Source organism: Nocardioides donggukensis (genome assembly GCF_014842875.1).
Taxonomy (GTDB): Bacteria; Actinomycetota; Actinomycetes; order Propionibacteriales; family Nocardioidaceae; genus Nocardioides; species Nocardioides donggukensis.
In genome coordinates this window covers 1-55467 of record NZ_JACYXZ010000003.1, presented here as the reverse complement: position 1 = coordinate 55467, position 55467 = coordinate 1, and the positions used below count along the sequence as shown (strand labels likewise).

General features: G+C 73.1%; 57 protein-coding genes and 1 tRNA gene (1 of these 58 only partly in view). 38 read left to right on the top strand and 20 right to left on the bottom strand.

From position 1 onward, the window contains the following. Window positions 1-822, bottom strand: the start of a protein-coding gene (gene glgX, locus IE331_RS10515) for a glycogen debranching protein GlgX (RefSeq protein WP_192143332.1). 1365 nt of this gene lie to the left of the window's left edge; the window shows 822 of its 2187 coding nt (coding positions 1-822); the start codon lies at window positions 820-822; its stop codon lies beyond the left edge, outside the window. 110 nt (window positions 823-932) lie between these two features. Between glgX and IE331_RS10510 the strand changes: the two genes are divergently transcribed. The 4 genes from IE331_RS10510 to IE331_RS10495 all read left to right on the top strand — a co-directional run bounded on the left by IE331_RS10510 (window position 933) and on the right by IE331_RS10495 (window position 4021). Beyond that, on the top strand, window positions 933-1712 hold the full coding sequence (locus IE331_RS10510) for an enoyl-CoA hydratase/isomerase family protein (protein WP_192143330.1): 780 nt from the start codon (window positions 933-935) through the stop codon (window positions 1710-1712). 73 nt (window positions 1713-1785) lie between these two features. Continuing rightward, window positions 1786-2157: a hypothetical protein gene (locus IE331_RS10505; RefSeq protein WP_201931590.1), complete on the top strand. Its 372-nt coding sequence runs from the start codon at window positions 1786-1788 to the stop codon at window positions 2155-2157. A 123-nt stretch (window positions 2158-2280) separates the two neighbouring features. Continuing rightward, entirely contained in the window at window positions 2281-3054 is a 774-nt protein-coding gene (locus IE331_RS10500; RefSeq protein ID WP_449866963.1) for an electron transfer flavoprotein subunit beta/FixA family protein, read from the top strand. 13 nt (window positions 3055-3067) lie between these two features. Continuing rightward, complete coding sequence (locus IE331_RS10495) at window positions 3068-4021, top strand: electron transfer flavoprotein subunit alpha/FixB family protein (protein ID WP_192143326.1); 954 nt, start codon at window positions 3068-3070, stop codon at window positions 4019-4021. A gap of 71 nt (window positions 4022-4092) precedes the next feature. Here the strand turns inward: IE331_RS10495 and IE331_RS16985 are convergent, their stop codons facing one another. After that, window positions 4093-5544 (bottom strand): lysyl oxidase family protein, encoded by a 1452-nt coding sequence (locus tag IE331_RS16985; RefSeq protein ID WP_201931588.1) that lies wholly within the window; start codon window positions 5542-5544, stop codon window positions 4093-4095. Between the two features lie 153 nt (window positions 5545-5697). Between IE331_RS16985 and IE331_RS10485 the strand changes: the two genes are divergently transcribed. The 8 genes from IE331_RS10485 (at window position 5698) to IE331_RS10450 (ending at window position 11900) form a co-directional block, all read left to right on the top strand. Then, window positions 5698-6948, top strand: coding sequence for a glutamate-5-semialdehyde dehydrogenase (locus tag IE331_RS10485; RefSeq protein WP_192143323.1), 1251 nt, complete (start codon window positions 5698-5700; stop codon window positions 6946-6948). Between the two features lie 71 nt (window positions 6949-7019). Then, complete coding sequence (locus tag IE331_RS10480; RefSeq protein WP_192143322.1) at window positions 7020-7478, top strand: YqaA family protein; 459 nt, start codon at window positions 7020-7022, stop codon at window positions 7476-7478. Window positions 7479-7500: 22 nt separating this feature from the next. Beyond that, complete coding sequence (locus IE331_RS10475) at window positions 7501-7653, top strand: hypothetical protein (protein WP_192143321.1); 153 nt, start codon at window positions 7501-7503, stop codon at window positions 7651-7653. Window positions 7654-7655: 2 nt separating this feature from the next. Next, the gene (gene nadD / locus IE331_RS10470; RefSeq protein ID WP_192143320.1) at window positions 7656-8282 is read left to right on the top strand and encodes a nicotinate-nucleotide adenylyltransferase; all 627 of its coding nucleotides are present in this window, start codon (window positions 7656-7658) and stop codon (window positions 8280-8282) included. Then, window positions 8279-8635, top strand: a complete 357-nt coding sequence (gene rsfS / locus IE331_RS10465; protein WP_192143319.1) for a ribosome silencing factor — start codon at window positions 8279-8281, stop codon at window positions 8633-8635. Before nadD ends, rsfS begins: the two co-directional genes overlap by 4 nt. 525 nt (window positions 8636-9160) lie before the next feature. Next, complete coding sequence (locus IE331_RS10460) at window positions 9161-10708, top strand: HNH endonuclease signature motif containing protein (RefSeq protein ID WP_192143318.1); 1548 nt, start codon at window positions 9161-9163, stop codon at window positions 10706-10708. Window positions 10709-11266: 558 nt separating this feature from the next. Further along, window positions 11267-11339: transfer RNA gene (locus IE331_RS10455), tRNA-Ala, on the top strand. A gap of 102 nt (window positions 11340-11441) precedes the next feature. Further along, complete coding sequence (locus tag IE331_RS10450) at window positions 11442-11900, top strand: universal stress protein (RefSeq protein WP_192143316.1); 459 nt, start codon at window positions 11442-11444, stop codon at window positions 11898-11900. A gap of 12 nt (window positions 11901-11912) precedes the next feature. On the opposite strand, the gene IE331_RS10445 is transcribed toward IE331_RS10450, so the two are convergent. Genes IE331_RS10445 through IE331_RS10435 form a run of 3 tightly spaced genes read right to left on the bottom strand, consistent with a single transcriptional unit; the run spans window position 11913 to window position 14826 of the window. Further along, the gene (locus IE331_RS10445) at window positions 11913-12560 is read right to left on the bottom strand and encodes an acetoacetate decarboxylase family protein (protein WP_225579997.1); all 648 of its coding nucleotides are present in this window, start codon (window positions 12558-12560) and stop codon (window positions 11913-11915) included. Continuing rightward, window positions 12557-14059 carry a flavin-containing monooxygenase gene (locus IE331_RS10440; RefSeq protein WP_318646812.1) on the bottom strand — a complete coding sequence of 501 codons (1503 nt, stop codon included), beginning with the start codon at window positions 14057-14059 and terminating at the stop codon, window positions 12557-12559. The genes IE331_RS10445 and IE331_RS10440 overlap by 4 nt, the downstream gene beginning before the upstream one ends. Window positions 14060-14064: 5 nt before the next feature. After that, window positions 14065-14826 carry an SDR family NAD(P)-dependent oxidoreductase gene (locus tag IE331_RS10435; protein WP_192143312.1) on the bottom strand — a complete coding sequence of 254 codons (762 nt, stop codon included), beginning with the start codon at window positions 14824-14826 and terminating at the stop codon, window positions 14065-14067. Window positions 14827-15024: 198 nt separating this feature from the next. Between IE331_RS10435 and leuS the strand changes: the two genes are divergently transcribed. From leuS to holA, 5 genes are all read left to right on the top strand, one after another. After that, window positions 15025-17547, top strand: a complete 2523-nt coding sequence (gene leuS / locus IE331_RS10430; protein ID WP_192143310.1) for a leucine--tRNA ligase — start codon at window positions 15025-15027, stop codon at window positions 17545-17547. Window positions 17548-17555: 8 nt separating this feature from the next. Next, a complete protein-coding gene (locus IE331_RS10425) occupies window positions 17556-18434 on the top strand; it encodes a DegV family protein (protein ID WP_201931586.1) in 879 nt (292 codons plus the stop codon). Window positions 18435-18504: 70 nt separating this feature from the next. Then, window positions 18505-19389 (top strand): ComEA family DNA-binding protein, encoded by an 885-nt coding sequence (locus IE331_RS10420; RefSeq protein ID WP_192143308.1) that lies wholly within the window; start codon window positions 18505-18507, stop codon window positions 19387-19389. After that, complete coding sequence (locus IE331_RS10415) at window positions 19386-21746, top strand: ComEC/Rec2 family competence protein (protein WP_192143306.1); 2361 nt, start codon at window positions 19386-19388, stop codon at window positions 21744-21746. Before IE331_RS10420 ends, IE331_RS10415 begins: the two co-directional genes overlap by 4 nt. 45 nt (window positions 21747-21791) lie before the next feature. Further along, window positions 21792-22775, top strand: a complete 984-nt coding sequence (gene holA, locus IE331_RS10410; protein WP_192143304.1) for a DNA polymerase III subunit delta — start codon at window positions 21792-21794, stop codon at window positions 22773-22775. Between the two features lie 84 nt (window positions 22776-22859). Here holA and rpsT read toward each other — a convergent pair whose 3' ends face one another. Then, a complete protein-coding gene (gene rpsT / locus IE331_RS10405; protein WP_192143302.1) occupies window positions 22860-23120 on the bottom strand; it encodes a 30S ribosomal protein S20 in 261 nt (86 codons plus the stop codon). Between the two features lie 158 nt (window positions 23121-23278). Next, window positions 23279-24217: a phosphotransferase gene (locus tag IE331_RS10400; RefSeq protein ID WP_192143300.1), complete on the bottom strand. Its 939-nt coding sequence runs from the start codon at window positions 24215-24217 to the stop codon at window positions 23279-23281. A 97-nt stretch (window positions 24218-24314) separates the two neighbouring features. Between IE331_RS10400 and lepA the strand changes: the two genes are divergently transcribed. The 5 genes from lepA to hemW all read left to right on the top strand — a co-directional run bounded on the left by lepA (window position 24315) and on the right by hemW (window position 31055). Next, complete coding sequence (lepA, locus tag IE331_RS10395; protein WP_318646811.1) at window positions 24315-26186, top strand: translation elongation factor 4; 1872 nt, start codon at window positions 24315-24317, stop codon at window positions 26184-26186. Between the two features lie 90 nt (window positions 26187-26276). After that, complete coding sequence (locus IE331_RS10390) at window positions 26277-26765, top strand: hypothetical protein (RefSeq protein ID WP_192143296.1); 489 nt, start codon at window positions 26277-26279, stop codon at window positions 26763-26765. Window positions 26766-26775: 10 nt separating this feature from the next. Beyond that, window positions 26776-27816, top strand: a complete 1041-nt coding sequence (locus IE331_RS10385) for a DNA topoisomerase IB (RefSeq protein ID WP_192143294.1) — start codon at window positions 26776-26778, stop codon at window positions 27814-27816. 132 nt (window positions 27817-27948) lie between these two features. Then, window positions 27949-29769, top strand: a complete 1821-nt coding sequence (locus tag IE331_RS10380) for an AMP-dependent synthetase/ligase (RefSeq protein WP_192143292.1) — start codon at window positions 27949-27951, stop codon at window positions 29767-29769. Between the two features lie 74 nt (window positions 29770-29843). Next, the gene (hemW, locus tag IE331_RS10375) at window positions 29844-31055 is read left to right on the top strand and encodes a radical SAM family heme chaperone HemW (RefSeq protein WP_192143290.1); all 1212 of its coding nucleotides are present in this window, start codon (window positions 29844-29846) and stop codon (window positions 31053-31055) included. Window positions 31056-31058: 3 nt separating this feature from the next. On the opposite strand, the gene IE331_RS10370 is transcribed toward hemW, so the two are convergent. From IE331_RS10370 to IE331_RS10355, 4 genes are all read right to left on the bottom strand, one after another. Beyond that, window positions 31059-31496 carry a DUF4870 domain-containing protein gene (locus IE331_RS10370; RefSeq protein ID WP_201931584.1) on the bottom strand — a complete coding sequence of 146 codons (438 nt, stop codon included), beginning with the start codon at window positions 31494-31496 and terminating at the stop codon, window positions 31059-31061. Window positions 31497-31500: 4 nt separating this feature from the next. Continuing rightward, window positions 31501-32352: a DUF3097 domain-containing protein gene (locus IE331_RS10365; protein ID WP_192143288.1), complete on the bottom strand. Its 852-nt coding sequence runs from the start codon at window positions 32350-32352 to the stop codon at window positions 31501-31503. Between the two features lie 50 nt (window positions 32353-32402). After that, complete coding sequence (locus IE331_RS10360; protein WP_192143286.1) at window positions 32403-32675, bottom strand: hypothetical protein; 273 nt, start codon at window positions 32673-32675, stop codon at window positions 32403-32405. Between the two features lie 91 nt (window positions 32676-32766). Beyond that, window positions 32767-33609 carry an MBL fold metallo-hydrolase gene (locus IE331_RS10355; RefSeq protein WP_192143284.1) on the bottom strand — a complete coding sequence of 281 codons (843 nt, stop codon included), beginning with the start codon at window positions 33607-33609 and terminating at the stop codon, window positions 32767-32769. 76 nt (window positions 33610-33685) lie between these two features. On the opposite strand from IE331_RS10355, the gene hrcA reads away from it, so the two are divergent. The 3 genes from hrcA (at window position 33686) to IE331_RS10340 (ending at window position 36714) form a co-directional block, all read left to right on the top strand. Then, window positions 33686-34708, top strand: coding sequence for a heat-inducible transcriptional repressor HrcA (gene hrcA / locus IE331_RS10350; protein WP_192143282.1), 1023 nt, complete (start codon window positions 33686-33688; stop codon window positions 34706-34708). Window positions 34709-34786: 78 nt separating this feature from the next. Next, window positions 34787-35974 carry a molecular chaperone DnaJ gene (dnaJ, locus tag IE331_RS10345; RefSeq protein ID WP_192143280.1) on the top strand — a complete coding sequence of 396 codons (1188 nt, stop codon included), beginning with the start codon at window positions 34787-34789 and terminating at the stop codon, window positions 35972-35974. After that, the gene (locus IE331_RS10340) at window positions 35974-36714 is read left to right on the top strand and encodes a 16S rRNA (uracil(1498)-N(3))-methyltransferase (RefSeq protein ID WP_192143278.1); all 741 of its coding nucleotides are present in this window, start codon (window positions 35974-35976) and stop codon (window positions 36712-36714) included. Before dnaJ ends, IE331_RS10340 begins: the two co-directional genes overlap by 1 nt. Before the next feature lie 9 nt (window positions 36715-36723). On the opposite strand, the gene IE331_RS16980 is transcribed toward IE331_RS10340, so the two are convergent. The 4 genes from IE331_RS16980 to IE331_RS10320 all read right to left on the bottom strand — a co-directional run bounded on the left by IE331_RS16980 (window position 36724) and on the right by IE331_RS10320 (window position 41233). Continuing rightward, window positions 36724-37980 (bottom strand): DUF1501 domain-containing protein, encoded by a 1257-nt coding sequence (locus tag IE331_RS16980; RefSeq protein ID WP_192143275.1) that lies wholly within the window; start codon window positions 37978-37980, stop codon window positions 36724-36726. Between the two features lie 5 nt (window positions 37981-37985). Beyond that, the gene (locus tag IE331_RS10330; RefSeq protein ID WP_192143273.1) at window positions 37986-39536 is read right to left on the bottom strand and encodes a DUF1800 domain-containing protein; all 1551 of its coding nucleotides are present in this window, start codon (window positions 39534-39536) and stop codon (window positions 37986-37988) included. 99 nt (window positions 39537-39635) lie between these two features. Further along, complete coding sequence (locus IE331_RS10325; protein WP_192143271.1) at window positions 39636-40703, bottom strand: Gmad2 immunoglobulin-like domain-containing protein; 1068 nt, start codon at window positions 40701-40703, stop codon at window positions 39636-39638. Next, on the bottom strand, window positions 40700-41233 hold the full coding sequence (locus IE331_RS10320) for a SigE family RNA polymerase sigma factor (protein ID WP_201931583.1): 534 nt from the start codon (window positions 41231-41233) through the stop codon (window positions 40700-40702). The genes IE331_RS10325 and IE331_RS10320 overlap by 4 nt, the downstream gene beginning before the upstream one ends. Window positions 41234-41402: 169 nt before the next feature. Here IE331_RS10320 and IE331_RS10315 point away from each other — a divergent pair, with 169 nt between their 5' ends. Continuing rightward, entirely contained in the window at window positions 41403-41762 is a 360-nt protein-coding gene (locus IE331_RS10315; RefSeq protein ID WP_192143267.1) for a histidine triad nucleotide-binding protein, read from the top strand. Between the two features lie 24 nt (window positions 41763-41786). Here IE331_RS10315 and IE331_RS10310 read toward each other — a convergent pair whose 3' ends face one another. Beyond that, window positions 41787-42065 (bottom strand): hypothetical protein, encoded by a 279-nt coding sequence (locus tag IE331_RS10310; RefSeq protein ID WP_192143265.1) that lies wholly within the window; start codon window positions 42063-42065, stop codon window positions 41787-41789. 115 nt (window positions 42066-42180) lie between these two features. Between IE331_RS10310 and IE331_RS10305 the strand changes: the two genes are divergently transcribed. The 12 genes from IE331_RS10305 (at window position 42181) to era (ending at window position 52836) form a co-directional block, all read left to right on the top strand. Next, entirely contained in the window at window positions 42181-43230 is a 1050-nt protein-coding gene (locus IE331_RS10305; protein ID WP_192143263.1) for a PhoH family protein, read from the top strand. Further along, entirely contained in the window at window positions 43227-43676 is a 450-nt protein-coding gene (gene ybeY / locus IE331_RS10300) for an rRNA maturation RNase YbeY (protein ID WP_192143261.1), read from the top strand. Before IE331_RS10305 ends, ybeY begins: the two co-directional genes overlap by 4 nt. Beyond that, a complete protein-coding gene (locus IE331_RS10295) occupies window positions 43673-44998 on the top strand; it encodes a hemolysin family protein (RefSeq protein WP_192143259.1) in 1326 nt (441 codons plus the stop codon). Before ybeY ends, IE331_RS10295 begins: the two co-directional genes overlap by 4 nt. A gap of 87 nt (window positions 44999-45085) precedes the next feature. Beyond that, complete coding sequence (locus IE331_RS10290; RefSeq protein ID WP_192144039.1) at window positions 45086-45586, top strand: hypothetical protein; 501 nt, start codon at window positions 45086-45088, stop codon at window positions 45584-45586. A 77-nt stretch (window positions 45587-45663) separates the two neighbouring features. Beyond that, window positions 45664-46209 carry an RNA polymerase sigma factor gene (locus IE331_RS10285; RefSeq protein ID WP_201931580.1) on the top strand — a complete coding sequence of 182 codons (546 nt, stop codon included), beginning with the start codon at window positions 45664-45666 and terminating at the stop codon, window positions 46207-46209. Beyond that, on the top strand, window positions 46206-46955 hold the full coding sequence (locus IE331_RS10280) for a hypothetical protein (RefSeq protein ID WP_192143255.1): 750 nt from the start codon (window positions 46206-46208) through the stop codon (window positions 46953-46955). The genes IE331_RS10285 and IE331_RS10280 overlap by 4 nt, the downstream gene beginning before the upstream one ends. 58 nt (window positions 46956-47013) lie before the next feature. Beyond that, window positions 47014-47322, top strand: a complete 309-nt coding sequence (locus IE331_RS10275; RefSeq protein ID WP_192143254.1) for a cytidine deaminase — start codon at window positions 47014-47016, stop codon at window positions 47320-47322. A gap of 55 nt (window positions 47323-47377) precedes the next feature. After that, window positions 47378-48253, top strand: coding sequence for a hypothetical protein (locus IE331_RS10270; protein ID WP_192143252.1), 876 nt, complete (start codon window positions 47378-47380; stop codon window positions 48251-48253). A gap of 67 nt (window positions 48254-48320) precedes the next feature. Next, window positions 48321-49727 carry an FAD-binding oxidoreductase gene (locus IE331_RS10265; protein WP_192143250.1) on the top strand — a complete coding sequence of 469 codons (1407 nt, stop codon included), beginning with the start codon at window positions 48321-48323 and terminating at the stop codon, window positions 49725-49727. Beyond that, window positions 49724-51007, top strand: coding sequence for an SAM-dependent methyltransferase (locus tag IE331_RS10260; RefSeq protein WP_192143247.1), 1284 nt, complete (start codon window positions 49724-49726; stop codon window positions 51005-51007). The genes IE331_RS10265 and IE331_RS10260 overlap by 4 nt, the downstream gene beginning before the upstream one ends. An 82-nt stretch (window positions 51008-51089) precedes the next feature. After that, window positions 51090-51905: a siderophore-interacting protein gene (locus tag IE331_RS10255; protein ID WP_192143245.1), complete on the top strand. Its 816-nt coding sequence runs from the start codon at window positions 51090-51092 to the stop codon at window positions 51903-51905. After that, a complete protein-coding gene (gene era / locus IE331_RS10250) occupies window positions 51898-52836 on the top strand; it encodes a GTPase Era (RefSeq protein WP_192143242.1) in 939 nt (312 codons plus the stop codon). The genes IE331_RS10255 and era overlap by 8 nt, the downstream gene beginning before the upstream one ends. A 47-nt stretch (window positions 52837-52883) precedes the next feature. Here the strand turns inward: era and IE331_RS10245 are convergent, their stop codons facing one another. The 4 genes from IE331_RS10245 to IE331_RS10230 are packed head-to-tail and all read right to left on the bottom strand — an operon-like array spanning window position 52884 to window position 55221. Beyond that, a complete protein-coding gene (locus IE331_RS10245; RefSeq protein ID WP_201931578.1) occupies window positions 52884-53765 on the bottom strand; it encodes a septum formation family protein in 882 nt (293 codons plus the stop codon). Next, on the bottom strand, window positions 53762-54547 hold the full coding sequence (locus tag IE331_RS10240; RefSeq protein WP_201931577.1) for a septum formation family protein: 786 nt from the start codon (window positions 54545-54547) through the stop codon (window positions 53762-53764). The genes IE331_RS10245 and IE331_RS10240 overlap by 4 nt, the downstream gene beginning before the upstream one ends. Before the next feature lie 39 nt (window positions 54548-54586). Then, window positions 54587-55075 carry a flavodoxin family protein gene (locus IE331_RS10235; protein WP_192143240.1) on the bottom strand — a complete coding sequence of 163 codons (489 nt, stop codon included), beginning with the start codon at window positions 55073-55075 and terminating at the stop codon, window positions 54587-54589. Beyond that, window positions 55072-55221, bottom strand: coding sequence for a hypothetical protein (locus tag IE331_RS10230; RefSeq protein ID WP_192143238.1), 150 nt, complete (start codon window positions 55219-55221; stop codon window positions 55072-55074). Before IE331_RS10230 ends, IE331_RS10235 begins: the two co-directional genes overlap by 4 nt. Window positions 55222-55467 lie beyond the last annotated feature (246 nt).

Sequence of the window (55467 nt, the reverse complement as noted above, 5' to 3'; positions counted from 1 at the left end):
GAAGGCCTTGACCATCTGCTTGAACTCCGCGACCTGCTGACCGCGGTCACCGGCGGAGGAGTAGGGGTGGTGCGGGGCGAAGTACCCGATCGAGTTGTAGCCCCAGTAGTTGACCTGGCCGCGCTCGGCGACCGAGGGCTCGGTCAGGAACTGGTGGACCGGCAGCAGCTCGACCGCGGTGACCCCGAGGTCGGAGAGGTAGTCGATCACCGCCGGCGTCGCCAGGCCGGCGTACGTGCCGCGCAGCTCCTCGGGGACCCGGTCGTGGAGGGCGGTCATCCCCTTGACGTGCAGCTCGTAGACGACCGTGTCCCGCCAGCGGTGCCGCGGCGGCGCGTCGCCCTCCCAGTCGAAGGCGTCGTCGACGACGACACCGTGCGGGACGTACGCCGCCGAGTCGGCGTCGTCGCGCTCCTCGGGGCTGCCCAGGGTGTAGCCGAAGATCGCGGGGTCGACGGCCAGGTCCCCGCTGACGGCCCGCGCGTAGGGGTCCAGCAGCAGCTTCGCGGGGTTGAACCGCAGGCCGCGCTCCGGCTCCCACGGCCCGTTCGCCCGGAAGCCGTACCGGGTCCCGGGGGTGACGCCCGGCACCGCGCCGTGCCAGATCCCCAGCGACTGCTCGGTGAGCAGGTGCCGGGTCTCGCGGGCCGTGTCGCCCTCCCCGTCGAGGAGGCAGACCCACACGTGCGTGGCCTGGGGCGCGTGGACGGCGAAGTTCGTCGCCTCCGGCGCCCAGGTCGCCCCGAGCGGATAGTTGCGGCCCGGCCAGATGGCGGCCGTCTCGCCTTCGCGTTCCCACATTCCAGGTGTCACGCGGACCATTGTCCCTGACGGCTCCCCGCGACCGTGGACTAGGCTCCGTCCACGTCCGACCGGTCGCCCGGCGCGGTGACCGGCCAGCACTCGATCCGACAGCTTGGGAGACTCGATCCATGGGTGAGTTCGTTCGACTGGAGGTCGCCGACGGGGTGGCCACGATCCGGCTGGACCGGCCGAAGATGAACGCCCTCGACCGCCAGATGCAGGAGGAGATCCGGGCGGCCGCGGCGGAGGCGACCGAGCGCGAGGACGTCAAGGCGGTCGTGGTCTACGGCGGGGAGCGGGTCTTCGCCGCCGGTGCCGACATCAAGGAGATGGCGGCGATGTCCTACACCGACATGGTGCAGCGCTCCGGCGGGCTGCAGTCGGCCTTCACCGCGGTGGCCCGGATCCCAAAGCCGGTCGTCGCCGCCGTCACCGGCTACGCGCTCGGCGGTGGGTGCGAGCTGGCGCTGTGCGCGGATGTGCGGTTCGCCGCCGAGGACGCCACGCTCGGCCAGCCGGAGATCCTGCTCGGGATCATCCCCGGTGCCGGCGGGACCCAGCGGCTGACCCGACTGGTCGGGCCCAGCACCGCCAAGGACATCATCTTCACCGGCCGCTTCGTCAAGGCCGACGAGGCGCTGCGGATCGGCCTGGTCGACCGGGTGGTCCCCGCCGCGGAGGTCTACGAGCAGGCCGTCGCCTGGGCCGGGCAGTTCGCCGGCGCCGCGACGTACGCCCTCCGGGCCGCGAAGGAGGCCGTCGACCGCGGGTCCGAGGTGGACCTCGAGACCGGGCTGGAGATCGAGCGGCAGCAGTTCGCCGCGCTGTTCGCGACGCGGGACCGCAGCACCGGGATGACCTCGTTCATGGAGAGCGGCCCCGGCAAGGCACGGTTCGAGGGCGCCTGAGACGGCTCGCGAGCCAGCCGGGCCGGACGTATATGGTCCGACCCGGGAGGAACGACCTGAGAGGACACCGGCTGTGGCCGAGGCGAAGAGCAAGAGTGACAAGGACGGCGGCCGGTCCGACCGACGCGGCGGCATGAGCATCAGCGTCGACGACGTCCGCAGCCGGATCGGTCAGGCGCTGTGGCTGGTGACCGTGGTCTTCGCGGTCCTCCTCGCGACCGGAGCCCTCACCTACGCCCTCGACGCGAACGAGGGCAACAGCCTCGTGGAGTTCGTCCGCGAGGCCGCCGACCGGGTCGACCTGGGCATCTTCAGCCTGGAGAACGGCATCAAGGAGTTCGCCGGCAAGAACGCCGAGACGAAGAACGCGCTCTTCAACTGGGGTCTCGGGGCGGTGTTCTGGCTGGTCGTCGGGCGGGTCCTGGACCGCGTCATCCGTCCCTGAGGTGTGAGCGACCCCACCGCGGACGCCCATTCCGCGGCTGGTGACGCGCTAGTAACCTCGCCAACACAACCGAGTCTTCAGGAGGGGCCGCAAGGCCACACCACCATGAACATTGTTGTCTGTGTGAAGCACGTTCCGGACGCCACGGCCGACCGGAGGTTCGAGGACGACGCGACCGTCGACCGGGTCGGCGTCGACGGGCTGCTGTCCGAGCTCGACGAGTACGCCGTCGAGCAGGCGCTCCAGATCAAGGAGAAGTCCGGCGACGAGGGCACCGAGGTGACCGCGCTCTGCGTCGGCCCCGAGGGTGCCGTTGACGCCGTCCGCAAGGCGCTGCAGATGGGCGTCGACAAGGGCGTCCACGTCTCCGACGAGGCGATCGCCGGCTCCGACGCCATCGCCACGTCGCTGGTGCTGGCCGAGGCCGTCAAGAAGATCGGCGACGTCGACCTGGTCGTGTGCGGCATGGCCTCCACCGACGCCAGCATGAGCGTGGTGCCGCCCATGATCGCCGAGCGGCTCGGCCTCCCGCAGGTCACGCTCGCCTCGGTGATCGAGCTCCAGGGCGACCAGATCCGGATCAAGCGCGACGGCGACGCCGCCACCGAGGTCATCGGCGCCACGCTGCCGGTCGTGCTCTCGGTGACCGACCAGACCGGTGAGGCCCGCTACCCGTCGTTCAAGGGGATCATGGCGGCGAAGAAGAAGCCGCTGGAGACCTACGCGCTGTCCGACCTCGGGGTCGAGGCCGAGAAGGTCGGCCTCTCCGTGGCCTGGAGCGCCGTGGAGGAGACCACCGAGCGTCCCCCGCGGACCGCCGGCGAGATCGTGACCGACGAGGACGGCTCGGGCGCCACCGCGCTCGCCGAGTTCCTCGCCTCCAAGAAGTTCATCTGAGGAGCCCGCTGACATGAGTGAAATCCTGGTTCTGGTCGACCACGTCGACGGCACCGTCCGCAAGACCACCAACGAGCTGCTCACCCTGGCCCGGCGGCTCGGCGAGCCGTCCGCGGTGTACGTCGGCTCCGGCGAGGCCCCGGTCGAGGCGCTGAAGAAGTTCGGCGCGGAGAAGATCTACGTCGTCGACGACGCGGAGATCAAGGGCTACCTCGTGGCCCCCAAGGCCGAGCTCCTCCAGCAGCTGGTCGAGAAGACCTCCGCCGCCGCGGTGCTGATCCCCTCCTCCGGCGAGGGCAAGGAGATCGCCGGCCGGCTGGCGATCAAGATCGAGTCCGGCCTGATCACCGACGCGGTGGACGTGGAGGCCGGCGCCAGCGGCCCGGTCACGACGCAGTCCGTGTTCGCCGGCTCCTGGACCGTGCAGGCCAAGGTCACCAAGGGCACCCCCGTGATCACCGTGAAGCCCAACTCGGCCGCCCCCGAGGAGGCGGCCGGTGCCGGCACCGTGGAGGAGTTCGCGCCGACGATCTCCGACGCCGCCAAGGCCGCCCAGATCGTGGCCTCGCAGCCGCGGAAGGCGACCGGCCGCCCCGAGCTGACCGAGGCCGCGATCGTGGTCTCCGGTGGGCGCGGCACCGGTGGTGACTTCGAGCCGGTGGAGAACCTCGCCGACGCGCTGGGCGCCGCCGTCGGCGCCTCCCGGGCCGCGGTCGACTCGGGGTGGAAGCCGCACACCTTCCAGGTCGGGCAGACCGGCAAGACGGTCTCGCCGCAGCTCTACGTCGCCAACGGCATCTCCGGTGCGATCCAGCACCGGGCCGGCATGCAGACCTCGAAGACGATCGTCGCGGTCAACAAGGACGAGGAGGCCCCGATCTTCGAGCTCGTGGACTTCGGCGTCGTCGGCGACCTGCACTCGGTGCTGCCCGCGCTGACCGACGAGGTCACCAAGCGCAAGGGCTGACCCCCCGACGTACCGACGCGAGCGCCCCGGTCGCCCTGAGAGATCAGGGAGGCCGGGGCGCTCGTCTCGGGTCAGGGCATCCGGATCCGCTCCACCGAGACGGTCCGGGCGCCGTCGACGCCGCCGATCTCCACCTGCCGCAGCTCGACGTTGTTGTCGGTGCTGTGCTCGACCAGCCGGTGCTTCGGGTTCGCCTCGACCGCGATGTAGTAGGTCCCGTTCGGGAGCCCCTTCAGCTTGAACGCCTGGCCGGCCCGGAACTGGGAGTAGGTGTCTCCGGACCCGGAGGAGAGCACCTCCCGGATCGAGATCGAGTCCTTGCGGCCGCAGGCGGTCTCGAGGTCCGTGCCGTCCGGCCGCCAGTCGGCACCGGGCACCGTGTAGTCGGTGGCGTCGGTGTTGGCCAGGCAGAAGGCCTCCTTGCGGGAGCGGACGACCGAGACCATGTCGGCGTCGAGCAGCCGGTAGCGGGCGAAGTCCTTGAAGTGCCAGTGGAAGTGGGTGTCCTTGGTGTCCCACTCCATCGTCCCGACCTGCTGGTAGCCGGTCTGGTTGCCGTCGGCGTCGATGAAGTACTGGTAGGCGTCCATCACGTCCTCGTCCTCGCGGCGGAAGCCGTCCACGACCAGCGGGGAGTCGCCGGCGTTCCAGACGGTCGCGGAGAAGCGCAGGTGGTTGCCCTTGGGGCTGACCCGGATCCCGAAGGCGGGCAGCGACCGCAGGTCGGGCTTCACCGCGGCGGGCTCGCCGGCCTTGGCGGTGGTCGGCTCGCGGTCGGCGGGGGTGGGGGACGGGTCCTGCGGACCCTGCTCGCCGGCACCCCGGCGGGCCGCCTCACGGTGGTTGGGTTCCCTGAAGCCGCCGCGCCCCGCCTCGAGGGTGAAGACCTTCTGTGCGTCGGACTTCGCGATCCCGAACAGGTCACGCCACTGCTCGCGGATCACCGCGGTCACCTCGTAGGTGCCCCGTGCGAGCCGGAACGAGCCGCCCAGCTCCAGCCGGTTCTGGTGCCCCTCCTGGATGCCCTGCACCGAGCCGAGCGTCCACTTGCGGTAGGGGCAGAAGCGTGGGTACGGCGACCGGAGCGGCGCGTCGGGACGGACCCGCTCGCTGGCCCAGGAGTTCAGGCAGACCGTCTGGCGCGTTCGGCGCACCGTGGCGCCGCTCTCGTCGCGCACCACCAGCTTCAGGAACTTCGGGAGACCCCGGAAGTTCGACATGGTGCCCTCGGGCAGGGCCACCGTGCCGGCCTCGGTGCGCCACTCGGTCCGGATCTTCTCGGTCCAGGCCGGCCGCTTCGACCAGAGCTCGAAGGGCTCGCCCTGGGCGATGAGCCCGAGCTCGGCGTCGAAGTAGACCCGGCCCCGGTAGGTGCTGCCGTAGACGGTCTTGGGCGCGACGAGCCGCAGCGGCGAGACCGCAGGCTCCTCGGAGAGTGCCGCTTGGGCACCGAGCGGGCCGACCACGGCCACGGCGGCGGTGGCACACAGGGCCACGGCCGGGGCGAGAATTCTGCGGATCACGACGGTTTCCTTCCCGGGAAGAGTGATGCTCCTGCCACTGTGACGCAGCGCGGGCCGGGGAGGTTGCCTGTTCGGACCCCGGGGTTCAACACCACCCGTCCGGGCCATGGGACCGCGGTGGGGACATCGGGGGTCACGACTAGGCTCGGAGCCATGAGCACCGAGCAGGAGGTCCGGGCCACGGCGGAGCGGGCCCGGGAGGCGAGCTTCTCGCTCGCACTGGTCAGCCGGGCCGCCAAGGACGCGGCCCTGCACGCGATGGCCGACGCCCTGGAGGGCCGCCGGGACGAGGTGCTGGCCGCCAACGCGGCCGACGTGCGCCGGGCCGAGCAGGCCGGGACGCCCGCCAACATCGTCGACCGGCTCCGCCTCGACGAGGAGCGGGTCGCCGGCATGGCCCGCGGGCTGCGGGAGGTCGCCGGCCTGGCCGACCCCGTCGGCGAGGTGGTCCGGGGCGGCACCCTCGCCAACGGGCTCGAGCTGCGGCAGCTGCGGGTTCCGTTCGGCGTGGTCGGCATCATCTACGAGGCCCGGCCCAACGTCACCGCGGACGCGGCCGGCCTCTGCCTCAAGTCCGGCAACGCGGCGCTGCTCCGGGGGTCCGGCAACGCCCTGACCAGCAACACCGCGATCGTGACGGTGCTGCGCGAGGCCATCGCCGAGCAGGGACTCCCCGCGGACGCGGTCCAACTGGTGCCCGGCGAGGGTCACGAGGGCGCCAAGGTGCTGATGCGGGCCAGGGGCCTCGTCGACGTGCTCATCCCGCGCGGCGGGGCCGGACTGATCCGCAGCGTGGTCGAGGAGTCCATGGTGCCGGTCATCGAGACCGGCGTCGGCAACTGCCACGTGTACGTCGACCGCGCCGCCGACCTCGACAAGGCGCTGGCGATCGTCCTCAACGCGAAGACCCACCGCACCAGCGTCTGCAACGCGGCCGAGTCGCTGCTCGTGCACGAGGACGTAGCCGACGAGTTCCTGCCCGTCGTGATCGAGGCGCTGCACGAGGCGGGGGTCACCATCCACGGCGACGAGCGGTTCGCGGAGTACGACCACGTGGTCGCCGCCAGCGACGAGGACTACGCCAAGGAGTACCTCTCGCTGGACATCGCCGCGGCCGTCGTACCCGATCTCGAGGGCGCGGTCCGGCACATCCGCACCTGGTCCACCGGGCACACCGAGGCCATCGTCACCGAGGACCAGTCGGCGGCGCGACGGTTCACGGCCCGGGTGGACTCGGCCGCGGTGCTGGTCAACGCCTCGACCCGCTTCACCGACGGCGGCGAGTTCGGCTTCGGTGCCGAGATCGGGATCAGCACCCAGAAGCTGCACGCCCGAGGGCCGATGGGACTGGTCGAGATGACCAGCACGAAGTACGTCGTCACCGGGGACGGCCACATCCGCTGACCGCCGCGGGCACCCGATAGCCTCACCGGCATGCGCGGGACGGGCTGGACACGCCGGACGGGGGAGGCCCGGTGAAGCTGGTGTGGGCCACGCTGGCCTACTCCGTGCTCTCCTCGGTGGTCCCGGTGTTCAACATCGAGATCTACCTCGCCGCGATCGCCACCCAGGTCCAGCCCGCCGACGCGCTGCCGCTCGCGATCATGGCGGGCGTGGGCCAGGCGATCGGCAAGCTGGCCTGGTACTACTCCGTCATCGCCTCGATGCGGCTGCCGTTCATGCAGCGCTGGCTCGCCAAGCCGAAGCGGCAGGCCCAGCTGGCCCGCTGGGAGGCCAGGATCGCGGGTCGTCCGGTCTTCGGCGGGGGAGTGACGTTCCTGTCCGGCCTGATCGGGGTGCCGCCGCTGCTGGTGATGGGGGTGGCCGCCGGCGTGGTGCGGATGAACCTGTGGCTGTTCATGACGATGATCGTGCTGGGCCGTGGTCTGCAGTCCTGGGTGATCCTGCTGGGGCTGGCGTCGATCTTCCACTGAGGGCACCGGTAGGATCGCGGCCATGTCGCTGACCTCCCTTGTGATCGTGGCCGCCGAGGCGGGCCACAGCGAGCCGGCCGTCCACCCCTACGCCGTGGGGGCGATCACGCTCGTCGTGCTGCTGGCGCTGCTGGTCGTCCTGCTGATGTTCGGCGGCGGGCGCGAGCACAGCTGAGGATGACCGACTCGGGCGGCGCGCGGCGCCGCGTGGGGGTGATGGGGGGCACCTTCGACCCGATCCACCACGGGCACCTGGTCGCCGCCAGCGAGGTGCAGGCGTGGTTCGACCTCGACGAGGTGGTCTTCGTCCCGACCGGCGCCCCGTGGCAGAAGTCCGGGCGTGAGGTCTCGCCGGCGGAGGACCGGTACCTCATGACGGTGATCGCCACCGCGGCCAACCCGAGGTTCCGGGTCAGCCGCGTCGACATCGACCGCACCGGGCCGACGTACACGATCGACACGCTGCGGGACCTCGGGCAGCAGCTGCCCGACGCGGACCTCTACTTCATCACCGGGGCCGACGCCCTGGCGAACATCTTCACCTGGCGCGACGCCGAGGAGCTGTTCGAGCTCGCCAACTTCGTCGGCTGCACCCGCCCCGGCTACGACCTCGGCAGCGAGGCGCTGGGTGACATCCCCGCCGAGCGGGTCACGCTGGTGGAGATCCCGGCCCTGGCGATCTCCTCGACCGACTGCCGCGAGCGCACCCGGCGCGGTGAGCCCGTGTGGTACCTCGTGCCCGACGGCGTCGTGCAGTACATCGCCAAGCATCACCTCTACCCGGCCACCCAGGAGACCCCATGACCGCCACCGACCGGGCCCTCGAGCTCGTCCGGGCCGCCGCCCACGCGGCCTCGGAGAAGCTGGCCCAGCAGATCATCGCCTTCGACGTCTCCGACCAGCTCGCGATCACCGACGCCTTCGTGCTCGCGTCCGCGACCAACGAGCGCCAGGTGAAGGCGATCGTCGACGAGGTCGAGGACCGGCTCCGCGAGGTCGGCGCCAAGCCGATCCGGCGCGAGGGCCACCGGGACGGCCGCTGGGTGCTCATCGACTACGGCGAGGTCGTCGTCCACGTGCAGCACGAGGAGGAGCGCGAGTTCTACGCCCTCGAGCGCCTCTGGCGGGACTGCCCCGCGATCACGCTCGACCTCTGACCTTCCCCGCACTTCCCTCGCCGTTGAGGAGGTCGCGCTCGGTGGTTGATGAGGTCGCGCAGCGACCGTCTCGAAACCCACCGCCGGCCGCCCCCCGCCGGTTGAGGAGGTCGCGCAGCGACCGTCTCGAAACCCACCGCCGGCCACCTCCGCCGGTTGAGCCGCGAGCCCGGGCGAGCGTGTCGAAGTCAGGCCCCCGCCGGTTGAGCCGCGAGCCCCGGCGAGCGTGTCGAAACCCGCCGCCGGCCACCTCCGCTGGTTGAGCCGCGAGCCCTGGCGAGCGTGTCGAAACCCGCCGCCGGCCACCCCTCGCCGGTTGAGCCGCGAGCCCTGGCGAGCGTGTCGAAACCCGCCGCCGGCCACCCCCGCCGGTTGAGCCGCGAGCCCCGGCGAGCGTGTCGAAACCCGCCGCCGGCCACCCCCGCCGGTTGAGCCGCGAGCCCTGGCGAGCGTGTCGAAACGCCTTGTGCACAACCGGTTCTCGCCCCGGGCGGATTGTCAGTGGGCACGGCTAGCGTGGTTGGCATGAGGACGAGGACCACCGAGACGACGAGCACCGCGGGCACCGGCACCGCGGGTGCGGTGTTGGCCTCGGCGCGGTCGAACCGGGAGGCCGCGGACGCGGCCGAGGTCCGGCTCCTCCAGGACGCCTGTGCGTGGGCGGACCTGCACCCCCCGGAGGGCATCCACCCGGCGGCCACGGTGTCCACGGCACTCTTCGGCGACACCGGCCTCCCCCTGGCTGGTGAGGGTGCCCCTGCGGTGGCGGAGTTCTGTGTGGCCGAGTTCGCCGCGAGTGTGGGGTTGGGCACCGAGTCCGGGAAGGCGCTGATCGGGGAGGCCCTCGAGTTGCGGCACCGGTTGCCGAACCTGTGGTCGCGGGTGATGGCCGGGGACCTGGCCGCGTGGAAGGCGCGTCGGGTCGCGGCCGCCACCATCGTCCTGTCCCCGGCCGCGGCCGAGTTCGTGGACGTGGCGGTCACGCCGGTGGCGCACAAGGTCACCCCCGGCCAGGTCGACCGACTCGTCGCCGAGGCGATCGGCCGGTGCGACCCGCAGCTGGCCCAAGAGCGGGCCGACCGGGCGGTCGCGGGCCGGCACGTGTCGATCACTCACGGCCAGGTGTCCTTCGACGGGACCAGCCAGGTGCACGGGATCTTGGACCTGGCCGACGCGTTGGACCTCGACACCGCGGTGGCGAACGGTGCGGCACAGCTCAAGGCGCTCGGGTCCACCGAGGACCTCGACGCCCGCCGCGCATCGGCGCTGGGTGGCCTGGCCCGCCGACAGCTCGCCCTGGACCTCAACCCCAACACCCCCGACACCGGCGACCTTGAGGCCGACCGCGGCGTCGACGAGACGGACGAGGCGGGCGGCGAGCAGGTCGCCGACGCCGCCGCGGGCGCGCACGAGCCCGCCGGCCGAGCAGAGAGCGGGCGGGTGAAGCCGCGGCAGGCGGTGCTCTACCTGCACCTGGCCGCGGAGGCCATCACCGGCACTCAGGGCGGCACCCGTGCCCCCACCCATCGTGGCGCGGACAGTGGCACGATCGCCGGCACCACCGACATCGCAGGCGGCGGCACCGACACCGGAGGCCATGGCGGGGTGGTGGGGCGCTGTGAGCTGTCCCGGTCCCCGGTGACCGCCGACCAGATCCGCACCTGGTTGGCCCACCCCGACGCGCAGGTGGTGGTCAAGCCGGTGCTGGACCATCAGGGGTTGGTCCCGGTCGATGCCTACGAGGTGCCGGACCGGATGGGCGAGGCGATCCGCCTGAGGGATGGGACGTGTGTGTTCCCGTGGTGCACCCGCCCGGCGAGGTCCTGTGATGCCGACCATGTGGTCGCCTACGACCCCGACGGCCCTCCGGGGCAGACCGCGACGGGCAACCTGGGCGCGTTGTGTCGGCGGCATCACCGGCTGAAGACCCACGGCGCCTGGAGGTGCGCTACCCCGGTGCCGGGGGTGTTCGAGTGGACCTCCCCGCACGGGCTGCGGTTCCGACGCGACCGGACCGGCACCCTGGACATCACCGACCCGACCCGCCCGGCCGGTTCCCCGCCCGAGCATTGAGGACCACGCCCCACACCCCACCCCGGGCAGGATCGGGTGGGGACACAGGCATGTCCACCGGTGGTTGAGGAGGGCCGCCAGGGCCCGTCTCGAAACCAGCGTGCCGTCGAGGGGTGGTTTCGAGACGCTCGCTGGCGCTCGCTCCTCAACCACCGGGGACCGGGCTCGCTCCGGTTCCTGAGGAGGCGCGCCAGCGCCGTCTCGAAGGGCAACCACCGGGGCCGCTGGCGCTCGCTCCGGTTCCTGAGGAGGCGCGCCAGCGCCGTCTCGAAGGGCAACCACCGAAGACCAGGCCCGCCTGTCGGTGGTTGGGGAGTGGTTTCGAGACGCTCGCTGCGCTCGCTCCTCAACCACCGGGGACGGCTGGCGCTCGCTCCGGTTCCTGAGGAGGCGCGCCAGCGCCGTCTCGAAGGGCAACCAGCGGGCTCGCTCGGGCTCCCGAGGAGGCACGCCGGCGCCGCGTGGACGGGCAGGAGGCGGAGCCCCGCCGACCCCGATTTCACTTCCCGGGGAGGCGTTGGCTAGGATTCCGGACGTTGTCCGCGAGCGGATGATGTTGGGGCTGTGGCGCAGCTGGTAGCGCATCTGCATGGCATGCAGAGGGTCAGGGGTTCGAGTCCCCTCAGCTCCACCGAAGGGGAACGGCGGTCCGGAGACGGGCCGCCGTTCTCGGATTTCGGGGCAGGGCCGAAGGTCACTGTTCGGGGAGTCCGCACTGCGCGAGGATGGACACATGCTTCTTCAGGTGACCAGGGAGATCCGGCCCGAGGGCGGGGTCGTCGTCGGCGACGATGGGTCCGACGTGGCCGGCCGGGCGGTGCGGTTCGCCTTGGACGAGGCGCGCCGGCGCGACGCGCCACTGCACGTCCTGCGGGCGTGGACGATGATGACCGCGGAGCTGCCGCCGGACGTGCCAGCGGGGATCGTGCCGTCGCTCTCCGAGCTGGAGAGCAGCACGCTGGCAGCCGAGCAGGCACGCATCGCCGAGCTGATCGGAGACGAGGCCGTCGAGGTCCACGTCTGCCACGGGCCCCCGGCGCAGGTCCTCCTCGCGGCCTCCGAGTCCGCGGATGTCCTGATCGTAGGCAACCGCGGCCGAGGTGGCGTCGCCAGCCTGCTTCTGGGGTCCGTGGCGGAGGAGTGCGTGCGGCGCGCGGACTGCCCCGTGGTGGTGGCCCGCGGCCGGCTCTGAGGTGCCCAGCTGTCAGGAGCCGGAGAGCTTCGGCCCGAAGGTGAGCGCGAAGTCCTCGGCCGACACGCTGAGCAGGGCCTGCCGCGTGCCCAGCCAGGCCAACGGACCGGTCGGGGGAAAGCTCCATTCGGCCGTCGCCCGCGAGATCCGGCCGCCGGCGGTGATCCGGGTGCTGACGGTGCTCCCCGCCAGCGTCTGGACGACGCGGCCGCGGAGGACGCGGGGGACTGGCACCGTCGGGCCGCGGCGCGGCCGGGACGACGCGGCCGAGAGCAGGACGCCGTCCACCCGCGCCTCGGAGACGCCCGGCTCCGCCATCTCGAACGTCGCCAGGTCCTTGGGGATGCCCCACAGCGCCCGGCCTCCGGCCAGCGACTCCGGGCTGTCGACCCAGATGTCGGTGATGCTGAGCGCCAACCCGCGGCCGTGCCGGACCACGACCGCGGCGAGCAGCTCGTGGTAGGCCAGCAGCCCACCCTCGGCGTAGTCGACGAAGGCGGTCACCACCAGCGACTCGCCGCGCACCCGCAGCGCGCGGACCCCGTCCGGCAGTGCCGGCACCGCGTCGAGCGGCACCCGCCACAGGGTCACGTCCCCCCGGCCGCGGAGCTGCCACGGCTCCGGGGGATGAGCGGGACGAGCGGGATGGGCGGGTGTCATCCGAGCACCTCGACGTCGTCGTCCCGCACCCCGGCCGGCTCGAAGTCCGACGCCTCGAGGCGAGCCGTGCGGGCGACGTACTCCGCCACCATCCCGGGCCAGTTGGTGCTCACCCGGCCGCCGTCGGCGCGGTACCAGCTGTTGCACTGCGCCCACACCGAGTGCGCCAGTCGCTCCTGCATCTCCGCGTCGAAGGACGCCGCCACCGACCGGCGTACGGCGAGGGTGCGGCCGCGCGCCACGGCCCGCACCGCCTGGCGGATGTAGCCGGCCTGCGCCTCCATCATGCCGATGATCGACGAGCCGCCCAGGTTGGTGTTCGGCCCGTAGACGAGGAACAGGTTCGGGAACCCGGGCACGGTCATGCCGAGGTGGGCATGCGCACCGTCGGCCCACACCTCGTGCAGGTCCACCCCGCCGGAGCCGGTGATCGTGAGGGGCGCCAGGAACTCGGTGGCCGCGAAGCCGGTGCCCCAGATGATGACGTCGGCCTCGTGGAGCCGCCCGTCGGTGGCGCGGACGCCCGCGGGCTCGACCTCGGTGACCACCTCGGTGACCACCTCGACGTGGTCCTGCGCCAAGGCGGGGTACCAGTCGTTGGAGAACAGCAGACGCTTGCAGCCCAGCGGGTAGTCCGGTCGCAGCCGTCCGCGCAGCGCCGCGTCCGGGACCTGCCGGCGCAGCTGCGCGCGCCACCCCAGCTCCAGCAGCCGCTTCATGGCGCCGCCGGCGGTGAGGGCTGCGTTGAGGCGCTCCGACAACACCCACGTCAACCGGCGGCCGAAGGTCTGGCTGGGCGGGAACCCGGAGAAGGCGCGGTGGTGGGTCCGGGTGTAGGCGCGGTCCGGCTTCGGCACGACGTACGGCGCGGAGCGCTGGAACACGGTCATCGAGGCCACCCGGTCGACGATCCCGGGCACGAACTGGATCGCGCTGGCGCCGGTCCCGACCACCGCGACCCGCGCGCCGGTCAGGTCCACGTCGTGGCGCCACTGCGCCGAGTGGAACGCCGGCCCGGCGAACCGGTCGATCCCGGGCAGGTCCGGCACCACGGGTCGCGACAGCTGGCCGAGCGCGGGCACGAGGACGTCCGCGGTCAGCGACTCTCCGGAGGCGGTCCGCACGTGCCAGCGGTGCTCGTCCTCGTGCCAGGCCGCTCCGGTCACCCGGACCCCGGTGCGCACGTGGTCCAGCACGCCCTGCTCGGCGGCGGTCCGGTGCAGGTAGTCCAGGATCTCGTCCTGCCGCGAGTAGCGGTGCCCCCACCCCGGGTTCGGCGCGAACGACCACGAGTAGAGCGACGACGGGACGTCGCACGCGGCGTTCGGGTAGGTGTTGTCGCGCCACACGCCACCGATCTCGTCGGCCTGCTCGAGGATCGTGACGTCCCCGAAGCCGGCCCGCAGCAGCTCGATGCCGACCCCGAGCCCGCCGAAGCCGGCGCCGATGACCAGGACCGAGGGGGAGCGGGGCACACCGACGGCAGGCACGTCGCGCACCGGGCTCAGGCGATCGTCATGCCGCCGTCGACGGGCAGGGTCTGCCCGGTCACGTAGCCGGCGGCGTCGGAGGCCAGGTAGACGACGGTCGCCGCCAGCTCCCGCGGGTCACCGGTGCGTCCGGCCGGGATCCGCTGCTGCGCCTGCTCCAGGTAGCCGGGCGGGTACTGGTCGGTCATCTCCGAGGCGAAGAACCCGGGCGCGACCGAGTTGACCCGGATCCCCTTGCGGCCGGTCCACTGCTGGGCCAGGTCGCGGGTGAGCCCGTTGAGGCCGGCCTTCGTCGCCGAGTACGCCGCCTGCGGCAGGCCGCCGGTGGTGATCCCCAGGACCGAGCTGATGTTGATGATCGAGGAACCCGGCTGCATGATCCGTCCGCAGGCCTGGGCCATCCAGTAGCAGCCCTTGAGGTTGACGTCGACCACCGAGCTGAACTGCTCGACGGTCTCGTGGGTGGCCGGCACCGCGGTGCCGACGCCGGCGTTGTTGACGAGGATGTCGACCCGGCCGAACTCGGCCATCGCGGCGTCGACCAGGGCCTGGCACTGCTTGGGATCCGCGACGTCGGTGGCCAGGGTGAGGACCTGCCGGCCCTCCTCGCGCACCAGGTCCGCGGTCTCCGCGAGCCGCTCGACCCGGCGGGCCCCGAGCACCACGTCGGCGCCGGCCTGGGCGAGCGCCTGGGCGAAGGCGACCCCGAGGCCGCTGGAGGCACCGGTCACGATCGCGACCTTGCCGTCGAGCCGGAACATGTCGAGGAGAGTCATGCCGGGACTCTAGCCGGGCACCCGCCGCCAGCGTCGCGGTGATCGTCCGGCGGCGCTACCATGAGACGCATGGGCACGCAGTTCCTGCTTCTTGGCCAGCCGCGCTGAGCTACCCGTCACCGGGAGTTCACCGCGGCCACCCCTCTGTGCGAGGGGTTTTTTCATGTCACGGGCAGGGACCACGAGGAGAGCAGGACGATGAGCCAGGACCGCACCGGCGACCACGACCGGACAGCCGACCGCGAGCACGCGACGTACGACGTCGAGGGCGTGCAGGAGAAGTGGCAGAAGGCCTGGGTCGATCTCGACCCCTTCACCGCCGACGACGACTCGCCGCGGGAGAAGCGCTACGCGCTGACGATGTTCCCCTACCCCTCGGGCGACCTGCACATGGGCCACGCCGAGGTGACCGCGCTGCACGACGTGATCGCGCGCTACTGGTGGCAGCAGGGCTACGAGGTGCTGAACCCCATGGGCTGGGACTCGTTCGGCCTGCCCGCCGAGAACGCCGCGATCCGCAACGACGAGCACCCGGCGACCTACACCTACGCCAACATCGAGACCCAGTTCGACTCCTTCCAGAAGTACGGGCTGAGCTTCGACTGGACCCGGCGCCTGCACACCTCCGACCCGGAGTACTACCGGTGGACGCAGTGGCTGTTCCTGAAGTTCCGCGAGCGTGGGCTGGCCTACCGGAAGAACTCGCCGGTCAACTGGTGCCCCAAGGACCAGACCGTCCTGGCCAACGAGCAGGTCGTCGACGGCGCCTGCGACCGGTGCGGCACGGTGGTGACCAAGCGTGAGCTGACCCAGTGGTACTTCAAGGTCACCGACTACGCGCAGCGCCTGCTGGACGACATGGAGCCGCTGCACGGCAGCTGGCCGGAGCGGGTGCTGACCCTGCAGCGCAACTGGATCGGCCGGTCGGAGGGCGCCCACGTCGACTTCGACCTGCACCTGGCCGACGGGACCACCAGGACGGTCGGCGTCTACACCACGCGTCCGGACACGCTGTACGGCGCCACCTTCATGGTGGTCGCCCCGGACGCCCCGCTGGCTGCCGAGATCGTGGCACCGGACCGGCGCGAGCAGCACGCCGCCTACCTGGAGGAGATCCGCCGGGCCTCGGACATCGACCGACTGGCCACCGACCGCGCCAAGACCGGGGTCGACCTGGGCGTGACGGCGACCAACCCCGTGACCGGCGAGCGGGTCCCGGTCTGGGCGGCCGACTACGTGCTGGCCGACTACGGCACCGGGGCGATCATGGCCGTGCCCGCGCACGACCAGCGGGACCTGGACTTCGCCAGGAAGTTCGACCTGCCGGTCCGCCGGGTCGTCGACACCGGCGAGGAGAACCCCGAGGAGACCGGGGTCGCCACCGCCGGCGACGGCACCTACGTCAACTCGGGGGGCGCGGACGGGCTGGACGGCCTGAGCGACAAGGCGGCGGGCATCGCGCGGATCACCGCCCGGCTGGAGGCCGAGGGCCGCGGCCAGGGCGCGGTGAACTTCCGGCTCCGCGACTGGCTGCTGTCGCGTCAGCGCTTCTGGGGCTGCCCGATCCCGATCATCCACTGTGAACGGTGTGGCGAGGTCGCCGTGCCCGAGGACCAGCTGCCGGTCGTGCTGCCGGAGCTGAAGGGCGCCGACCTGAAGCCGAAGGGCGTCTCCCCGCTGGCCGCGGCCGAGGAGTGGGTGAACGTCGACTGCCCGCAGTGCGGGGTGCCGGCGAAGCGGGACTCCGACACGATGGACACATTCGTGGACTCCTCGTGGTACTTCCTGCGCTACTGCTCGCCGGACTACACCGACGGCCCGTTCGACGTCGAGGCCGTCCGCCGCTGGGGCCCGGTCGACCAGTACGTCGGCGGCGTGGAGCACGCCGTCCTGCACCTGCTGTACTCGCGCTTCTTCACGAAGGTGCTGCACGACATGGGGATGGTCGACTTCGTCGAGCCGTTCTCCGCGCTGCTGAACCAGGGCGTGGTCATCAACCGCGGCAAGAAGATGAGCAAGTCGCTGGGCAACGGCGTCAGTCTGGGGGAGCAACTTGCGGAGTTCGGGGTCGACGCGGTCCGGCTGACCCTGGTGTTCGCCGGCCCGCCCGAGGACAACATCGACTGGGCCGACCTGTCCCCGGCCGGCTCGCTGAAGTTCCTGCAGCGGGCCTGGCGGCTGTCCGGTGACGTGACCAGCCCGGCGGGCGTCGACCCGGCCGAGGGCGACGTCGCGCTGCGCCGGATCACCCACCGCACCGTGCACGAGGCCGCGGAGCTGCTGGAGGGCCAGCGGTTCAACGTGGTGGTGGCCCGGGTCATGGAGCTGGTCAACGCCACCCGCAAGGCGATCGACGCCGGCTGCGGCCCGGCCGACCCCGCGGTCCGCGAGGCGGCCGAGGCGGTCACCATCCTGCTGTCGCTGGTGGCGCCCTACGTCGCCGAGGAGATGTGGGAGCGCCTCGGTCACGCGCCGTCCGTGGCCCGAGCCGGCTGGCCGAGCGTCGACGAGCGGCTGCTGGTGCAGGAGTCGGTCACGGCCGTGGTCCAGGTGCAGGGCAAGGTCAAGGCGCGGCTGGAGGTCTCCCCGGACGTCTCCGAGGCCGACCTGGAGGCCGCCGCGATGGCCGACGAGGCGGTGCAGCGGGCGCTGGCGGGCAGGAGCGTGCGGAAGGTGATCGTCCGCGCCCCCAAGCTGGTCAACGTGGTCGTCGGGGCGTGACGTCGGCCGTGCCCCCCGTCGCGTCCCCGGTGCCCCGGGTGCCCCATGTCGTCGTGGTCACCGACTCCTCGGCGTCGCTGTCGACGGAGGTGGCCGAGGCCGCCGGGATCGTCGTGGTCCCGCTGCAGGTGGTCATCGGCGCCACGTCGTACGACGAGGGCACCGAGGCCACGCCGGCCATGGTCGCCGAGGCACTGCGCGACTACACGCCGGTGTCCACGTCGCGCCCGGGCCCGGCGGTGTTCGGGGAGGTCTACGCCCGCGCCGCCGCGGAGGGTGCCACCGCGGTGGTGTCGGTGCACCTGTCGGCCCGGATGAGCGGCACCGCGGAGTCGGCGGAGCAGGCGGCCCGGGACGCGCCGCTGCCGGTGCTGACGCTCGACACCCGCCAGGTCGGGCCGGCCACCGGGTACGCCGCGCTGGCGGCCGTGGCCGTCCTCGAGCGCGGCGGGACCCCCGAGGAGGCCCTCGGGGCGGCCCGTCGCCGCGCCGACCGGTCGACCTCGCTGTTCTACGTCGACACCCTGGAGTACCTCCGCCGGGGCGGTCGGGTCGGCGCCGCGGCGGCACTGCTGGGGGGCGCCCTGTCGGTCAAGCCGCTGCTGCGCATCGAGGACGGCTCGGTGCAGCCCTTCGAGAAGGTCCGCACCGCCGGCAAGGCGCTCGCCCGCCTGGAGGAGCACGCCGTCGAGGCCGCCGGGGGTCGTCCGGTGGAGGCGACCGTGGCACACCTGGCCGGTGCCGACCGGGCCCAGGCGCTGGCCGGCCGGCTCACCGAGCGGCTCGAGCTGGCCGCTCCGATCCGGCTCGCCGAGCTCGGCGCGGCCCTCGGTGCCCACGTCGGACCGGGCATGGTCGCGGTCTGCGTGGCACCGGCGCTCGACTGATCGCCGCCTCCATCCACAGGTCCGGCCGTCGGCCTGGCGAGCTGTATCGGGAGGCGCCTAGCGTCCCGGCATGCCCTCGCGTGCCCACCAGGACACCGTCGCCCGACGCCTGGAGCTGCTGACCACCGAGCTCGACCACGTCCGGAGGGCCGGTGCCGGCCCGGATCCGGGGGACCACCCGCCGCCCGAGGCTCCCCGCCCGGTCCCCGTGCCCGTGCCGGGGCGGCACGCGGCCCGCCGGTCGGTGGCTGGCCGGCTCTGGTCCGCGCGGACCGCCCTGGGCCCCGGCCAGCTGGCCGCGGTCGCCGTGGTGGTCGCGATCGGGTTGGCGCTGACCGCCTGGTGGGTGGTCCGCGAGGGTGGGAGCACCGCGCTGGCCCCCGCCGACCCGCGCGCCTCGGCGCTGGTGACACCGCTGAGCCCCGGGGCCACGGCTTCCGGACCGGCGGTGCCGTCCGCGGACCAGGCAGCGTCGGCGGCAGGGCCGGCCGCGGGGTCGGACGTCGCGGTGGACGTGGTCGTGGACGTCGCGGGCAAGGTACGCCGCCCGGGCATCGTCGTCCTCGAGCCTGGGTCGCGCGTGGTGGACGCGCTGGAGGCAGCGGGCGGGGCCCGGCGTGGGGTCGACCTCGCGGCGCTCAACCTGGCCCGGCCGCTCGTCGACGGCGAGCAGATCCTCGTGGGCATCCGCCCGCTCCCCGGCCCGGCCGCGTCGGCGGCCGGAGCCCCGGGCTCCCCGGCGGGCCCCGCCACGCCGGCGGCCCTGATCAACATCAACACCGCCGGTCCGGAGGAGCTGGACGAGCTGCCCGGCGTGGGGCCGGTCACGGCCGCGGCGATCCTGGACTGGCGCACGGCCAACGGCGGCTTCCGCAGCGTCGACCAGCTGCTCGACGTCGACGGGATCGGGGAGGCCACGCTCGCCGACCTGGCGCCCCTTGTCACGATCGGATGACCCCGGCCGCCCTCGCTGCGACCGCCCTGATCCGTGACCAGCCGGACCCGGCACGACCCCGGGACCTGCGGATGGTCGCGCTGGGGACGGCGGCCTGGCTCGGAGGGATCGCCGGTCTCACCGCCCCGCCGCTGCTGCTCGGGGCGCCGCTGGTGGCCCTCGCGGTGGTCCTCGGGCCGGCCCGGCGGCGGGTCGGCATCCGCCGGCTCGTCGCCGGCGCCCTGCTCGCCGCCCTCTCCGTGGGCGGCTCGGCGGTGCTTCGGGACGCCGGCGTCGCGGCGGGGGTCGTGGCCGAGCTGGCCGGCTCCCGCGCCGCCGGTCAGGTCCGGCTCACCGTCACCACCGATCCCCGGCGGCTCCGCGACAGCCGGGCGGAGCGGTACCTGGTGCGCGGCACGGTGCACACGGTCGCGACGGTCGCGAGGAGCGGTCCGGGCGGGACCGGCGTCTGGTCGGTGCACACCCCCGTGCTGGTGATCGGCGACCGGGCGTGGGCCGACGTACGGCTCGGCAGCACGGTGCTGGCGCCGGTCCGGCTCGGGCCGGCGGACGGCGGTGACCTGGCCGCGGTGGCGGTGGCCCGGGGTGCGCCTCGGGTGGTGGCGGAGCCGTCGTTGGCCTGGCGAGGGTCCGCCGCGCTGCGGGCTGCCATCCGGGCCGCCGTGGCCGATGCCCGGTACCCGGCCCGCGCCCTGGTGCCGGCGCTGGTCGACGGGGACGACCAGGATCTCCCGGCCCGGTTGCACGAGCAGTTCCGGACCGCCGGCCTGACCCACCTGCTCGCGGTCTCCGGCACCAACCTGACGCTGGTGGTGGGGTTCCTGCTGGTGCTCGGACGGTGGTGCGGGGTGCGCGGCCGGTGGCTGCACGTGCTCGGGGCGCTGGGGATCGCCGGCTTCATCCTCCTCGCGCGCACCGAGCCGAGCGTGGTCCGGGCGGCGGCCATGGGCACGGTCGCGCTGATCGGGATCGGCGCGAACAGCCGCGACCGCGGCGTCCGGGCGCTCGGCGTCGCGGTCCTCGGGCTGCTGCTGTGGGACCCGTGGTTGGCGACGAGGGTCGGGTTCGCGCTGTCGGTGCTTGCCACCGCCGGGATCCTGCTGCTCGCACCCGGATGGGTGCGGGCCATGACGAGCTGGCTGCCCCGGCCCGCGGCCGAGGCGGTGGCCGTGCCGGCCGCCGCCCAGCTCGCGGTCACCCCGGTCATCGCGGGCATCTCGGGACAGGTGAGCCTGGTCGCGGTGGGCGCGAACCTGCTCGCGGCACCCTTGGTGGCGCCGGCCACCGTGCTCGGGCTGCTCGGCGGCGTGGTCGGGCTGGTGCTGCCGCCGGCCGGGTCCGCGCTGGGCCGGGTCGCCACCTGGTCCGCGGCAGGCATCGTCGCGGTGGCCGAGCACGCCGCCGGGCTGCCGCTGCCGGCGATCGAGTGGGGCACCCGGTGGTCCGACCTCGTGCTGCTGACCGCGATCTGCGGGGCACTGACCGTGACGCTGGGACCGCTGCTGGCCCGCCGCGCCAGCGGCCTGGCCTGCGGTGCCGCCCTGGCCGTCGCGGTGCTGGTGCCGGTCCCGACCCCGGGGTGGCCGCCACCCGGGTGGCTGCTCGTGGCCTGTGACGTCGGCCAGGGTGACGCCCTCGTGCTCAACGCCGGGCCGGGCTCCGCAGTCGTGGTCGACGCCGGGCCGGACCCGCTGCTCGTGGACAGGTGCCTGAGCCGGCTCGGCGTCGAGGAGGTGCCGCTCGTCGTCCTCACCCACTTCCACGCCGACCACGTGGCCGGACTGTCCGGCGTGCTCGAGGGGCGAGGTGTCGGGGAGGTCGCCGTGACCGGGCTGCGCGAGCCGGCCCAGGGAGCCGCCGAGGTGGGGCGGGCTGCGGGCGCCCGCACCCGGGTCCCCGGGTACGCCGAGTCCCGCACCGTCGGCGCCGTCCGGCTGCAGGTGGTCGGCCCGCTGCCGGGCGGCTCGGCGGCCGGCTCGGCGGCCGAGGACGGGAGTGCCGCCAACAACGCCTCACTCGTGCTGTTGGCGGAGGTGTCCGGCGTCCGGATCCTGCTCACGGGCGACGTCGAGCCCGAGGCGCAGCGCCTGCTGGCCAGGAGCCTGCCCGGCCTCGAGGTCGACGTCCTGAAGGTGCCGCACCACGGCAGCCGGCACCAGGACCACGACTTCCTGGCCTCCTTGGGCGCCCGCGTGGTGGTGGCCTCCGTGGGGGCGGACAACGACTACGGGCACCCGGCCGCGGAGACCCTCGAGCCGCTGGCCGCAGGGGGCGCCGAGGTCCGACGTACCGATGCCGACGGCGACGTCGCGGTGCTGCTCGAGGAGGGCGCGCTGACGGTGCGGACGAGCCGCTGACGCGGCCGGTCGGCTGGGGGACCCGTGTGGCAGGCTGGTCCCACCATGGCCGGACCGCGAGCTGCAGACGTGCTGGGACGGGTCACGCTGGTGACCGGTCCCGAGGAGTTCCTCAACGAGCGCACCGTGGCCGGAGTCCGGGCAGCGGTCCGCGGGCACGACCCGGAGGCGGAGTTCTCCGAGGCCGGGGCGGCGGACCTGTCCCTGGCCACGCTCGGGGAGATGGCCGCACCGTCGCTGTTCTCCACGACCAGGTGCGTCGTGGTGCGGAGCCTGGAGAACCTTCCCGAGGAGTCGGTCGAGGGGGTGCTGGGCTACTGCGCGGCGCCGGCCGAGGACGTCGCCCTGGTGCTGGTGCACTCCGGCGGCCAGAAGGGCTCGGGGGTGCTGGCCAAGCTGCGCAAGGCGGCCGGGGTGACCGAGCAGAAGTCGGCCGCGGTGAAGTGGTCGGAGTTCCCGCGGTTCGTGGTCGCCGAGGTGCGCTCGCACGGGTCCCGCATCGACGAGCAGGCGGCCGACCTGCTCGTGCAGGCGGTGGGCCAGGACCTGCGCTCGCTCGCGGCGGCCGCCCACCAGCTGGTCAGCGACCACCCGGGCAGCACGCTCGACTCCGACAAGGTCCGGCGCTACTTCGGGGGACGGGCCGAGGCGAAGTCGTTCGCGGTGGCCGACGCCGCGTTCCTCGGCCGCCGGCCGGAGGCGCTGGAGGAACTGCGCTGGGCGCTCGACGGGGGCACCGCGCCGGTGCTGGTCACCTCGGCGTTCGCGACCGGTGTCCGCGGCCTGGCCCGCTACGTGTCCGCGCCGCGCGGGATGCGTGAGGCAGACCTGGCCCGGGAGGTCGGCGTACCCCCTTGGAAGCTGCGCGCGCTCCGCGACCAGTCCCGCTCCTGGAGTGCCGAGGGGCTCGGCGCCGCCATCGGCGCGATCGCCCAGGCCGACGCCGACATCAAGGGTGCCGCGCACGACGCCGCCTACACCCTGGAGCGGCTGGTGCTCACGGTCGCCGGGCTCCGCGACCAGCGCTGACCCGTCCGGACACGAGCCAGGACACGCAGAAGGCGCCGCCCCCGACCGGGGACGACGCCTTCGCTGCTGCTCAGGTCTGGACGCTCAGAGCGAGGAGGCCTGCTTGCTGATCGCCGACTTGCGGTTGGCAGCCTGGTTCTTGTGGATGACGCCCTTGGAGGCGGCCTTGTCGAGCTTCTTGGTCGCGTCGCGGGCGGCGGCCTGGGCCGCGTCCTTGTCGCCGGAGGCGGCGAGCTCGCGGAACTTGCGCACAGCGGAGCGCAGACCCGTCTTCACGGCCTTGTTGCGCTCGTGGGCAACCTCGTTCTGCCGGTTGCGCTTGATCTGGGACTTGATGTTCGCCACTACGCTGCGCCTCTACGTTCTCGCTGGTGCCGGATGGATTGCTGCTGGTTCGGTGGTGTGCCGGCGCGCGGCGCCAGACACACAAGCGGAGAGACTATCAGCGCGGCCGGTGGCCGCCCAAATTCGTGCGGGGGCCGTGGGGGATCGCGCCCCGCGGGTCAGACCCAGCCCCGGCGTCGGCACAGCCACGACCAGACGACCTCGCCCTGCCAGGACTGGTGCGCCCGCAGCCACGGCGACGTGGGGGGCACCGGCAGGTCCCGCTGGCGGAAGAAGTAGCCGGCCAGCAGCGCCAGCACCGTGTCCACGTGCTCGTCCGGCACGTCCCGGGTGAGCCGGCGCCGCGCGAGCACCTCGTCCACGTCGTGACCGTCACCGCACGGGCCGATCAGCGCGAAGAGGGTGTCCAGCCAGGCGGCGCCGAGCACCGGCCAGTTCCAGTCGCACAGCCAGGCCCGACCGGACTCGTCGACGAGCACGTTGTCGTCGCGGACGTCGGTGTGCACCAGGGTGGACCCCTCGGTGACCTCGGCGAAGCCGGCGGCGAGGGCGGCCGCGTCCGCCAGGTGCGGCAGGTCGGGGAGCGCGGCGCGGACGTGGTCCCAGTGGCCCACCAGCTCGCCGAACTCCTCGGCGAAGCTGTCCAGCTCCAGCGCGGCCGGAGGCGGGGTCAACCGGTCGGCGACGGTCTCCAGTGCGTCGAGCGTGGCGTCGAGGTCGGCGTCCTGCCAGGGTCGGTGCGGCAGCCGGGCGGCGACGTACTCGATGCCGAGCACCACCCAGTCCGTCTCGTGCCGCCACAGGAGCCGGGGGGCCGGGACGCCGGCCGGCAGGGCCGCGAGCTTGCGGGCCTCCTCCCGGTAGGACTCGGCGAACATCCGCTGCGCCTTCACCGATGCCGCCTTCACGAAGTGGCGGGACCCGTCCTCGCAGGTGAGCACCGAGGCGAACCCGGGGGTGAAGCCGCCGGTCTGCGAGTCGGCCTCGACGACCGGCGAGCCGCACCGCTGCTCGACGAGCCGACGGATGTGGACGGGCAGGAACTGCCACTCGAGGCGACGGGCGGTCTTGCCGGTGGGCACCGGCTGGATGGTCATGGGCCGCATCCTCGCGCATGGCCCTCACCGAATCGGGTCGCCGTGCCGCCCCGTGGAACAATGGCCCGACCCTCAGTCGTCGTCCCGAAAGCCACCTGTGTCCTCGAAGAGCGCGCCCCCTCCGGGGCATACCGACCCCGCGATCCTCCGCAACTTCTGCATCATCGCCCACATCGACCACGGCAAGTCGACGCTGGCCGACCGGATGCTGCAGCTGACGGGGGTCGTGGACGAGCGGGCCGCCCGGGCGCAGTACCTCGACCGGATGGACATCGAGCGCGAGCGCGGCATCACGATCAAGAGCCAGGCCGTCCGGATGCCGTGGACGGTGGCCGAGGGCAACGACGAGGGCGCGGAGCCCGGCGACTACGTGCTGAACATGATCGACACCCCGGGCCACGTCGACTTCACCTACGAGGTGTCCCGCTCGCTCGAGGCGTGCGAGGCCGCGATCCTGCTGGTGGACGCCGCCCAGGGCATCGAGGCGCAGACCCTCGCGAACCTCTACCTGGCGCTGGGCGCCGACCTGCACATCATCCCGGTCCTCAACAAGATCGACCTGCCGTCCGCGCAGCCCGAGAAGTACGCCGCCGAGCTGGCCGGCATCATCGGCTGCGACCCCGACGACGTCCTCCAGGTGTCGGCCAAGACCGGTCTCGGCGTGGAGAAGGTCCTCAACGAGATCGTCAAGCAGACCCCGGCGCCCGTGGGCGACGCCGACGCGCCGGCCCGGGCGCTGATCTTCGACTCGGTCTACGACACCTACCGGGGCGTGGTCACCTACGTCCGGGTCGTCGACGGCAAGCTCAGCCACCGGGACCGGATCAAGATGATGTCGACCGGTGCGGTGCACGAGATGCTCGAGGTCGGGGTGATCAGCCCCGAGCCGGTCAAGGCCGGCGAGATCGGGGTCGGCGAGGTCGGCTACCTGATCACCGGGGTGAAGGACGTGCGCCAGTCCCGGGTCGGCGACACCGTGACCTCGCAGCACGGCGGGGCGGCCGAGCCGCTGGGCGGCTACAAGCACCCGAACCCGATGGTCTTCGCGGGGCTCTACCCCATCGACGGCGACGACTACCCGACCCTGCGCGACGCCCTCGACAAGCTGCAGCTCAACGACGCGGCCCTGGCCTACGAGCCCGAGACCTCTGGCGCGCTGGGCTTCGGCTTCCGCTGCGGCTTCCTGGGACTGCTGCACATGGAGATCACGCGGGACCGGCTCGAGCGGGAGTTCGACCTCGACCTGATCTCGACCGCACCCAACGTCGTCTACCAGGTGACGATGGAGGACGGCAGCGTCCACGAGGTCACGAACCCGAGCGAGTACCCCGAGGGCAAGATCGCGGAGGTGCGCGAGCCGGTGGTCAAGGCCACCATCCTCAGCCCCAGCGACTACATCGGCACGATCATGGAGCTGTGCCAGGCCAAGCGCGGTCAGCTCGGGGGGATGGACTACCTCTCCGAGGACCGGGTGGAGATGCGCTACACGCTGCCGATGGCCGACATCGTCTTCGACTTCTTCGACCAGCTGAAGTCGCGGACCAAGGGCTACGCCTCCCTGGACTACGAGGTGACCGGCGAGCAGGCGGCCGACCTGGTGAAGGTCGACATCCTGCTGCAGGGCGAGACCGTCGACGCCTTCTCGGCGATCGTGCACCGTGACGCCGCCTACTCGTACGGCGTGATGCTGGCCGGGAAGCTCAAGGACCTGATCCCGCGGCAGCAGTTCGAGGTGCCGATCCAGGCGGCCATCGGCGCCCGGATCATCGCCCGCGAGACCATCCGGGCGATCCGCAAGGACGTGCTCGCCAAGTGCTACGGCGGCGACATCACCCGCAAGCGGAAGCTGCTGGAGAAGCAGAAGGAGGGCAAGAAGCGGATGAAGATGGTGGGCCGGGTCGAGGTCCCCCAGGAGGCGTTCATCGCGGCCCTGTCCAACGCACCGAGTGCGGAGAAGCCGAAGAAGTAGCCGAGGACGCGGCCGTGCGGCCGGGCCCCGCGACGTACCGGGGCCGTGGCTAGGGTGGGAGCGACGTCCCCATCGCAACGGAGGAATCCCATGCACCTGACCCACGTGCCGCTCCGGCTCGCCACCGGAGCCTTCATCCTCAACTCGGGCATCACCAAGCTCGGCGCGGACGACGAGACCGCCGAGGGACTGCACGGGATGGCGAGCACCGCCTACCCCGCCCTGGGCAAGGTCAGGCCCAAGGACTTCACCCGTGCCCTGGCCGGCGGCGAGATCGCCCTGGGTGCGGTGCTGCTGGCGCCGACGGTGTCCCCGGTGGTGGCCGGGGCGGCGCTGACCGGCTTCGGCGCCGGGCTGCTGGGGCTCTACGTCAACGTCCCCGGGCTCCGGCAGGAGGGCAGCATCCGGCCCACCCAGCAGGGGACCGCGATCGCCAAGGACGTCTGGCTGGCCGCCGCCGGGGTCACGATCACCGCCCAGGGGCTGATCGCCGGGGCGCGTCGGGCCGGCCGGAAGGCGCGCAAGAAGGTGGCGCACGCGGGCGAGAGCGCCGTCGACGCGCTGCCCTTCACCGGCTAGGCACCGAGGCGTGGTGCGGCTGCGCACCGTGTCGCCGAACTCGCCCGGGTGGACCCGGCGCCGGGCCGGCCGCGGTTTCGTCTACCTCGACCGGCACGGGGAGCGGCTGCCCGATGCCGACGTCGCCCGCGCCAAGGAGCTGGTGATTCCGCCGGCATGGCGCGAGGTGTGGATCTCGCCCCACCCAAACGCCCACCTGCAGGCCGTGGGCGTCGACGAGGCCGGCCGCCGGCAGTACCTTTACCACCCCCAGTGGCGGATCCAGCAGGACGAGCTGAAGTTCGAGCGGGTCGCGCGGGCGGCCCGCCGGCTCCCCGCGGCCAGGAACGCCCTCGAGGAGCACCTGACCGGTGAGGGCATGCCGCTCGAGCGGTCCGCCGCGACCGCCGTACGCCTGCTCGACCTGGGCTGCTTCCGGATCGGCGGGGACGCCTTCGAGGAGGGTGGCTCGTTCGGCCTGACCACACTGGAGCGCCGGCACGTCACCCGGACCGGCTCGACGCTGGTCTTCGAGTTCGTCGGCAAGTCGGGCATCGACCACCGGATCGAGGTCGACGACCCCCTGGCGGTGGCAGCGGTGGAGACCCTGCGCCGCCGTCGGGGCGGCAGCGATCGGCTGATGGCCTTCAAGCGGGACCGGCGCTGGGTCGACCTCGACGCCTCCGACGTCAACGACTACCTCCGGGAGAGCGTCGGCGAGGAGATCACCGCGAAGGACTTCCGCACCTGGCACGCAACGGTGCTCGCCGCGGCGTCGTTGGCCGAGAGCGACGAGACGGGGCAGAGCGCGGCGTCCCGGAAGCGTGCCGTGCGGCAGGCCATGGTCGAGGTGGCCGAGTTCCTCGGGAACACCCCGGCGATCGCGAAGAGCTCCTACGTCGACCCCCGCGTCATCGACCTCTACGAGGACGGGGTGACGATCGAGGCCACCACGCGGCGCCGGCACCGGACCCCCGAGTCGCGTCGGGCCGCGCTGGAGCGGGCCGTGCTGCGGATGCTGTCCGACGCGCCGTCCTCGGCGGCTCGACGGACGCGGCGCGGGGCTGCGTGAGGCCTCGGACCACCTCGACGCGCCCGATCTGTGAGCAGGACCACGTGCGCGCGCGGCCCGCGTGATCTAGGTTACTGCCAAGTCATCAGCCCGATCTGACGGCTGTGAGCCGAGGCGAGAAGCAGGAGCCCCATGCCCATCAACAACGATGCATCCTTCGTGGAGACGATGCCGCGCAACGTCGCGGTGCAGTTCCTCGAGCGAGTCGACAAGTCCGGCCCCCGGGAGGCCTACCGCTATCCCGTCGGGGACACGTGGGAGTCGGTCACCTGGCGCGAGGTCGGCGACCAGGTCACCCGCCTGGCAGCCGGTCTGATGGCCCTGGGCATCGAGCCGGAGCAGCGAGTGGGGATCGTGTCGGGCACCCGCTACGAGTGGATCCTCGGCGACCTCGCAATCATGTGCGCCGGTGCCGCGACGACGACGGTCTACCCGTCCACCAACGCCGAGGACACGGCGTACATCCTCAGCGACTCCGAGTGCCGCATCGTGTTCGCGGAGGACGACAGCCAGATCGCCAAGCTCGTGGAGCAGAAGGCCGAGATCCCGCACGTCGCGAAGGTCGTCACGTTCGCCGGCAGCGCCGACGGCGACTGGGTCATCGGCATGGACGAGCTGTCGGCGCTCGGGGACGGCTACCTCGCCGACAACCCGACCGCGGTCACGGACCACGCGGAGGCCATCCAGCCCGACCAGCTGGCCACGCTGATCTACACCTCCGGCACCACCGGGCGGCCCAAGGGCGTCCGACTGCGGCACCGCTCGTGGGTCTACGAGGGCGAGGCGATCCGGGCGCAGGACATCCTCAGCGAGGACGACCTGCAGTTCCTGTGGCTGCCGATGGCGCACTCGTTCGGCAAGGTGCTGCTCTCGACCCAGATGGCCTGCGGCTTCGCCACCGCGGTCGACGGCCGGATCGAGCTGATCATCGACAACCTCGCCGTCGTGAAGCCCACGTTCATGGGAGCCGCCCCGCGGATCTTCGAGAAGGCGCACGGCCGGATCGTGACCATGCAGGCCGCCGAGGGGGGAGCGAAGGAGAAGCTCTTCAAGAAGGCCTTCGAGGTCGGCCTCGAGGTGGACCGGCTCAAGCGCGAGGGCAAGAGCGTCCCGTTGCCGCTCAAGCTCCAGCACGCCGTCTTCGACAAGCTGGTGTTCACGAAGATCCGGGACCGCTTCGGTGGCCGGGTCCGGTTCTTCATCTCGGGCGCGGCGGCGCTGAACCGCGAGGTCGCGGAGTGGTTCCACGCCGCGGGCATCCTCATCCTCGAGGGCTACGGGCTCACCGAGACCTCGGCCGGGTCGTTCGTCAACCACCCCGACCAGTACAAGTTCGGCTCGGTCGGCCACATCGTGGCCGGCTCCGAGGTGAAGATCGCCGAGGACGGCGAGGTGCTGATCAAGGGTCCCGGCGTGATGGAGGGCTACCACAACCTGCCCGAGCAGACCGCCGAGACGCTCACCGAGGACGGGTGGCTGCGCACCGGGGACATCGGCGAGGTCGACTCCGACGGGTTCCTCAAGATCACTGACCGCAAGAAGGACCTGTTCAAGACCTCGGGTGGGAAGTACATCGCCCCGTCCGCGATCGAGTCGCAGTTCAAGGCGATCTGCCCGTACGTCAGCCAGTTCCTGGTGCACGGCAGCGAGCGCAACTACTGCGTGGCGCTGATCACCCTGGACCCCGACCAGGTGACCGGCTGGGCGGAGGCCAACGGGATGGCCGACAAGAGCTACGCCGAGGTGGTGCGGTCGGAGGCGATGCAGACGATGATCGCCGGGTACGTCGACCAGCTCAACGCCCGCCTGAACCGCTGGGAGACGATCAAGAAGCACGAGATCCTCGACCACGACCTCACCGTCGAGTCCGGGGAGCTGACGCCGTCGATGAAGGTCAAGCGCAAGGTCGTCGAGGAGCAGAACAAGGAGCTCATCGACTCGCTCTACGCCTGAGCAGCCACGCGAACGGGTGCCGGTGCTCGCCACCGGCACCCGTTCCCGCGTCCGGCTGGTGATTGGATGGGGGCGTGCCCTCAGCCCTGCCCGCCGGTGACCCGGCTCCGACCGACGGCACGCTGCCGGAGTCCGCGTCGGCCGGCCTCGGCGACCGGCCCTTCGGGTTCTACGTGCACGTGCCGTTCTGCGCGACGCGCTGCGGCTACTGCGACTTCAACACCTACACCGCCGAGGAGCTGGGCGGCGGGGCGTCGCGGGCGTCGTACGTCGAGACCGCGGTCGCGGAGGTCCGCCTGGCCCGGCGGGTGCTCGGGGAGGTGGACCTCCCGGTGCGGACCGTGTTCTTCGGCGGGGGCACGCCGACGCTGCTGCCGCCGGGCGACCTGACGGCGGTGCTGGCCGCGATCTCGGACGAGTTCGGCCTCGCGGACGACGTCGAGGTCACCACCGAGGCCAACCCGGACAGCGTCAGCGCGCCCGACCTCGAGGTGCTGCGCGCCGGCGGGCTGAACCGGGTGTCGTTCGGGATGCAGTCGGCGGTGCCGCACGTGCTGCGGACCCTCGACCGCACCCACGACCCGGCGCGGGTGCCGGCCGCCGTCGACTGGGCTCGGGCCGCCGGCTTCGACCAGGTCAGCCTCGACCTCATCTACGGCACACCGGGGGAGAGCCTCGCCGACTGGCGGATCTCGCTGGACGCGGCACTCGCGAGCGATCCGGACCACGTCAGCGCCTACGCGCTGATCGTCGAGGAGGGCACGGCGCTGGCCCGGCAGGTCCGCCGCGGGGAGGTGCCGATGACCGACGACGACGACCTGGCGGACAAGTACGTCGCGGCCGACGAGGCACTCGCCGGTGCCGGACTGGGGTGGTACGAGGTGTCGAACTGGGCACGCGACCCGGCCGCCCGGTGCCGGCACAACCTGCTCTACTGGCAGGGAGCCGACTGGTGGGGCGTGGGCCCGGGGGCGCACTCGCACGTCGGCGGGGTGCGGTTCTGGAACGTCAAGCACCCCGCCGCGCACGCTCGTCGGCTGGCACGCGGCGAGAGCCCGGCGCAGGCGCGGGAGCTGCTCGACGAGGAGACCCGCCGCGTGGAGCGGGTGCTGCTGGAGATCCGCCTCAGCGCGGGACTGGAGCGGGCCGTGCTCGACGACGCCGGGCGCGCAGCCGTGCCCGGGCTGGTCGCGGACGGCCTGGTCACCGAGGTCGGGGACCGCCTGGTGCTGACGCTGCGCGGCCGACTGCTGGCCGACGCGGTGGTGCGATCGCTGCTGCCGTGAGGCTCAGCTGACGATCCGGATCGTCAGGGGGTAGCGGTAGTCCTCGCCGTTGCTGGCCCGGACCGTGGCCAGGATGACCACGACCAGCGCGCCGATGGCGATGGCGATCGCCAGCGGGATGATCACGACCAGGGCCAGGCCGAGCGTGACCAGCGTGAGCAGGAACGCGGCGATGCCGCCGACGACGATGTAGATCAGCAGCGAGAGCTGGAAGTTGAGCGACTCCACCGCGTGCCGGCGGACGAACGGCGACTTCCCGCCCTGCACGAGCAGCACGACGAGCGGCGCGAGGAAGCCGAACGCGAACCAGGCCGCGACCAGCGAGCCGATGTGCGCGGTCAGCGCCCACGTCCGGTCCTCGGAGGTGAGCGCGCCGGGCTGGTCCCCGGGCTCGGGTCCGGACTGCTCCCAGGGGGACGGTCCTGCCGGTGGATAGCTCATGTCATCACCCTGTCACGAAGTCGATCAGTTCCTCGACCCTACCGAGCAGGGCCGGCTCCAGGTCGGCGTACGACTCGACCCGTCCGAGAATGTGCTGCCAGGCGCGGGCGATGTCGGTCTGGTCGCGGTGCGGCCAGCCCAGCTGCTGGCACACGCCCTTCTTCCACTCGATGCTGCGCGGCACCTCCGGCCAGCGGGCGATGCCGAGACGGGCCGGCTTCACCGCGGCCCAGATGTCGATGAACGGGTGACCGACGACGAGGACGTGTGCGCCCACGGGGCTGCGGGCGATGCCCTCCGCGATCCGGCTCTCCTTGGACCCGGCCACGAGGTGGTCGACCAGCACGCCCACCCGGCGCTGGGGTCCGGGGCGGAAGTCGCGCAGGTGCTCGGCGAGGTCGTCCACGCCGCCGAGGTACTCCACCACCACGCCCTCGATCCGCAGGTCGTCACCCCAGACCCGCTCGACCAGCTCGGCGTCGTGCCGTCCCTCGACGAAGATCCGGCTGGCCCGGGCGACCCGCGCGGTGCTGCCCTGGACCGCGACCGACCCCGACGCCGTACGCGTGGGCCGGGTCGGTGCCGCCGCTCGGACCGGGGCGGTGAGGATGACCGGTCGGCCTTCGAGCAGGAAGCCGGCGCCCAGCGGGAACGTGCGGCGGGTCCCGCGTCGGTCCTCGAGCGTGAGGGTGTGCAGGTCGCGGTCGACGGCGACGATCTCGCCGCACCAGTCGGTGGTGACCTCCTCGACGACCTGCCCCAGGTCGGCCGGTGCCTCGACGGCCCGACCGCGTCGCGGGGCGCGCCAGTCGGTGGCGAGGACGTCGGAGCCGTAGCGGTCGTTCGGGGAAGGCACCCCGCAACGCTAGGCGCGGTCCGCCCGCCGGTGGCGCCGCCGCGCCGAGGTCAGCCCGGTTCGCCGCCCGTGTCGCCATCCGGGGTGCTGTCTGCACCGCCGCCCGTGTCGCCTGCCTCGCCGCCTGCCTCGCCGCCGTCCGGCTCGCCGCCGGGCTCCGGGATGCCGAGGTCGGCCGACTCGCCCTCCGGCAGCGGCTCGGCCAGCGGGTTGTCCTCGCCGGCCACCAGGTCCTCCGGCAGCCGGTCGTCGCCGATCCCCTCGGCAGCCCCGTCCCCGCCCTGCTCCCTACTCTGCTCCTGCTCCCCGCTCGCACTCGTCATCCCTGGACGATAGTCCACGAAGTTCGAGTCCCCCAGAGACCGCTGGGGCGACTCGAACTTCGTGGACTATCCGGAGGGGAGGGGAGGGAGGTCAGAGGAGGGGGAGGGAGCGGGCGGAGCGGGGGAGGGCCTGGTAGCCGCGGCGGACGGCGTCGGCGAGGTCCTCGACGGGAAACGGCCACTCGGCGGAGGCCAGGGCCGCGTCCACGGGTACGCCGCGGCCCGCGAGGTCCCGGATGGTCTCGGCGACCCCGCCGATCGCGGCGCGCTGCTCGAGCGCGAAGTCGCGGTCGACCACCGCCCCGTGCCCCGGGACCACCACCGAGTCCTCGGTCAGCAGCGCGCTGACCAGGTCGAGCGTGAGCGGCCACTCCATCGGGTGGCAGTCCGGCCCGAAGCCGGGGGTGGCCGACTCCTCGACCAGGTCGCCGGCGAGCAGGACGTCGGCGTCGGGCACGCGTACGACGACGTCCCCGGCCGTGTGCCCGAGGCCCGGGTGGACCAGCTCGACGGGGCGCTCCCCGAGGTCGAGGGACACAGCCGAGGAGAAGGTCCGGTCGGCGGGCACGATCTCGGTCTCGGCCACCTCCCCGGCGTGCGGGTCCTCCGGCTCGGCCGCGTAGGCCCGCTTGGCCCGCTCGCCCGCCGGCACCGTGTTGGCGGCCGCCGTCTCGTGGGCGTAGACCGGGACCCCGGCCCCGATCACCCCGTTGCCGAAGGTGTGGTCGAAGTGCTCGTGGGTGTTGACCACCGCCGCCACTGGCAACGGGGACAGGGTCCGGACCTGCTCCAGCACGGCCCGGGCCGCGGAGGCGGATGCGTGGGTGTCGACGACGAGCAGCCCCTCGGTGCCGGCGATCACTGCGATGTTGAGGTCGAACCACGTGTGCCGGGCCACCCAGACCCGGTCGGAGACCTCACGAAATGCCGTCATGGGGGCAGACTAGTAGGATTGGCACTCCGCTGAGCGGAGTGCCAGACGCTGCAGCCCGACGCAGACAGGAGGAGACATGGTCGAGGACCGCCGGCTCGCAGTGCTGCGGGCGATCATCGAGGACTACGTCTCCACCGAGGAGCCGGTCGGCTCCAAGTCCCTCGTCGAGAGGCACCAGCTGGGCGTCTCGCCGGCCACCGTGCGCAACGACATGGCCGCGCTCGAGGACGAGGGCTTCATCACCCAGCCGCACACCAGCGCCGGCCGGGTGCCCACCGATAAGGGCTACCGGCTCTTCGTTGACCGGCTGACCACGGTGAAGCCGATGACCCCTGCCGAGCGGCGGGCGATCGCCTCGTTCCTCGACGGCGCCGTCGACCTCGACGACGTCGTCCAGCGCAGTGTCCGGATGCTCTCGCAGCTCACCCGGCAGGTCGCCGTCGTCCAGTACCCCACCCTGAGCCGCAGCACGGTCCGGCACGTCGAGCTGGTGGCGATCACGCCCACCCGTCTGCTGCTGGTGGTCATCCTCAGCACCGGTCGGGTGGAGCAGCGGCTCGTCGAGCTGCCCGACGAGCTCGGTGAGGACGCCCTGGCCGACCTGCGGCTGCGCATGAACCGTGCTGCCGCCGGCCAGCTGATCGCCGATGCCGGCAGCCGCCTCGCCGACGTGGGCGACGGGCTCCCCGAGGCCACCGACGGGGCGGCCCGGCTGGTGGCGGCCGCGCTGGTGGAGGCCGTGTCCGACCACCGCTCCGACGAGCGGGTGGCGGTCGGCGGCACCGCCAACCTGACCCGCTTCGGGGAGGGCTTCGACACCACGATCCGGCCGCTGCTCGAGGCGCTCGAGGAGCATGTCGTGCTCCTCAAGCTGCTCGGCGAGGCCAGCAGCGCGGGCGCCCTGACGGTGCGGATCGGGCACGAGGGCCCCTACCAGGAGCTGGCGACGACGAGCGTGGTCGCCACCGGCTACGGTCCCGGCGAGCAGGCGCTGGCGACCCTGGGGATCGTCGGGCCGACCCGCATGGACTACCCCGGGACGATGGCGGCGGTGCGGGCGGTGGCCCGCTACGTCTCCCGGATCCTCGACGAGGCCTGACCGGGCCGAGCAGCACCAGCGACAGCCAGCCACAGCCAGCGACACCCCAGCCACACCCAGCCACAACCAGAAGGACTCATGAGCCAGGACCTCTACGACCTCCTCGGCGTGTCCCGGGATGCCGACGCGGACGCGATCAAGAAGGCCTACCGCAAGCAGGCACGCCAGCTGCACCCCGACGTCAACCCCGACCCCGAGACCCAGGAGCGGTTCAAGGAGGTCTCACGGGCCTACGAGGTGCTGAGCGACCCGCAGAAGCGGGCCGCCTACGACCGCGGCGGCGACCCGTTCGGTGGCGGCATGGGCGAGGCGGGCTTCGGGCAGGGCGCGGGCTTCTCGTTCACCGACATCATGGACGCCTTCTTCGGCGGCGGCGGCGGAGGCGGGCAGGGCCAGGGCCGTGGACCCCGGCCCCGGGTGCGCCGCGGCCAGGACGCACTCATCCGGGTCGACGTGGAGCTCGCCGAGGCGGCGTTCGGCGTCACCCGCGATCTCAAGGTCGACACCGCGGTGACCTGCGAGACCTGCCACGGTGACGGCGCGGCGCCGGGCAGCACCCCGATCACCTGCGAGACCTGCCGCGGGGCGGGCGAGGTGGCGCACGTGCAGCGGTCCTTCCTCGGCGAGATCCGCACGCTGCGCCCCTGCGCGGCCTGCCGGGGCTTCGGCCAGATCATCCCGGACCCGTGCCGGGACTGCGCCGGCGACGGCCGGGTCCGCTCCCGCCGCAGCCTGACCGTCAAGATCCCGGCCGGCGTCGACACCGGCACCCGGGTCCAGCTCACCGGCCAGGGCGAGGTCGGGCCCGGCGGCGGCCCGGCCGGGGACCTCTTCGTGGAGATCCAGGTCAGCCAGCACCCGACCTTCACCCGGCACGGCAACGACCTCCTGTGCACGGTCACGATCCCGATGACGGCGGCCGCGCTCGGCACCACGCTCACCCTGCCCACGCTGGAGGCCGACCTGGCCGGCCGGGACGGGGAGACCGACCTCGAGACCGAGTTCGAGCTGGAGATCAAGCCCGGCACCCAGTCCGGCGCGCAGCAGACGCTGCGGGCCCGCGGCGTACCGGGCCTGCGCGGCATGGGGCGCGGCGACCTGGTGATCACGGTCGCGGTGGACACCCCCACCCGGCTCGACGCCCGCCAGGAGGAGCTCCTGCGCGAGCTGGCCGCGATCCGCGGCGAGGAGAACCCCGGCGGCAGCCCCAACCCCACCCACAAGTCGGTCTTCGGGCGTCTGCGCGACGCCTTCAACCAGCACTGATGTCGCTCCCGGTGCACCTCGTGCCGACGCTCGCGGGCGTGGTGCCCCAGGGCCGCGTCGAGGTGACCGGCGACGAGGCACACCACGCCGTCGCGGTCCGTCGCCTGCGGGTGGGGGAGCCGGTGCTGCTCACCGACGGCGCCGGTACGACGGTCCGCGGCGACGTGGCCGAGACCGGGAAGCGGTCGTTCTCGGTGACGGTGCGCGAGGTCGACCTCAGTCGGGCCCCGGAGCCGTCGCTGGTCGTCGTCCAGGCGCTGCCCAAGGGTGAGCGCGGCGAGCTGGCGGTCTCGGTCCTGACCGAGATCGGCGCCGCCACGATCGTCCCGTGGGCGGCGGCCCGGTCGGTCGCCGTGTGGCGGGGCGAGCGGGCCGCGAAGTCGCACGCCCGGTGGGAGGCCACGGCCCGCGAGGCCGCGAAGCAGGCCCGGCGGCACTGGTTCCCCTCGGTCGCCCCGCTGGCCACGACGGGGGAGGCGGCCGCCCGGATCGCCCGGGCCGACCTGGCCGTGGTGCTGCACGAGGACGCCGAGGCGTCCCTGTCGACGCTGGAGGTGCCGCCGACGGGCGAGATCGCCCTGGTGATCGGTCCGGAGGGTGGCCTGACCTCCGACGAGCTGGCGGCGTTCGAGGCCGCGGGCGCCTCCACGGTGCGCCTGGGCGCGGAGGTCCTGCGCACCTCGACGGCCGGGGTGGCGGCCTGTGCCGCGCTCCTGGCCCGCACCGCGCGCTGGGCGTAGCGGTCCGGGTCAGGCTCGCATCACACCGACGGTCTCCCGGCTCAGACCGGGGAAGACCGTCGGCACCGACGCTCCGAACCGGGTCTCGACCACCTCCGCGAGCACGCTGCGGTAGTCGGTGGTGACCATGAGGTCGGCGTCGGCGGTGGTGCCCAGGCCGGGCCAGGTGCCGTGGTAGCGGCCCCCGACGACGCCGGCGCCGGCGAGCAGCATGACGTTCCCGTAGCCGTGGTCCAGCCCCCAGTTCGCGTTCTCCACCACCCGGCGGCCGAACTCCGAGAGCGCGACCAGCGTGACCTTGTCGGCGAGCGGGCCGAGGTCGGTGAAGAGGGCGGCCACCGCGCGGGCCATCTCGGTGGCCTCGGTGCGCAGGCGGCCCCACTCGGTGGTGCCGACGTCGGTGTGCATGTCCCAGTCGCCGTGGTCGACGGTCACCACCTCGGTGCCGACGTCGCCGCGGACGAGGCGGGCCACGGCGGCCAGCGCGTCCCCGAGGTCCCCCGAGGGGTACGTCGCGCCGTTGGCAGGAGTCTCCGGGGTGGCCAGCACCGGCGCGAAGTCCGTGACCGAGGCCAGCGCCGAGCGGACCCCGGCGCCGAGCGGGCCGTCCGCGGCCCCCCACACCCGCTCCAACGAGCTGCGCCGGCCCTTCGTCGTGTCCCACTTGTCGTCACCGGCCAGGGCCACCTGGTCGATGCCCGAGGCGGCCATGAAGGGTTGTGGACCGGCGAGCGAGGCGGGTGCGGTGCCGGACCCGATCGCCAGCCCCTGCAGTGGCGAGGCGTAGGCGTCGAGACCCAGCAGCCGGTTCAGCCAGCCGACCCGGGCCCGGGATCCGGGGTCCGCGTCCTCGACCTCCTCCATCGCCGCGAAGTGGGAGCGGTTGGGGGCGGGCAGGCCGGTGGCGTGCACCGCGGCGAGCCGACCCGAGTCCCAGAGGGGCACCAGCGGCGCGAGCGCCGGATGCAGGCCGAAGAAGCCGTCCTTGGCGAGCAGCCGGTCCGCCGGCACGGCGAGCCTGGGCCGAGCCGTGTAGTAGGCGGGATCGCCGTGCGGCACCACCAGGGAGAGTCCGTCCGCGGCGCCCCGCAGCGAGAGCACCACGAGCACGTTGCGGGCGGGGCGGGTGCCCGCGGCGGAGGCGGTCACCGCCGTGCTGCCGAACAGCATCGAGGTGCCAGCGAGCGCGGCGGCGCCGCGGAACAGTCCGCGACGGCTGACCGCGGCGAACTCGGGGCAGCAGGCACCGGTGGGCGTGGGGGACACGGTGTTCACCTCGTGAAGTGGGCTGGGGTGTCGAGGACGGCAGCCAGGAGGCGCACCATCCTCCAGCGGACGACGGCGTGGTCCTTGGTGATCCGCTCACCCGGGCGTACGTCGACCGCGAGGCAGCAGGCCTCGAGCAGCCTGGCGTCCGAGGGCCGGTGCAGCAGTCTGCGGGAGAGGTGGTCGACGAGGCGGTCGAAGCGGATCGGGAACTCCGGGACCCAGGCCTGTGCCGAGCGGAACCTCGCGTTCTTCTTCGGCCACCAGCCCCCGGACATCGTGTAGTGCATCTCGAACGACGCCAGCACCCGGGCCGGCGAGGACCAGGCGGTGTTGTCCGCGGGTGCGCCGTCCGGCCGAGGCCAGGAGTGCGGCCGCAGCCCCAGCGCCGAGCACTGCCAGAGGCGGGCGTTGGCCGCGTCCTGGTCGGTCTCCGGTCGGCGCGCCTTCGCGCCCAGCACCCGCCAGGTGGCGACGACGTCGGCGGCCGGGTCGCGCACCTTGGCCCCGGCGGAGCCGGCGAACTCGGTGCTCTCGACGAGGGCCCGCAGCACCGGCGCGATCGCCGTGTCGTGGTCCAGGTAGACCGAGGCCAGGTGCTCGACCAGCCCGGCCGACGGGGTGTCCGAGACGAACCGCTCGGCGAGCTTGGTGGCCAGGCGGTGCGCCGTGGCTGGGTGCCGGGCCAGCCAGCGCAGGTAGCGACGCGTGAGGGCCCGGCCGTCGGGGTCGGCGTTCGCGTCGCTGAAGCCCATGACGGCCACGGGACCGGTCGCGTGGTCCTCCGGCCGGTAGGACGGCGCCCAGGTCTTCCACAGGTCGACCCGCCAGCCGGTCAGGATCCGGGCCGAGTCCTTCACGTCGGCCTCGTCGTAGTTCCCGCGGCCCACCGTGTGCAGCTCGAGGAGCTCGCGGCCGAGGTTCTCGTTGGGGGCCTTCTTCGTCGAGACCGCGTTGTCGAGGAAGATCAGCATCGCCGGGTGGGTGATCGCGTCCGTGAGCATCTCGTCGAACCGGCCCAGGGCGTGGCTGCGGATCAGGTCGCCGTAGCTGCGCCGCCAGACGAACGCGGCGTCGCCGTTCACCGGGACGTGCAGGTGCTCCTCCCAGAACTCGGTCATCACCTCGAGCAGCTGGCGGCGGGTGGTGATCCGGCGGGCGATCAGGTAGCGCTGGTAGTTCGCCATCGCCACCCATCCGGGCTCCACGTCGCTGGTGTGCCGCCGCCAGATCTCGGCCGGCCCCAGCTCGAGGCCGGGCCACCAGCCACGCAGCTCGTCGGCCGAGCGGTCCCGGATCCGCTGTGGTGCGAGCTGCCAGGAGAACCAGTCCCGGCCGCCCCCCTTCTTGCGGACCTGCCTGGCGAGCTTCGGGGTCACCCCGTAGGAGAACCGGGAGGCCAGGTGCCGGGCCCGCCGCCCCAGGATCTTCGTCCGGCGGTAGCGGGCCGGCGAGTAGTCGGAGTCGGGGGCGGCCGCCGCCGGGGCGGCGGCGAGGAGTGGGGTGGCGGCGGCTCCGACGAGCACGGTACGCCGGGTGGGGGTGGCTGTGGCCATGCCGCAGATCCTCCGGCGGTACGGCGGCCCGGGGTGGCGCCTTGACCCGATATGACGAGGGAAACGTCCGATCGGGTCAGGCGCGGTGCCCCGCCCGGGTCACTCGACCGTGATCACCTTGGTGTCCTCGTGCGGTCCGGCGCCCTCGGCGCCGCCGGACGGGTCGTCGGTCTGCGCCACGAAGAGGTACTCACCCGGGTCCAGCGAGGACACGTCCACCGTGGTCTGCCACGGGTAGAGCCGGTCCATCCAGCCCTCTGCGGTGGAGAAGCCGGTCAGCACCACCTCGTCACCACGCCGGACCTGCCACGGGACGGTCGCCTCGAAGGAGCTGGCCAGGCCGCTGGCGCGGAACTCGCCGCTCACGGTGGCACCCTCCTCGGGGGCGGTGATGTTGACCAGGGCCAGCGTCGAGAGCGGGTCGCCGTTGGCGAGCGGCTCGGACGTCGGCACGCCGAGCACCTGGTCGGTGCGCTCCCCGTCGAGCCTCAGGTCGACCGGGGCGCGCCCCTCGCCGCGGGCCGCCTGGACGGTGTAGACCACCTGCTCGACGGCCATCTGCGCCTGTGCCCTGGACATCCCGTCCGGTCGGGTCCGGGGGGCACCGGTCAGGTCGACCACGATCGTCTCCCCGGAGGACTCCACCCCGGCGACGTCGGTGCCCTCGGGCCAGCCGGTGGCGTAGTCGGGGTCCAGCGCGGAGCCGGACACGGCCCGTCGCGCGGCATCGGTCACCGGGTCGGTGCCGGGTGTGCCGGCCTGGAACTCGCGGTACAGCCGCGGCCCCTGCGGAGTGTCGCCGACCCAGTACACCGGGATCGCGCCGGCATCGGACGCGCCGGCCGTGGGCGACGGTGAGGCGTCGGCCGTGGGCGCGGGCGACTCGTCCGGCGACGGGGCCGACTCGGTGGCCGAGGCCGACCCGGAGGCCGGGCCCGGGTCCTGGGAGCCGGTGCTGCCGAGGTTGCCGGCGAAGGCGACGGCGGTGATCGTGGCGGCGGTGGCGACGACGGCGCCGCCGACACCCCAGATCCAGGGTCGTGTGGGCATGGTGTTCTCCTTCGTGCGGGACCGGATGGCCTCGATCCCCGGACGGGGCTCGAGGTCGTCGACGGCGTCGTGGAGCAGGCGCGAGAGGTCGTCGCCAGCGGGGTCGTGGGGGCTCATCGCAGGTCCTCCTGGTGGGCGGCGAGCTGGGTGCGGAGGGCGGCTGCTCCCCGGGACGCGTGGCTCTTCACGGCGCCGGCACTGATCCCCAGGGTGTCGGCGATCTCGGTCTCGCTCAGCTCGAGGTAGTAGCGCAGGGCCAGGACCTCGCGCTGACGCCGTGGGAGCGCCCGCAGCGCGTCGAGGACGACCTCCCGACGGGCGTGGTCGGTCGCGCCCTGGGTGGCGTCGGGCGCGGTCAGCAGCGTCAGCCCGGCCTCGCGCCGGGCGTGCCGGTCGACGACCCTGCGGTGCCGCAGGGCGGACCGGGAGCGGTTGACGACCGCCTGCCGCAGGTAGGCGAGCGCCTTGTCGGGGTCGTGGAGGTGGGACCAGCGGCCGTGCATCGCGACGAAGGCGTCCTGGACGATCTCCTCGGCGGTGCCCACGTCGCGGACCAGCAGCACCGAGAGCCGCACCAGCCGCCGCCAGTGGGCGGCGTACAGCGCCTCGACGGCCGCGTCGGCGTCGAGCCCGGCGTGAGTGGTCACGATGGCTCCCGCTCTCGGACCGGTCCCCGGTCGGGACATGGTGTGGCTGTTCACGCTAGTTGCACGCGTGACCCGGACCGGGGGTTTACACGCCGGGGCGCCCGATCGGGACCGCCGGCGGCGGTTGCCTCCCCGCGACCGGGCCCGCGAGCGCCCTATGCTCGGGGCCATGACGGCACCCTCTGCTCCGGACGACTGCCTGTTCTGCAAGATCGTGGCGGGCGACATCCCGTCCGAGATCGTCCACGCCAGCGACCTCAGCGTCGCCTTCCGTGACGTGACGCCGCAGGCGCCCACCCATGTGCTGGTCATCCCGCGCAGCCACCACCCGGACGCCGCCAGCCTGGCGCACGCGGAGCCGGGCACCCTGGTCGACCTGTTCGCGACCGCGGACGAGGTCGCCCGCGCGGAGGGACTCACGGAGGGCTACCGCACCGTCTTCAACACCGGTGCCGCGGCGCACCAGACGGTCTTCCACGCCCACCTGCACGTCCTCGGCGGGCGCGAGATGAGCTGGCCGCCGGGCTGAGCCGTCACGCCCGGCGGTGGACGCTCAGCGGGTCGCCCGGAGCACCTCGCCGAGCAGGTGCAGCGCGGACATCACCGCGGGCACCCCGAAGGCCACCAGCAGCACCCACGCCACGATCCGGTGGCCCGGCCGGGCGGGGTTGAGCGAGGAGGCGAACTCGACGAGCGCCCCCTCCTCGGTCCGGGAGTCCAGGCCCAGCGCCCGCTGGTCGGCCGGCATCCGCAGCCGCTGGTGGGCCAGGTGCGGCTCGAGCACCTCGGAGTGGCCCGGGTCGCCGGAGGGCTCGCGGCCGTGCTCGGTCATGCCCGCCCCTCCCTCCGTGGTGCGTCCAGCCTACGGTCCCGCGCCGGTGCCCGGCCCGGGGTGCGTGTGCGCCGGTGTGACCAGCGCGCCCCGGCGCCGTAGCATGGTCGACGAGATGACAGACACCCAAAGCACGCCGGGCACCCGCCACACGGTGGTCGTGCCGGCCAGCATCAACATGGTGGCCCTTCTCGGGCCGGGCGACGAGCACCTCTCCCTGATCGAGAACGCCTTCGGAGCCGACGTACACGTGCGCGGCAACCAGATCACGCTGCAGGGCGAGCCTGGCGAGATCGCGCTCGTCGAGCGGCTCCTCGAGGAGCTGGTGACGCTGATCCGCACCGGCCAGGGCATCAGCACCGAGACCGTCGAGCGGGTGATCGGGATGCTCCGGGCCGAGACCACCGAGCGGCCCGCCGACGTGCTCAGCCTCAACATCCTCTCGAACCGGGGTCGCACGATCCGCCCCAAGACGCTCAACCAGAAGCGCTACGTCGACTCGATCGACAAGCACACGATCACCTTCGGCATCGGACCGGCAGGCACCGGCAAGACCTACCTCGCGATGGCCAAGGCCGTGCAGGCACTGCAGACCAAGCAGGTCACCCGGATCATCCTGACCCGGCCGGCGGTCGAGTCGGGGGAGCGGCTGGGCTACCTGCCGGGGACGCTGGGCGAGAAGATCGACCCCTACATGCGGCCCCTGTACGACGCCCTGCACGACATGCTCGACCCGGAGACGGTCCCGAAGCTGCTCGCCGCGGGCACCATCGAGGTCGCCCCCCTGGCGTACATGCGCGGCCGCACGCTCAACGACGCCTTCATCATCCTGGACGAGGCGCAGAACACCTCGCCGGAGCAGATGAAGATGTTCCTGACCCGGCTCGGCTTCGGCTCGAAGATCGTGGTCACCGGCGACGTCACCCAGATCGACCTCCCGGGCGGGGTGCGATCCGGGCTGAAGATCGTCGAGGGCATCCTCGACGGCGTCGAGGACGTCGTGTTCAACCGGCTGACCAGCCACGACGTCGTACGACACCGGCTGGTGGGGCGGATCGTGGCCGCCTACGACGAGTTCGACGCCCAGCGCGAGGGCGCCGAGGCCCAGCGGGACTCCCGGCTGGACGAGCGTCGCGATCGCGGCCGCGAGGGTCGCCGACCGTGACCATCGAGGTGATCGACGAGTCCGGGCACGGCCTGGACGTGAACTCCCTGGCGGCGCTGAGCCGCTTCGTGCTGGACCGGCTGCGGGTCCACCCGCTCGCCGAGCTGTGCATCAAGGCCGTCGACGAGGCGACCATCGCCGAGCTGAACGGCCGGTGGATGGAGAAGGACGGCCCCACCGACGTGCTCGCGTTCCCCATGGACGAGCTGCGGCCGGGGCTGGTCAACGCCGAGCCCGAGGAGGGCGTCCTCGGGGACCTGGTGCTGTGCCCGGACGTGGCCCGGGCCCAGGCGGAGACGGCCGGTCACGCCACGGAGGCCGAGCTCGAGCTGCTCACCGTCCACGGCATCCTGCACCTGCTCGGCTACGACCACGCCGAGCCCGACGAGCACCGCGAGATGTTCGGCCTGCAGGACCAGCTCCTCGCCCAGTGGCGGGCCCGGTGAATGCCGGCGACGCCCTCCTGATCCTCTCCGCCGCCGCGCTGGTCGTGCTCGCCGGGTCGTTCTCGGCGGCGGAGGCGGCGCTGGCGTCGTTCTCCCGGGCCCGGGCGGAGGAGATCGCGGCGGAGGGTCGCCCCGGCTCGAAGCGGTTGCTCGGGATCCTCGACGACCCGGCGCGCTACCTCAACACGGTCCTGTTCCTGCGGCTGTTCAGCGAGGTCTCGGCGATCGTGCTGGTGACGCTCTTCGTCGCCGAGTCCGGTGCCGTCCCGTGGCCCATGGCGCTGCTCGCGATCATCTCGATGCTGTTCGTCTCCTTCGTGGTCATCGGCGTCGGCCCGCGGACGCTGGGTCGGCAGCACGCGGTGAGCGTGGCCCTGCTGTCGGCGGCTCCTCTGCAGGCGATCACCAAGGTCCTGGGTCCGCTGCCCCGGCTGCTGATCCTCATCGGCAACGCGCTGACCCCCGGCCGTGGCTTCGACGAGGGCCCGTTCTCCTCGGAGACCGAGCTGCGCGAGCTCGTGGACCTGGCCGAGGCGTCGAGCGTCATCGAGTCCGGTGAGCGGAAGATGATCCACTCGGTCTTCGAGCTCGGGGACACCACCGTCCGCGAGGTGATGGTCCCGCGCAACGACGTGGTGTTCATCGAGCGGTACAAGAACCTGCGGCAGTGCATGTCGCTGTTCCTGCGCAGCGGCTTCTCCCGGCTGCCCGTGATCGGGGAGAACCTCGACGAGGTGGTCGGGTTCGCCTACCTCAAGGACGTGACGAAGCGGGTCTTCGACAACGCGGAGGCCGAGCTCGGGGAGCGCATCGACCAGGTGATGCGCCCGGTGAGCTGGGTGCCGGACAGCAAGCCGGTCGACTCCCTCCTGACCGAGATGCAGGCCCGTCGCCAGCACATCGCCGTGGTCGTCGACGAGTACGGCGGCAGCGCCGGGCTGGTCACGATCGAGGACGTGCTCGAGGAGATCGTGGGCGAGATCACCGACGAGTACGACGAGGCCGAGATCTCGATCGAGGTGACCGCGGACGGCAGCACCCGGGTCTCCTCCCGCTACCCCGTGGACGACCTCGGCGAGCTGTTCCCCGGCTACGTCCAGGTGTCCGAGGACGTCGACTCGGTCGGTGGCCTGATGGCCAAGATCCTGGGGCGGGTGCCGATCCCGGGGTCGGTCATCGAGGCGCACGGCCTGAGGTTCGAGGCCGAGGAGCCGACCGGGAGGCGGAACCGGGTCGGCACCGTCCTGATCAGTCGCCTCCAGGAGCCCCAGGTCGGCGACCCAGCCAAGTCGTCCGAGGGCCGGTCCAAGATTTCCGGCTGAGGCGCGTCACCTCCACGGGCCCTCCCACGATGACAGGGGTGGAGGGCCCGCACGGGCCCCGCACCTACGCAGTCGGAGGAGTGACACATGAAGCGGATCTCGATGTCTCGGACACCGGCCGCCGGGCTCGGCGCAGCCGTGCTGGTGGTCGCGGGTCTGGGGGCCGGTGCCGCCTACGGCCTGACCGGGTCAGGGGCCGCGCAGTCGCCCTCGGGTGCCGTGGAGCAGGAGGCCGAGCCGGCCGAGCCGTTCGAGCCGGCCGAGCTGGCCGAGGCGCCGGAGCTGGAGCTCGATGACGAGTCCGAGGTCGACGAGGGCGACGAGGGCGACGAGGGCGACGAGACGGAGTCGGGGGTTCCCGAGGTCGAGGACGTCGACGACCCGGCCGACACCGACGAGGAGCCCGTCCCAGCCGCGGAGTCCGAGGCTCAGGGTGAGGACGGCGACCACCAGGGTGAGGACGGCGACCACCAGGGTGAGGACGACGACGACCAGGGCGAGGACGACGACGAAGACGACGAAGACGACGAAGACGACGACGACCAGGACGACGAAGACGACCGGGACGACGACGGCGACGACGACTGACCGACCCACAAGCCGGCGCGGGAGAGTTTCCCCCGACTCTCCCGCGCCACCCCCTCCCAGGTGCGATGCTGAACCCCGTGGAGGCCCTGACTGACGAGCTGCTGGCTCGCGCGGCCGTCGGGGACCAGGCGGCCCTGGAGGGCGTGTACCGCTCACTGGCGCCCCAGGTCCAGGGATACCTGCTCACCCGGGGGGCCACCGATCCGGAGGGACTGACCAGCGATGTGTTCCTTCAGGTGCTGCCGATGGTGCCCCGCATCGCGGGTGGCGTGTCCGGCCTGCGCAAGCTGGTCTTCACCGTGGCCCACGCCCGACTCGTCGACGAGTTCAGGCGGCACGGCCGCGGCCCGCGGCAGGGCCCCTACGACCCGGCGCTGGACGACCGGCACGAGCCGTCCGCCGAGCACCATGTCCTCGAGGGGTCGGCCGGACACGTGCGTCAGGTGCTCGAGCGGCTCGGCGAGGACCAGCGCGCCGTCGTCACCCTCCGTGTGCTGGCCGACCTCTCGGTCGCCGCGACCGCGGAGGTCCTCGGGAAGTCCGAGGGTGCCGTGAAGCAGCTGCAGCGACGCGGCCTGGCCGCCCTCCGCGAGATCCTGGCCGAGGGCGAGGTGGTCCGATGAGCACGCCGACGGGTGGGCCGGAGCTGACCAGGTTCCTGGACGAGCTGCGCGACCTCCCCGGGCAGCTGCCGCCGCCGGTGCCGTCCCCGGAGCTCCGGGCGCTGCTCGACGAGGGCCTGCCGCCGCAGAGGCCGGGCCGGCGGGGGCGGAAGGCGAGCGCGTCGGTGGCCGGGGTCGTCCTGCTGGGCGTCGCCGGCACCACGTGGGCGGCCGCCGCCGACGTCCTCCCCGCGCCGGTCCGGGAGCTCGTGCACCGAGTCGTGGGAGGGGATCCTCCGGCCGAGGAGCCACCGGCCCCGGGGCAGCCCGCCCCGGACGGGTCCGGCGACGATGCCGGGGCGGTCCCGGAGAGCCGTGGGTCGGCCCCCGAGCGCGCCGTGCTCGACGAGCGCCGCGGGCGCGACCGGCCGGGGGCCGACGCCGGAGCGGACCGCGACGCCCCTGGCCCGCCCACCGGGACCTCGGGCCCGGGAGGGGACGCCGGCGAGGAGCACCCGGGCGGCAAGGATCGGGACCGAGGGACCGCCCAGGGCCATCAGGGCGACCAGGACGACCAGGACGACCACGAGGGCCAGGACGCCCAGGACGCCAAGGACGACGAGAACGACCAGGGGCGCGATCGCGGCGACGATCGGGGAGACGGCGGTCGGTCGGCCTCCGGCAAGGGCGACCGACAGGGCGCCCAGGACCAGGACGGGAGCGGGTCGAAGGCCGCCCCGGGCGACCAGGGCGACGACGAGGACTGAAATGAGCACTGGCAGGGGCCGCGCCGGCGCCTCCCGGCCGGGATCCTAGGCTGAGCACATGGACGACACCTCCGCCGAGGACCGCAAGCTGGTGACGCTCGCCCGGGCGACCCGCGCCCGCACCCGGGCGACCGAGGGTGCCGCGATCCGCGACAGCGACGGCCGCACGTACGCCGCTGCCACCGTCGATCTGCCGTCCCTGCAGCTCTCGGCCATCCAGGTGTGCGTGGCCATGGCCGTCGCGTCGGGGGCCAGGGGCGTCGAGGCCGCCGTGGTGCACACCGCGGCCACCGAGGTGGCCGAGGCGGACGCGGCCGCGGTGCGCGACCTCGCGGGCGGGCCGGTGCCGGTGCGGCTCCGGTCCTGACCCGGCTGCCTCGGAAACGCCCCGTGCTCGGCGCCGCAGGTCTATCTTCAGGAGCATGTCGCGCCCCCGCACCACACCGAGCCTGGCAATCACCGCCGTCGCGCTCGTGGTCGCGCTGCTCGTGAGCGCCGCTCCGGCGGCCGCGAAGCGGCCCCAGCCGGGGCCCGATGTCGGACCGCGCGCGATGTGGGTGTGGGACCGCCCGTCGGCGAGGTCCCTGGTGTCCTTCGCCGAGGGTCAGGGCGTGCAGGACCTGTTCGTCTCGACGCCGTTCGACCTGGCCGGGTCGCCGTCGCTGGGGTGGTACCGCGACCTGGAGAAGCGGGCCGCCCGGGCCGGGCTCAGGCTGCATGCGCTCGGCAGCGAGACCACCTGGATCGACGACCCGGCCGCCGCCCTGGCCTGGCAGCGCTCCTCGTTGTCGACGGGGATCTTCGACGGTGTGCACCTCGACGTCGAGCCGTGGCTGCACCCCCGCTGGGTGGCGGACCGGGACGGCGTGGTCGCCGACCACCTCCTGCTGCTGGAGACGCTGGTCGCCGACACCGGGTTCCCGGTCGAGGTCGACATCGCGTTCTGGCTCGACCAGGTCCCGGCACCGGGCGGCAGCCTGGACGAGGCGATCCTCGCGCGGGTCGACGCCGTGACCGTGATGAGCTACCGGGACACCGCGACCGGCGAAGACTCGATCACTGCGGTCGGGCAGTCCGCCCTGGACGCCGCCGCCCGCGCCGGTCGACCGGCCCGGCTCGCGGTCGAGACCAACGACCTGGGGTCGGGCCCGGTCGCGGAGAAGCAGACCTTCCACGGCAGCACCCGCCGCGCCATGGCCGAGGTGCTGGCCGTCGTCGACGAGGTCGAGGCCGACCACCCGGCGTACGCCGGGATCGCGGTGCACGACCGGGCCGGCTGGGCCGGCATGCGCCGCTGACGGCGTTGACGACGGGCCGGGCGGAGGCATCCGCGACGGGAGGCCCTCGGAGCGATAAAATCGGGGTGTGAACGCCCCCGTCGGCTGGGACCGGCACCGGGTCGGCACCGCACGCCTATTGGCGTCGTACGCCGCGATCCCGGAGGGCGCCGCTGTCCGGCTGCAGAAGCGCACCAGCAACCTCTTCCGACCGCGGGACGCGGCCGCGTCCGGACTCGACGTCAGCGGCCTGCGCGGCGTCATCGAGGTCGACGCCACCGCCCGGACGGCCGAGGTGCAGGGCATGTGCACCTACGAGGACCTGGTGGCCACCACCCTGCCGCTCGGGCTGGTCCCGCTGGTCGTGCCCCAGCTCCGGACGATCACGCTCGGCGGCGCGGTGACGGGCCTCGGCATCGAGTCCACCAGCTTCCGGCACGGTCTGCCGCACGAGTCGGTGCTCGAGGTCGAGGTGCTGACCGGGGACGGCCGGCTGGTGAGAGCCGGTCCCGACGCCAACCCCGACCTCTTCGCGGCCTTCCCGAACTCCTACGGGTCACTCGGCTACGCCACCCGCCTGCGGATCGAGCTCGAGGAGGTGCCGGCGTACGTCGCGCTGCGGCACCTGCGCTTCGACTCCGCCGCCGAGCTCGCCTCGGCGGTCGCGGAGCTGGTCGAGACGCGCAGCTGGGCCGGCGAGCGGGTCGACGGCCTGGACGGGGTGGCCTTCGCGCCGGACGAGCTCTACCTCACCCTCGCTCGCTGGACCCCGGTCGCCGAGGCACCTCCGAGCGACTACACCGGCCAGCGGATCTTCTACCGGTCGCTGCAGCAGCGCGGCACCGACGTGCTGACGATGCACGACTACCTCTGGCGCTGGGACACCGACTGGTTCTGGTGCTCGGGGGCGTTCGGCCTGCACCGGCCCTGGGTCCGCAGGCTCTGGCCGCGCCGCTGGCGCCGGTCCGACGCCTACCACCGACTGGTCGGCCTCGAGCACCGGTACCGCGTCGTCGAGCGGCTGGACCGGCGGCGCGGGCGACCGCCCCGGGAGCGGGTCGTCCAGGACGTCGAGGTGCCCGTGTCGCGACTGGCCGACTTCCTGGCCTGGTTCGACGACGCGGTCGGCATGCGACCGGTCTGGCTGTGCCCGCTGCGGCTGCGTGAGCCCTCCGGGCCGGGCAGCGCCCGCACCTGGCCGACGTACCCCCTGGCCGCGGGCACGACCTACGTCAACGTGGGCTTCTGGGGGACCGTCCCGAGGCCGGACGACCCGGATGGGGGAGCCGGGGGTCGGGACGGTGCGGTGAATCGGGCGATCGAGGAGAGGGTGCACGCCCTCGGCGGCCACAAGTCGCTCTACTCCGAGGCCTTCTACGACCCGGAGACGTTCGACCGGCTCTACGACGGTGCCGGGCTGGCGGCGGTGAAGGGCCGCTACGACCCGGACGACAGGCTGACAGGTCTCTACGAGAAGGTGGTGGGGAGAGCATGAGCACGACGGATCCGATGACGATCGGGACGATGGTCGAGTCGCTGCTGCGCGACGGCATGCCGGTGCGGTTCACGGCGTACGACGGCAGCGCGGCCGGCCCCGAGGACGCGGCGATCCGGCTGGACCTGCGCAACGAGCGAGGACTGGCCTACATCATGACCGCGCCGGGCGACCTCGGGATGGCGCGCGCCTACGTGATGGGGGACCTGGTGATCGACGGGGTGCACCCGGGTGACCCCTACGACGCGATGGTGCTGCTCCAGAGCAACCTCCGCTTCCGCCGGCCCTCTCCGGCCGAGGCGGTCCGGTTGGTCAAGGGGCTCGGGATCGGCAACCTCAAGCCGCCCCCGCCGCCCCCGCAGGAGCAGCTGCCCCGGTGGCGCCGCGCGGTCGAGGGGGTGCGGCACTCGCTGGCCCGCGACGCCGGGATGATCGCGCACCACTACGACGTCTCGAACCGCTTCTACGAGCTGGTGCTCGGCCCCTCGATGACCTACACCTGCGCCGTCTTCGGGACCCCGGACACGACGCTGGAGGACGCGCAGGCCGCGAAGTACGAGCTGATCTGCGCCAAGCTGGACCTGCAGCCCGGTCAGCGGCTGCTCGACGTCGGCTGCGGCTGGGGCGGGATGGTCCGGCACGCGGCGCGCGAGCACGGTGTGCGGGCCCTGGGCGTCACGCTCTCGCTCCAGCAGGCCCAGTGGGCCAAGCGGGCCATCGACCGCGAGGGGCTGGGCGACCTCGCCGAGGTCCGTCACCTCGACTACCGCGAGGTCGCCGAGGGCGGCTTCGACGCGGTCAGCTCGATCGGGCTCACCGAGCACATCGGCGTGCGGCACTACCCGGCGTACTTCGGGCACCTGCGGGGCCGGCTCCGGCCGGGCGGGCGGCTGCTCAACCACTGCATCACCAGACCGCACAACCGGCCGCAGCAGACCGGGGCGTTCATCGACCGGTACGTCTTCCCCGACGGCGAGCTCACCGGCGTGGGCACGATCGTCCGGGCGGCCCAGGACGCCGGCCTCGAGGTGCAGCACGTGGAGAACCTGCGGCCGCACTACGCGCTCACGCTGGCCGGCTGGAACCGCAACCTCGTGCGGAACTGGGAGGCCTGCGTCGCCGAGGTGGGTGAGAACACCGCCCGGGTGTGGGGGCTCTACATGGCCGGGTCCCGGGTGGGGTTCGACCGCGACGACGTGGAGCTGCACCACGTGCTCGCCACCCGCAACGACGACGACGGTCGCAGCGGATACCCGCTGCGACCCCTGTGGAAGGCCTGACCCCGACCCGATACCTGGCCTGACCCGGCCTGGCTCACGGCCGGGCCGGGGCATCCGGTGCGGCACCGATAGCCTTGACCCGATGAGCACCCGGGCCCCGCTGTACGCCGCCGTCGTCCTGCGACGCGAGCAGCTGTCGTCCCGGTTCGTGCGGCTGGTCCTCGGCGGACCCGGCCTGGCGGGGTTCGCCTCGACCGGCGTGCCCGACGAGTGGGTGGCGCTCACCGTGCCGGGCCAGTTCCAGACCCGCTACTACACCGTCCGCTCGTTCCAGGAGGGCGAGCTGGTCCTGGACGTGGTCGTCCACGAGCACGGTCTGGTGACGGAGTGGGCCACCGGCGACGCGGAGCAGGTCGTGGGGCAGACGGTCACGGTCTCGGCGCCGCGCGGGTCGTTCGCGATGCCGGACACGGCCCGGTGGCTGCTGCTCGTCGGCGACCTGACCGCGCTGCCGGCGATCGCCCGGATCATCGAGTCCGCCCCCGGCGTGCCGGTCCGGGCCTGGTGCGAGGTGCCCGACGGCGAGCCCCTGCACCGCATGGACGGGGCGGCGTACGTCTCCGGGGACGCCGATCTCACCTGGGTGGCCCCGCCGGCGGGCGCCGAGTCCGGCACCGCCGAGGTGGTGCGGGGCATCGACTGGCCCGACGGGGAGGGCTACTTCTGGATGGCGGGGGAGTCCGCGCAGATGCGGGCGATCCGCAAGCACCTCATGCGCGAGGTGCGGCTGCCGAGCACGGCGTACGACGTGATGGGCTACTGGCGCGGCGGCGGGCAGCGGCGTCAGCCGCGGGCGGTCGACCCCGGGCCGATCTGGCGCGCCGGCAAGGCCGCCGGCCGCACCGACGAGGAGATCTGGGCGGCCTACGACGACGCCCGGGAAGGCACCGATGGCTGACGCAGAGGGCAAGCCCGGACCGCACCGGAGCGGCTTCGCCTCGTTCGTGGGGCGGCCCAACGCGGGGAAGTCGACGCTGACCAACGCCCTGGTCGGCACCAAGGTGGCGATCACCTCCTCGAAGCCGCAGACGACGAGGACCGTCATCCGGGGGATCGTGCACCGGCCCGACGCGCAGCTGGTGCTGGTCGACACCCCCGGCCTGCACCGGCCCCGCACGCTGCTCGGTGAGCGGCTCAACGACCTGGTGACGACCACCTGGGCTGAGGTCGACGTGGTCGCGGTCTGCTTCCCGGCGAACGAGCGGATCGGGCCGGGGGACAGGTTCCTGGTCGCCGAGCTGGCCAAGGTGCGCCGGACCACGCGGGTCGCGGTCGTGACCAAGACCGACCTCGCGACGCCCGCCCAGATCGGCGAGCAGCTGCTCGCGATCCAGGCCCTCGGTGTCGAGACCGGCACCGAGTGGGCCGAGATCGTGCCGGTGTCCGCGCTCTCCGGCGACCAGGTGGGGCTGCTGGCGGACCTGTTCGTGGGGATGCTGCCGGAGGGGCCGCCGCTGTACCCCGACGGGGACCTCACCGACTCGCCCGAGGAGATCCTCGTGGCCGAGCTGGTGCGGGAGGCGGCGCTGGAGGGCGTGCGGGACGAGCTGCCGCACTCGATCGCCGTCGTCGTCGAGGAGATGGGCCTGCGGGAGGGCCGGTCCGAGGACCGGCCGCTGCTGGACATCCACGCGTTCCTGTACGTCGAGCGCCAGAGCCAGAAGGGCATCGTGATCGGACACAAGGGGTCGCGGCTGCGCGCGGTCGGCACGGCCGCGCGGCAGCAGATCGAGGCGCTGCTGGGCACCCCGGTCTACCTCGATCTGCACGTCAAGGTGGCCAAGGACTGGCAGCGGGACCCGCGCCAGCTGCGGAAGCTGGGCTTCTGAACTCCGGCCGCTGTCGGCCGCCCGGCGGCCCGGCGGCCCTCGGCCCGTCAGCCGGTCGGCACCCAGCACAGGCCGTAGCGCTGGCCGCCGTCCCACTGGGCCTCGGTGGGCCACTCGTAGCCCCAGGAGAAGCTGAGCGCGTCGTCGGCACGCTCGCGGCCGACGTCCTCGCAGCGTGACTCGCCGGCCGACTGGGCCGCCGCCTTGCCCGGGTACCCGCCACCTGCCGCGGGGCCGACGTCGACGGTCTCGACCGCGCGCCACGAGTGCGGGCGGGAGCAGATGACCCGTCGGAAGCCCTCGGTGCCCGGCTTCGCGGTCCCGCAGGTGCCGAACCGGGTGCGACCCCGGTCGGTGCCGAGGACCCCGCGAAGCACGCCGGACAGCGGTGCCAGCTCCTCCGGGGCGGCCAGGGCGACGACGTCGCACCGGAACCAGTGCTCGCCGGCGTCCGAGGCCTCGACGGTCGGGCTGAACCACACCGTGCGCAGCATGCTGAGCCGCAGGTCGTCGGGGCTGCCGCCGAGGAAGGTGCCGACCCGCTTCGGGCACTCGGTGGCCGGTTGCGCCCGCACCCGACGGGAGTCGACCGCCAGCAGGTGTCCGTCGACGACGGTCCGGAGGGTGCCGACGTGGAAGGTGCGGGCGTTGTGCCCCTTCGGGCAGGAGACCGAGCGGCTCTCGTTCGTGGGCGCCAGCGCGGCGTCGTACGAGAGCCGGTAGCAGGCCCCGGCCTTGGGGCGGGCCAGCGCCGGGGCCGGCTCCGCCGTGCTCGAGGGCGGGCCGGTGGTCGGTCCGTTGCTCGGTCCGGAGGACGCCTCGGACGGCGCCGGGGTCGGACCGGTGGTCGGCGTCGGGTCCTGCTGGCAGCCGGCCAGGCCGGCGACCAGGGCCAGTGCTGCCAGCGGACCGGCCGTCGCGCGGTTCACTTGCGGGTCTTGGCCCAGCAGACCGAGCGCCGGTTGCCGGCCTCCCACTCGGCCTCCCGGAACCAGGTGTAGGCGTAGTCGTAGTTGACCGGGTAGTTCATCCAGGCGCCCACCGAGTCGGAGCAGAACTCGTTGGTGCGGACCTCGACCAGCCGGTCGCCCGGGTAGTCGTCCGTGTCGAGGCCCACCTTGATCGTGGTCACCGCCCGCCAGGCGTGCTTCTGCGAGCAGGGGACCTTGACCGACCCGGCCACGGACGGTCCCTGCGCGCAGACCATCCAGCGGTCCGCGGGGCGGCCGAGCAGCAGCCCCTTCGCCGTGGTCGGGAGCGTGGAGTACTCCATGGACTGCTCGCCGCCGCCGACCACGTCGCAGCGGTACCAGCGCGCGCCCTCGGCCCAGGCGTTCTCCGAGGGACGGAACCAGGCCCAGCTGAGGACCGTGCGCATGACGAGGGACTCGTCCCCGCCCAGGAACTTCTCGAACCCCTTGCCGCAGGTCTTGTAGGCGAACTTGCCGAGCGCGGCGTCCCGGTAGTCGGAGTCCGCGAACTTGTCCGGCAGCGTGCCGACGGCGTACGTCTCCGCGGTGTGCTCGTCCTCGCAGTCGACCGTGCGGGTCGCGTTGCTGGGGGCGGCGACGTCCTCGGGGGTGAGCATCCGGCAGGCGCCGAGCTCGGGCTCGGCCACCGAGTCGACCTGCTCGGGGTCCACGGCCGGGTCGGCCTCGGACGTGCAGCCGGCGAGGAGGGCGACACCCAGTCCCGTCGCGGCGGCGCGCAACAGAAGTCGTCCGAACGGCACGGTGGCGGGGCCCCTCACTCAGGTCAGCAGTGCCGCGATCGTACCTCCCAGCTCGTACGCCGACTCCTCGGTCGCCGCGTCCACCTCCCCGAGCACCTCGAGGACGTCGAAGGCCTGACGCCAGCCGAGGGCACCCACGATCGAGGTGACCGACCGGACCGCACCGGTGGCGTCGTACCGGCCGTGCACGTAGAGCCCGAAGGGCCTGCCCTTGGTGCGTCCCTCCGAGCTGCCGGCCCCACCGCTGTCGTCGAGCGCGCCGCCGACCTGGAGGAACGTGGAGTCGAAGAAGTGCTTCAGCGCGCCGGACATGTAGCCGAAGTTGGCCGGCGTGCCGAGGAGGTAGCCGTCGGCCGCCAGCACGTCCTCCGCGGTGGCCTCCAGGGCCGGGCGGACGACGACGTCGACCCCGACGATCTCGTCGTCGCGCGCCCCGGCGAGGACGGCGTCGGTGAGGGCGCGCATCGAGCGGGTGGGGGAGTGGTGCACGAGGAGCAGCGTGGTCACGGCAGGTCCTTCCGGAACAGCAGGTGCCGGGCGATCGGGCGGGCCCCGAGCCGCTCGTTGACGGCGATCACGTGGTGGTTGTCGGCGGCGAGCTCACCGGCCGTCGCCAGGTCGAGCAGCAACGGGACGAGCGTGGCCACCTGCATGCCCCCATCCTGCCCCGGTGGTTGAGGAGGTCGCGAAGCGACCGTCTCGAAACCACGCCTCGGCCCCTCGCCGGTTGAGGAGGTCGCGCAGCGACCGTCTCGAAACCACGCGTCGGCCGCCCCCGCCGGTTGAGGAGGTCGCGCAGCGACCGTCTCGAAACCCGCCGCCGGGCGCCCTCGCCGGTTGAGCCGCGAGCCCTGGCGAGCGTGTCGAAACCCCTTGTGCACAACCGGTTCTCGACCCGG

Excerpts from the sequence above, each read along its gene's own strand:
- IE331_RS10230 (WP_192143238.1), bottom strand. The coding sequence starts at position 55,221 with ATGCAGGTGGCCACGCTCGTCCCGTTGCTGCTCGACCTGGCGACGGCC.
- IE331_RS10315 (WP_192143267.1), top strand. The coding sequence starts at position 41,403 with ATGACGGCACCCTCTGCTCCGGACGACTGCCTGTTCTGCAAGATCGTG.
- IE331_RS10360 (WP_192143286.1), bottom strand. The coding sequence starts at position 32,675 with ATGACGAGTGCGAGCGGGGAGCAGGAGCAGAGTAGGGAGCAGGGCGGG.
- IE331_RS10485 (WP_192143323.1), top strand. The coding sequence starts at position 5,698 with ATGAGCACCGAGCAGGAGGTCCGGGCCACGGCGGAGCGGGCCCGGGAG.
- hrcA (WP_192143282.1), top strand. The coding sequence starts at position 33,686 with ATGGTCGAGGACCGCCGGCTCGCAGTGCTGCGGGCGATCATCGAGGAC.
- IE331_RS10435 (WP_192143312.1), bottom strand. The coding sequence starts at position 14,826 with ATGACTCTCCTCGACATGTTCCGGCTCGACGGCAAGGTCGCGATCGTG.
- IE331_RS10400 (WP_192143300.1), bottom strand. The coding sequence starts at position 24,217 with ATGACCATCCAGCCGGTGCCCACCGGCAAGACCGCCCGTCGCCTCGAG.
- holA (WP_192143304.1), top strand. The coding sequence starts at position 21,792 with ATGGCCGGACCGCGAGCTGCAGACGTGCTGGGACGGGTCACGCTGGTG.
- IE331_RS10290 (WP_192144039.1), top strand. The coding sequence starts at position 45,086 with ATGAAGCGGATCTCGATGTCTCGGACACCGGCCGCCGGGCTCGGCGCA.
- IE331_RS10380 (WP_192143292.1), top strand. The coding sequence starts at position 27,949 with ATGCCCATCAACAACGATGCATCCTTCGTGGAGACGATGCCGCGCAAC.
- IE331_RS10310 (WP_192143265.1), bottom strand. The coding sequence starts at position 42,065 with ATGACCGAGCACGGCCGCGAGCCCTCCGGCGACCCGGGCCACTCCGAG.
- dnaJ (WP_192143280.1), top strand. The coding sequence starts at position 34,787 with ATGAGCCAGGACCTCTACGACCTCCTCGGCGTGTCCCGGGATGCCGAC.
- IE331_RS10330 (WP_192143273.1), bottom strand. The coding sequence starts at position 39,536 with ATGGCCACAGCCACCCCCACCCGGCGTACCGTGCTCGTCGGAGCCGCC.
- IE331_RS10390 (WP_192143296.1), top strand. The coding sequence starts at position 26,277 with ATGCACCTGACCCACGTGCCGCTCCGGCTCGCCACCGGAGCCTTCATC.
- era (WP_192143242.1), top strand. The coding sequence starts at position 51,898 with ATGGCTGACGCAGAGGGCAAGCCCGGACCGCACCGGAGCGGCTTCGCC.
- IE331_RS10280 (WP_192143255.1), top strand. The coding sequence starts at position 46,206 with ATGAGCACGCCGACGGGTGGGCCGGAGCTGACCAGGTTCCTGGACGAG.
- IE331_RS10275 (WP_192143254.1), top strand. The coding sequence starts at position 47,014 with ATGGACGACACCTCCGCCGAGGACCGCAAGCTGGTGACGCTCGCCCGG.
- nadD (WP_192143320.1), top strand. The coding sequence starts at position 7,656 with ATGACCGACTCGGGCGGCGCGCGGCGCCGCGTGGGGGTGATGGGGGGC.
- IE331_RS10370 (WP_201931584.1), bottom strand. The coding sequence starts at position 31,496 with ATGAGCTATCCACCGGCAGGACCGTCCCCCTGGGAGCAGTCCGGACCC.
- IE331_RS10475 (WP_192143321.1), top strand. The coding sequence starts at position 7,501 with ATGTCGCTGACCTCCCTTGTGATCGTGGCCGCCGAGGCGGGCCACAGC.
- IE331_RS10420 (WP_192143308.1), top strand. The coding sequence starts at position 18,505 with ATGCCCTCGCGTGCCCACCAGGACACCGTCGCCCGACGCCTGGAGCTG.
- IE331_RS10340 (WP_192143278.1), top strand. The coding sequence starts at position 35,974 with ATGTCGCTCCCGGTGCACCTCGTGCCGACGCTCGCGGGCGTGGTGCCC.
- IE331_RS10495 (WP_192143326.1), top strand. The coding sequence starts at position 3,068 with ATGAGTGAAATCCTGGTTCTGGTCGACCACGTCGACGGCACCGTCCGC.
- IE331_RS10415 (WP_192143306.1), top strand. The coding sequence starts at position 19,386 with ATGACCCCGGCCGCCCTCGCTGCGACCGCCCTGATCCGTGACCAGCCG.
- IE331_RS10270 (WP_192143252.1), top strand. The coding sequence starts at position 47,378 with ATGTCGCGCCCCCGCACCACACCGAGCCTGGCAATCACCGCCGTCGCG.
- IE331_RS10325 (WP_192143271.1), bottom strand. The coding sequence starts at position 40,703 with ATGAGCCCCCACGACCCCGCTGGCGACGACCTCTCGCGCCTGCTCCAC.
- IE331_RS10355 (WP_192143284.1), bottom strand. The coding sequence starts at position 33,609 with ATGACGGCATTTCGTGAGGTCTCCGACCGGGTCTGGGTGGCCCGGCAC.
- IE331_RS10510 (WP_192143330.1), top strand. The coding sequence starts at position 933 with ATGGGTGAGTTCGTTCGACTGGAGGTCGCCGACGGGGTGGCCACGATC.
- IE331_RS10450 (WP_192143316.1), top strand. The coding sequence starts at position 11,442 with ATGCTTCTTCAGGTGACCAGGGAGATCCGGCCCGAGGGCGGGGTCGTC.
- IE331_RS10460 (WP_192143318.1), top strand. The coding sequence starts at position 9,161 with ATGAGGACGAGGACCACCGAGACGACGAGCACCGCGGGCACCGGCACC.
- IE331_RS10305 (WP_192143263.1), top strand. The coding sequence starts at position 42,181 with ATGACAGACACCCAAAGCACGCCGGGCACCCGCCACACGGTGGTCGTG.
- IE331_RS10260 (WP_192143247.1), top strand. The coding sequence starts at position 49,724 with ATGAGCACGACGGATCCGATGACGATCGGGACGATGGTCGAGTCGCTG.
- rsfS (WP_192143319.1), top strand. The coding sequence starts at position 8,279 with ATGACCGCCACCGACCGGGCCCTCGAGCTCGTCCGGGCCGCCGCCCAC.
- IE331_RS10445 (WP_225579997.1), bottom strand. The coding sequence starts at position 12,560 with ATGACACCCGCCCATCCCGCTCGTCCCGCTCATCCCCCGGAGCCGTGG.
- IE331_RS10255 (WP_192143245.1), top strand. The coding sequence starts at position 51,090 with ATGAGCACCCGGGCCCCGCTGTACGCCGCCGTCGTCCTGCGACGCGAG.
- leuS (WP_192143310.1), top strand. The coding sequence starts at position 15,025 with ATGAGCCAGGACCGCACCGGCGACCACGACCGGACAGCCGACCGCGAG.